Origin of the sequence: Pantoea sp. BAV 3049 (assembly GCF_009765445.1) — a bacterium.
Taxonomy (GTDB): Bacteria; Pseudomonadota; Gammaproteobacteria; order Enterobacterales; family Enterobacteriaceae; genus Erwinia.
This window is the reverse complement of the sequence record NZ_WHOY01000031.1, coordinates 2078522-2132564: the sequence shown is the minus strand read 5'-3', so window position 1 is coordinate 2132564 and position 54043 is coordinate 2078522. Positions and strand designations below refer to the sequence as shown.

Genomic DNA, 54043 nt, shown 5'->3' with positions numbered 1-54043 from the left:
GCGGGTTTGGCCGGGTCATTGGTCTGGTACTGGCGCTGATCGTATTACAAATGCTGGAGAGCGGGCTTAATCTGCTGGGGGTGAGCAGTTACCTCACCATGGCACTCTGGGGCGGCGTGCTTATCCTGTTTATTGCGTTGCAGAATCGCAGAACCTGACGGTCGAGGCTAACAATGACAAGTTACTATCTGGGAGTGGATGTGGGGACCGGCAGCGCCAGGGCGGGTATTTTTGATCCGCAGGGCCGGATGATGGGCCAGGCCAGCCGGGAGATTGAACTGTTCCGGCCACAGGCTGATTTTGTCGAGCAGTCCTCGGACAATATCTGGCAGGCAGTCTGCCAGGCGGTGCGGGATGCGGTGAACCAGAGCAATATCAATCCGGTGCAGATTAAAGGCATCGGCTTTGATGCCACCTGTTCACTGGTGGTTCTGGATAAAGAGGGCAAGCCGCTGACGGTCAGCCCATCCGGGCGTAGCGAGCAGAATATTATCGTGTGGATGGATCACCGGGCGATTGTGCAGGCGGAACGAATCAATGCCACTAAACACCGCGTGCTGGATTATGTCGGCGGCGTGATCTCGCCTGAAATGCAGACACCAAAACTGCTGTGGCTGAAGCAGCATATGCCCAACAGCTGGCAGAATATCGGCCATCTGTTCGATCTGCCGGACTTTCTCACCTGGCGGGCGACACAGGATGAAACCCGCTCGCTTTGTTCGCTGGTGTGCAAATGGACCTATATGGGCCATGAGAACAGCTGGGATGCCAGCTACTTCCGCCAGATCGGGTTGGAAGATTTGCTTGAGCATGATGCAGCGAAAATCGGCAGCGACGTAAAAACTATGGGCGAGCCGCTGGGCCACGGCCTGACGCAACGTGCCGCCAGTGAAATGGGCCTATTGCCCGGTACAGCTGTCAGCGTGTCGATCATCGATGCCCATGCCGGAAGCCTCGGAACGCTTGGCGCGGCCGGAGCCTCGGGAGAACACGCCGACTTCGACCGCCGTATCGCGCTGATTGGCGGCACCTCTACCGGTCATATGGCGATATCCCGCGAGGCACGCTTTATCAAAGGCGTCTGGGGACCCTATTATTCTGCGGTACTGCCGGATTTCTGGCTGAACGAAGGCGGCCAGTCGGCCACCGGTGCGCTGATTGACCATATGATCCAGTCCCATCCCTGCTACGCCAGCCTGCGCGAACAGGGCAAGGCGCAGGGCAAAACCATCTATGAGATGCTGAATGATGTGCTACGCAAACTGGCCGGCGAACCGGAAAAGATCGCTTTCCTGACCCGCGATATTCATATGCTGCCCTATTTCCACGGCAACCGTTCCCCACGCGCCAATCCGAACCTGACCGGCATTCTGACCGGGCTGAAGCTGTCGCGCACGCCGGAGGATATGGCGCTGCACTATCTGGCGACCATTCAGGCGATAGCACTGGGCGCACGGCACATCATCGAAACGATGAATCAGAGCGGTTACAGCATTGACACCATTATGGCCAGCGGCGGCGGGACTAAAAATCCGGTGTTCGTGCAGGAGCATGCCAACGCTACCGGCTGCGCCATGCTGCTGCCGGAAGAGAGTGAGGCGATGCTGCTGGGAGGCGCGATGATGGGCACGGTAGCCGCCGGGCTTTACGACTCACTGCCGGAGGCGATGAACGCCATGAGCCGCATCGGCAAAACCGTGACGCCGCAGACCAATGAGATCAAGCATTATTACGACCAGAAATACCGCGTATTCCGTGAGATGTATCACGACCATATGAAGTACCGCCAGATGATGCAGGAGGGGTAATGTGCTAGCCTGCAAGGCAGATCCTGGCACAGAGAGCAGCAACAATGGACGGAAAACAGATTCAGGAGACGGCGATAAGAGTCGCTCAGGCCCAGCCGCTGGCAGAGCTTTGCTATCCTTTCGGCCCGGAATATGAGGTGTTCAAGGTGCGCGGGAAGATGTTTGCGCTGATGGCTCAGGTTCGCGGCGAAAGGATTGTGAATCTCAAGTGCGACCCGGAGAATTCCCTGCTCCAGCGGGCAATTTACGACAGCATCCATGCGGCCTACCATATGAATAAGCGCCACTGGATTTCGATCTATGCGGGTGAGCAAATTTCAGAAGGGTTAGTACAGCAGTTGGTCGAGGAGTCTTACGATCTGGTGGTCGCCGGTCTGCCGAAAAAACAGCGGCCGATGGTGAAAAGAGAAACCTGAAGTCCGGATAACCGGGCGGAATAGATCCCGCCCGGAAACACAGATGCATCTCACTTCCAGGGGCCGGATGTCTCCGGCCCGCCAGAATTTATGCGTCCAGTTTACGCATAACCAGAGTGGCGTTGGTGCCACCAAAACCGAAGCTGTTAGACATGACAGTCTTCAGTTTCTGCTCGGTTGGTTTAGTCACGATATTCAGACCTTCAGCAGCGGGATCCAGCTCGTCGATGTTGATGCTTGGCGCGATAAAACCGTGCTCCAGCATCAGCAGCGAGTAAATCGCTTCCTGCACGCCAGCCGCCCCCAGAGAGTGCCCGGTCATTGCTTTAGTGGCAGACATGGCCGGCGTGTTGTCCGGGAAGACTTCACGGATGGCACCCAGCTCCTTCACGTCTCCGACCGGAGTAGAGGTACCGTGGGTGTTCAGGTAGTCGATTGGCGTATCCACACCCTGCATCGCCAGACGCATACAGCGCATTGCGCCTTCGCCTGATGGAGCAACCATATCTGCGCCATCGGAAGTTGCGCCGTAGCCCACCACTTCAGCGTAGATATGCGCGCCACGAGCCAGCGCATGCTCCAGCTCTTCAACCACGACCATGCCGCCGCCGCCAGCGATAACGAAGCCGTCACGGCTGGTATCGTAAGTACGGGACGCTTTTTCTGGCGTGTCGTTATATTTGGTGGACAGTGCACCCATCGCATCAAATTCGCAGGACATTTCCCAGACCAGCTCTTCACCACCACCGGCAAAGACCACGTCCTGTTTGCCCAGTTGGATCTGCTCTACCGCGTTACCGATACAGTGTGCAGAAGTGGCGCAGGCTGAGCTGATGGAGTAGTTCACACCGTGAATTTTGAACGGGGTTGCCAGGCAGGCAGAGACGCCGGAAGCCATTGCTTTGGTCACCATATACGGACCAACGCCGCGCAGACCTTTAGCACGCATGCCGTCCACGCTTGCTGCCTGATAGAACGGCGAACCGCCGCCTGAACCGGCAACCAGACCCACACGTGGGTTGTTCTGGTATTGCTCAGCGGTCAGGCCGGAGTCTTTCACCGCTTCCAGCATAGAGATATAAGCATAAATGGACGCATCGCTCATAAAACGCAGAACTTTACGGTCAATGAGGCTGGAGATTTCGTCTTTGGACAGCTTGACGTTACCCCAGACGTGACTACGCATGCCGGAATCTTTCAGCTCCTGAGAGAAGGTAATGCCGGAGCGTCCTTCACGCAGAGACGCGAGGACTTCCTCTTGGTTATTACCAATGCTGGAAACGATACCCAGGCCAGTAATCACTGCACGTTTCATTCAATACCTCTTTCACTGCTTATATTAGGATTCGACAGGCACTTTAGCTTACAGTTGTAAGCCGAACAAGTCCGATCAGCGGTTAACTTTTGTAAATTTGCGTGGGCTGGCTCACACCGTTACAATCGCGGCACCGCCTGATAACTGAGCTTCTGCCGTGAAAATAACCCCGATCGAGCATGCTGAACTGAGCTGGAATGAACAGGGTACACCTGTATCCCGAGCGTTTGGCGACGTCTATTTCTCCAATGAGAATGGCCTGGAGGAGACGCGACACGTGTTTCTGGGCGGCAACAATTTGCCCGATCGGTTTGCCACACATCCGCGAGAGTTATTGGTCACTGCCGAGACCGGTTTTGGTACCGGGCTGAACTTTTTGACCCTCTGGCAGGCGTTTAATGATTTTCGGGCCGCGCAACCAGACTCCAGGCTACAGCGTTTACACTTCATCAGCTGTGAGAAATATCCGTTAAACGTCAGTGACCTTGCCAGCGCGCATGCCAGCTGGCCAGAGCTGTCAGACTATGCAGCGGCCCTGCGCAAACAGTGGCCGGTTGCCCTGCCCGGCTGCCATCGCCTGCTGCTGGACGGGGGCCGCGTGACGCTTGACTTGTGGTTTGGCGATATTAACCAGCTCATTCACACTTTTGATGACAGTCTGCACCAGCAGGTCGATGCCTGGTTTCTTGATGGCTTTTCTCCGGCAAAAAACCCGGATATGTGGACACCGGAACTGTTTGCCTGCATGGCGAAAATGGCCCGCAAAGGCTGTACGCTGGCCACTTTCACTTCGGCGGGCTTTGTGCGCAGAGGTCTGCAGGAAGCTGGTTTTACCACCGGGAAACGTAAAGGTTTCGGCCCAAAACGCGACATGATTGCCGGTGTGATGGAACAGGCTGTCAGCACGCCTGCTCAGGCCCCCTGGTATGCACGGCCATCCGCAGAAGGAGATGATATCGCCATCATCGGCGGCGGCATTGCCAGCGCCCTGCTGTCGCTTGCCCTGCTGCGTCGTGGTAAAAATGTCACGCTTTACTGTGCCGATAATGAACCTGCTCAGGGTGCCTCCGGCAACCGCCAGGGCGCGCTTTATCCCCTGCTCAATCATCACGATCCGGCTCTGGGCCGCTTCTTCCCCAGCGCGTTTACCTTTGCCCGCCGGGTTTATGACCAGTTGACGGTCGACTTCGATCATGACTGGTGTGGCGTTACCCAACTGGGCTGGAATGAGAAAAGCAGCGACAAAATTGCCCGGATGCTGACCATGCAGCTGCCGGAAGAGATTGCCTGTGCGATAAATACTGAGGAAGCAGAAGCGCTGTGTGGCGTGGAAACCGGCTATGGCGGGATCACCTATCCACAGGGCGGCTGGCTCTCGCCAGGTCAGCTGACCCCGGCGCTGTTCCGGCTGGCAGAGCAGCAGGGACTGAAAATTAACTGGTTGCATACGCTGACTGAGATGAAAGCACTTATCGACGGCGATGAGAATGCCCTGAGGCCATTGATCGCGGGCGGGGGTCATTCCGCCCCTGCCGCCACAATGCCGGATAACGCAAAGGCAACAATGCCGGATGCAACACACTCAGCAACGCAGAATGCATCAGGCTGGCGGCTGCATTTTGCCGATCTTCCCGCTCAAACTCACCGCAACGTGGTGCTGGCGACCGGCCATGCGCTGACCTCATTTGTGCAAAGCGAGAAGCTGCCAGCCTATGCGGTAAGCGGTCAGGTCAGCCACATCCCTACCACACCAGCCCTCGGCGCGCTGAAGCAGGTGCTCTGTTATGACGGCTATCTCACCCCGGTTAACCCAGCTAACCAGCATCACTGCATCGGGGCCAGCTACCATCGCGCCGACAGCGCCACTGCTTATCGCGCAGACGATCAGCAGGAAAACCGCGAGCGACTGATCCGCTGCCTGCCTGAAGCCGGATGGCCGCACGAGGTGGACGTCAGTGAAGGTAGCGCCCGTGTCGGCGTGCGCTGTGCCTCCCGCGATCACCTGCCGCTGTTTGGCCCGCTGCCGGACTATCAGCAAACGCTGGAACAGTACGCCGACCTGGTAAAACATAAAGAGGAAGCGAAACCGGCACCGGTGCATAAAGGTTTGTTCGTGTTGGGCGCGCTCGGTTCACGAGGGTTGTGCAGCGGCCCGCTGGCGGCGGAAGTGCTGGCTGCGGAATTGTGCGGAGAGCCGATCCCACTGGATAAGGATACGTTGGCAGCCACCCATCCAAATCGCTACTGGGTGCGGAAACTGCTGAAGGGAAAGGAAGTGAAAACGGCTTAGAGTCCGGCACTGGGAAACTTACGTTCAGAAAAAAAAGGATTCACTATCCATCTGATTACTGATCGTTGAGTGGTCCGGTGTTCGACAGTCTGAGCCCTGGAGTTTTGAAGTTTTGAAGTTTTGAAGTTTTGAAGTTTTGAAGTTTTGAAGTTTTCAGACTACACCGAAGATCAGAGCACAGGGAACCCTGGCCAGGAATAAAGCGTCTCGCGCCATGGACGGCGCGAGTCGAGCTGCCACGGATGGCGTAATTTGCGTCTTTATGAGCGGTCAGAGTTGCCTGTGCCAGCCCCGGATTTACAGACGACCAGGTCCCCCACGCCAGCACCAGATTTACAAACCACCTGGTTCCCCACGCCAGCACCAGATTTACAAACCACCAGGTTCCCCACGCCAGCATCGGATATAGTGACAATCAGGTTCCCATGCCAGCACCAGATTTACTGGCAGCCTGGTTCTCCCCTCTTCCCTCAGGCTGACTTACGCGCCTGCAGGAACAGATTATCCCACATACCAATCACCAACGCCTGGTCACGGGGTGAAAGCTCGCCCGCCTGAATAGCATTCTGCAAGCTGTTCTGTACCTGAATCTGCAGCGCTTCCGGAGTGTGCTCGCCGGACTGTTCAATCTCGGCCACTGCAAGCGTCAGATGTCCACGCAGATAGCCGCTGGCGAACAGCTCGTCGTCACTGGCGCTTTCCACCATGTCGTCGATCAGGGCCAGGATACGCGCTTCAAATTCATCGATCATAAAATTCCTTATCCGTTCCATTCCCCCTGGTCACAGATCTTCCGGCCAGGGAAACTGTGCCGCAGTCAGCGGGGGTGTTGAGTAATACTTGCAAAGTTCAGCGATAAAACGGGCTGGCCGGGCGGGAATGCCCTGCTCCAGCTGCGCCATTACCTGAGCATGGACTTTACGCTGGAACGCGATGCGATCCGGCTCACAATCTCCATTGAGATTGTCACAACTTACGTTGAAGGGAAACCCCGCCGCAACACAAAACATCCACTCCAGCGCCTGTGGCTTCACTTCCACCACTTCAAACTGGCTCTGAGTCATAGCATCACGCCCGTCCGGGCAATACCAATAGCCAAAATCGACCTGTTTACGCCTCTCGCTACCGGCAATACACCAGTGGGAAATCTCATGCATCGCGCTGGCATAATAGCCGTGAGCAAACACCACGCGATGGTAATCCACTTCCTCATCGGCAGGAAGATAGATCGGTTCGTCGTCGCCTTTAATCAGGCGCGTCTGAAAATCTGCAAAAAAGCAGCGGTCAAAAATCTCAATCAGCTGCTCATAATGGTGTGAAGGACTCATTCATTTTCTTCTGTAAAAAAATACCGCGCCAAATCCGTGGCGCACCAGGGTTATCTCAGCCCAAAAGGTGGTGGCACCATTCGGCTATCGCTGCGCCGTGGCTGTCATACAGCAGTTTGGCGCTCATCACCGCAGAGACTATCACCACCATCGGGCGGATCAGCGTCTGTCCACGGCTGAGCACCAGACGCGCCCCCAGCCTTGCACCACAGATCGCGCCAACCAGCATCACCAGCCCGGTCCCCCAGATGACTTTGCCGCCAAACATAAAGAATAACAGGCCGCCAAGATTGGAGGTAAAGTTCAGAACTTTGGCATGAGCGGTAGATTTAGCCAGGTTATAGCCGCACAGCGTGACAAAAGCCAGGGCATAAAATGAGCCAGCGCCGGGACCGAAGAAACCATCATAAAACCCCACGCAGCCCCCCGCGACCAGCGCAAAAGGCAGACCGTGCAGGCGACGGTGCCGATCTTCTTCGCCAATTTTTGGCATCAGCAGAAAATAGAGACCGATAGAGATCAGCAGCAGCGGCAGCACCTGACGCAGCACGCCCGGCTGAACGTGCTGGATCAGCACCGCGCCGCTCACCGAGCCGATAAAGGCCATGGCGATATTCAGTCTTTGCTCGCGAAGATTGACCGCTTTACGCCGGACAAAATAGAGGCTGGCCGAGAAGGATCCGCCAATGGATTGTAATTTATTGGTCGCCAGCGCCTGGGCCGGAGAGAGGCCCATCGTCAACAGCGCCGGTACCGTCAGTAATCCCCCGCCACCGGCGATGGAGTCAATGAATGCAGCCAGCATTGCCACAAAAAACAGCAGCCCGACGAGCAGCGGGCTGACAACAAACCAGTCCATTCTTCAGTCCCTAAAGCAGATGTTTATCCAGCAAAGCCTGGCAGGCAGGCGGCAACGGCGGCGGTGTCCGCTTCACTGGCGCACCGGTGCCAGGTTTTGGCGGCGCAAACCAGCTTTGCAGCTCAGCACCACAGCCATCTCCCGGCGGCGGAGCGGGCTGATCCTCACACTCCAGGCTGCCAGCCGGACAGCGCAGGCGAACGTGCATATGCGCACGGTGTCCAAACCACGGACGCACTTTGCGCAACCAGTCACGGTCGGCTCCGGCATCGGCACAAAGCTGCTTTTTAATCGCCGGATTGACGAAGATACGTGTTACATCGTCATCTTTCGCCGCCAGTTTAATCAGGCTGTCAATCTCTGGCTGCCAGTGCCGCGCGACCACATTTTTTCCGTCTGCAGCGACCAGATCCAGCGGCTGCGGTTTGAGCAGCATTGCTGAAGTCCAGCGCGTTTTCGGCAGTTGCAGCCAGATATCCACGTCCAGACCGGACTGATGGCTGGCATGGCCGCTGCTGAACCGTCCGCCTGCTGCCATCCCCATATCGCCGATCAGCACTTCACCCAGCTGCAGGTTATGCACCTGAGTGCTAAGGCGCTGAATAAACATGATCAAATCAGGGTGGCCAAAGTAGCGCCGCTGATCCTGACGCATTACCTGATAATCCGTGGCGTCCAGAGGCAAAGGCTGCGCCCCAATGATACAGCCGTTGGCAAAAGCGCCAATCGCCTGCGGTTTGCCGTTTATCGGCTGACTAATGGACTGCCACGGCGTGGCGGCCAGCGTGGAAGCGCTTATTAACAGCGCACCCAGCGCCATCAGGGTCTTTTTCATCATGTTACCAGCGGGGAATATCCGTGTGGACGTCAGCGTTCTGAGCACGCTGGCGCAGTAAATGGTCCATCAGCACGATCGCCATCATCGCTTCGGCGATCGGCACGGCGCGGATCCCGACGCAGGGATCGTGGCGGCCTTTGGTGATCATTTCCACTTCTTCACCGAAGCGGTTAATGGTTTTGCCCGGTACGGTAATGCTGGAAGTCGGCTTCATGGCGATGGTTGCCAGAATAGCCTGGCCGGTGCTGATACCGCCGAGGATGCCGCCCGCGTGATTGCTCTGGAAGCCATCCGCCCGGATTTCATCACGGTGCTCGCTGCCGCGCTTGTTGACCACTTCGAAGCCGTCACCAATCTCCACGCCTTTCACCGCGTTAATGCTCATCAGCGCATGTGCCAGGTCAGCATCCAGACGGTCAAAAACCGGTTCACCCAACCCCACCGGCACGTGCTCAGCCATCACCGAAACTTTCGCACCGATCGAGTCGCCCTCTTTCTTCAGCGCACGCATCAGTTCATCCAGCGCCTCGATTTTGTCCGGATCCGGGCAGAAGAACGGGTTCTGTTCCACCTGGTCCCAGTCTTTCAGCTCACAGGCAACATCACCAATCTGTGCCAGATAGCCGCGCACTTTGATGCCGTGCTTCATCTCAAGATATTTCTTGGCGATAGCGCCTGCCGCCACGCGCATTGCTGTTTCACGTGCGGAAGAACGACCACCGCCACGGTAGTCGCGCAGGCCATATTTCTGCTCATAGGTGTAGTCAGCGTGGCCAGGACGGAAGACATCTTTAATGGCACCGTAATCCTGCGAACGCTGGTCGGTGTTTTCAATCAGCAGCCCGATACTGGTGCCGGTAGTGACGCCTTCAAACACGCCGGAGAGAATTTTCACCTGATCCGGTTCGCGGCGCTGGGTGGTATAGCGCGAGGTGCCCGGACGCCGGCGGTCGAGATCGTGCTGCAGATCCGCCTCCGTCAGAGGAATGCCCGGAGGAACGCCGTCAACGATACAGCCCAGCGCCACGCCGTGGGATTCACCAAAGGTGGTGACGCGAAAGACCTGACCAATAGTATTACCAGCCATTATGACTCCTGAATTCTTTAATCTTTATAAATGCTGAAGTGGTGCTGTGCGTCGACGATCTGCTGGCGGGTCAGCATAAACACGCCGTCGCCCCCGTTGGCAAATTCCAGCCAGGTAAACGGCACGTCAGGGTACTGGTCGATCATATGCACCATGCTGTTGCCCACTTCACAAATCAGTACGCCCTCTACACTGAGATAGTCCGGCGCACAGGCCAGAATACGGCGCGCCAGCTTGAGGCCATCTCTGCCTGCCGCCAGACCCAGTTCCGGCTCGTGGCGGTATTCGCCGGGCAGATCGCCCATATCGTCCTCATCCACATAAGGTGGATTAGTGACGATCATGTCATAAGGGGTTTTCGGCAGCTCGCGGAACAGGTCGGCACGGATTGGCGTGACGTTGTGCTGCATGCCGTGCGCTTCGATGTTTTGCTCGGTGACCGCCAGCGCGTCGGTGGAGATATCCACCACGTCAACTTCCGCATCCGGGAAGGCGTAGGCACAGGCAATGCCGATACAGCCGCTGCCAGTGCACATATCCAGAATAAGGTTTGGCTCGTGTGGCAGGATCCCCGCGAAGCGCTCGTTGATCAGCTCGCCAATCGGTGAACGTGGCACCAGCACGCGCTCGTCAACGTAAAATTCATGGCCGCAGAACCAGGCTTTATTGGTCATATAGGCGACGGGAATGCGCTCGTTAATACGACGAATAACACGTTCAACAATGCGGTGGCGCTCGCTGGAAGTCAGGCGCGCGGTGCGCATATCTTCCGGAATATCCAGCGGCAGGTACAGGGTGGGCAACACCAACTGAACAGCTTCATCCCATGGGTTATCGGTGCCGTGACCATACCAGAGATCGGCGGCGGCAAAACGGCTGACCGACCAGCGCAGCATATCCTGGATGGTGTGCAGCTCACTGACTGCCTCATCGACGAAAATTTTGTCCAAAGTGCCCTCCACAGGCCAAACTTAACTCGGCTGCTAGTTTGCCATGAAGCTGACGATAATTCAGCGCAGCTGCGTTAAAAAGGTGACATTTGTTTAACTGGTGGCAGAAGTCGGGGTAAACTGGAGGAATTATTGCTTAAATCGGTGCCGCAAGGAAAATCTGATGAGTAAAAAACAGTCTTTAAGCGCCGAGGATGAAGCCCTGTTTCGTGGACTGATGACCGGCACCCGCAAGCTGACTCAGGACACTATCGTCCATAAGCCGGTGCGCAAAAAAATCACGGAAGTGCCACAAAAGCGTCTGCTTTCCGAGCAAATGGATGCCAGCCACTACTTTTCCGATGAATTCCAGCCGCTGCTGGCCGAAGAAGGGCCGGTGCGTTACGTACGCAGTGATGTCAGTCACTATGAGCTGAAGAAGTTACGTCGCGGCGACTATACGCCAGAAATTTTCCTGGATTTGCATGGCTTAACGCAGAAGCAGGCGAAGGATGAGCTGGGCGCGCTGATTGCTGCCTGCCGTCGTGAGCACATTTTTTGTGCCAGCGTGATGCACGGCCATGGCAAACATGTGCTGAAACAGCAAACGCCGCTGTGGCTGGCACAGCACCCTATGGTGATGGCTTTTCATCAGGCACCCAAGCTGTTCGGCGGCGATGCCGCGCTGCTGGTACTGATTGAAGTGGAAGAGTGGCTACCGCCGGAACTGCCTTAGGAGGATGGGCCGATATCTCCGGCCCGCTGAAGAACTACATTGCTTTTGCCAGCCTGGAAGGGCTGAACTGCCATTCAAGTTTACCGCTGGCGTTATCAGCATCATAGTCGACACTGGCAATGGCAGAGGTGGCGAACATCGGCGGCGCTTCCTGCGGGCAGAGTTCAGAGACCAGATAGCCCACCAGAGGCAGATGGGAAATCACCAGCACCGATTTAACCCCCTCTTTCGCCAGCACCTGCAGATAGCAGGCCACCAGCGAGGGATCGCCGCCCGGCGTCAGTTCAGGCAGAACGTCCTGCCCTTCCGGCAGCGTCAGTGCTTCACGCACCGTTGCCAGGGTTTGCTCAGCCCGCAGATAAGGACTGACCAGCACCCGCTCAATATCCACTGCCTGACCGTTAAGCCAGCTCGCCATCTGGCGTGATTCATCACAGCCGCAATGAGTCAGAGGTCTTACAGAATCACTGGCTGCATCTAAAGCCGCATCGCCGTGACGCATAATGAAAACTTGCATAATGCACCGCTGTTGTTAAACAAAAACGCCGGAAAAAACCGCTTTCCGACTCTTCATTCAGTGAATGAACGCTGTGTTGTACCCTAATGCCTTGAGTATAGTCAACCGATTGTTTACTAAATAACCGCTTTCCGGAACTGTGCAATTGCTCCCTTTTTTGAGGAAGAAATCTAACCCCCTGAATCGTCGTGGCTATTATGCAAACCCACCGATTTGTAAAAGGTTTCCTGGCCGGAGGCCATTTGTCTCAACCGCTCGCAGGGGGCAAAACGATCGCCCTGTGACTGCATCAGCCGCTCTAATGTATTCACTACCTGCTCCGCTCCCAGCTTGTCCATATAGCGGAACGGCCCGCCAAGGAACGGCGGAAAACCGATGCCAAACACCGCGCCAATATCGCCATCCCGAGCGGAACGGATAACCCCCTCGTCCAGCGTTCTTGCCGCCTCATTCAGCATCATCATCACGCAGCGCTGAGCAATATTATCTCCACTCAAATGACTTTTTGGTGTGAGGTTAAGCAGCTTGTAGAGACTTGCATCCACCTGTTTTTTTCTGCCGGGTTTTTTACGGTCGTATAAGTAGAAGCCCCGACCGTTTTTTCGGCCTTTGCGGTTGTCATTCAGCACCGCATCAAAGGCCTCCGGTGCGCGGAAACGGTCGCCCCAGGCTTGCTCCAGCACCGGCATAATGTGCGTGCCAACGTCGATACCCACCTCATCCAGCAGTTGAATCGGCCCGACCGGGAAACCAAAGTCCACCAGAGCCCGATCGATGGTCTCAATCGGTTCACCTTCCAGCAGGCAGCGCATCGCTTCATTTATGTAAGGCGCGAGAATGCGGTTGACATAAAACCCGGCCTTATCTGCCACCACGATCGGGGTTTTCCCCTGTTTCTTCGCCAGCGCCACCGTAGTGGCAATGGTCTCTGCGCTGGTGCGGTGGTGAGGAATCACCTCGACCAGCGGCATTTTGTCCGCCGGACTGAAGAAGTGCAGGCCGATAATGTTTTCAGGACGCTGCGCGTTGGCGGCAATATCACCTATCGGCAGCGAGGAAGTGTTAGAGGCGAAAATAGTCTGTTCCGGAGTATTGGCCTCCACTTCTGCGACCATTTTTTGCTTGAGAAACAGATCTTCAAATACCGCTTCAATCATCACATCGCGATGATGAAAACCCTGATAATCCGTTCCGCCGCCAATCAGCGCCATCTGCTGCTGTCTCTGGGCTGGCGTCATCCTGCGGCGCCGGACGTTCTTGCTCAGCAGATCCCAGCTGTATTTCAGCGCATGGTTGATCCCTTCCGCCTTGATATCTTTGATACGTACCGGCAGCTTGCCGCGCGTGGCGGTGACAAAGGCGATCCCGCCGCCCATCAGCCCTCCTCCCAGCACTCCAACGGATTTTATCTCTCGTGGATCGGCATCAGCCCCACGATCTTTCTTCATTTCAGTGGTAGCAAAGAAAATGCTGCGCAGCGCGGCAGACTGCGGCGTCATCGCCAGCTGCCCAAAGGCTTTGGCTTCTGCGGCATAGCCTGCGCTGCGGCCCTGCTGCAGACCGGTTTTCACCACAGACAGAATCTTTTGCGTGGCCGGATAGTTGCCACGGGTTTTGGCCTGCGTCTGTTTTGCCGCAATGGTGAAGAGCAACGCACGACCGGCAGGCGCGTTTAGCAGACGTTCTTTCAGCGGTAATGTCTTACGGGGTTTACGCCCCTTCAGCACCATTTTCACCGCGGTTTCAAGCAGGATAGCGTGCGGAACGGCGTCTTCCACCAGCCCGATTTTCAATGCCTGCTTAGCCCGCAGCGTTTTACCGGTGAGGATCATATCGAGCGCTGCAGAAGCACCAATCAGCCGCGGCAGGCGCTGGGTGCCGCCCGATCCTGGCAGCAGGCCCAGCTGGACTTCCGGCAGACCCAGACGGGTTTTGTCATCCAGCGTGCAGACCCGCTGATTACAGGCCAGCGCCAGCTCAAGGCCGCCACCCAGACAGGCACCGTGGATAGCGGCAACCACCGGCACGGAAAGCGAGGCGATCTCTGACATCACTTCCTGTCCCTGCCGCGCCAGCTCTTCCGCTTCCAGAGCCGAGGTGCAGGAGTCGATCATGGCAATATCCGCCCCGGCAATAAAGGAGTCTGGCTTGCCCGAAATAATCACCAGTCCGGCGAGGTTCGGGTTACGCCGCGCTTCAGCAATCACAGCCCTAATCTGCCCGGCAAACTCAGCCTTCAGCGTATTCATTTTTTCATCAGGGACATCAAGGGTGATTACCCCAACGTTATCCAGCCGCTGGCTGAGCGTAAATGCAGATAGCTTCTCCATTATTCGGCCTCCAGAACCATTGCCGCACCCAGTCCTCCCGCCGCGCAGGCGGTGACCAATCCCAGCCCGCCGCCACGGCGGCGCAGCTCGTTCAGCGTCTGAGTGATCATCCTTGCGCCAGTGGCAGCAAAAGGATGACCATAAGCGATTGAGCCGCCCAGCACGTTAAATTTCTCTTCATTGATTTCCCCCAGCGCGTGGGAACGGTTCAGCACTTCGCGGGCAAAACGCTCATCGGCAAACATCTTCATGTTCGCCAGCGTCTGGGCGGCAAAGGCTTCGTGCATGTCGATCAGCGTCAGGTCGTACAGGGTGATCCCGGCGCGATCCAGCGCCAGCGGGGAAGCATACGACGGCCCCAGCAACATATCCTGCCAGACATTAATCGCGGTAAAGGCGTAGCTACGCAGATAGCCCAGCGGCGCAATCCCCAGCTCTTTCGCCCGGGATTCAGTCATCAGTACTACGGCAGCCGCACCATCCGTTAATGGCGTACTGTTAGCGGCAGTGACCGTACCGTGCTTGCGGTCAAAGGCTGGACGCAGTTTAGCGTAATCCTGCAGGCTGGACTGCTCGCGAACATTGTTGTCTTTTTCCAGTGCGTTACGCCACGGCGGCACAAATGCGGTCATCACTTCCCCGGCCAGCTTGCCCTCTTCCCAGGCTCTGGCCGCCCGCTGATGAGAGCGATGTGCCAGCGCATCCTGTTGCTCTCGGGTGATGCCGTGGCTTTTCGCCATTTGCTCAGCCGTGTCGCCCATGCGCAGGCCGGTGGAGTATTCAGCCACGGCTGGCGGCACCGGCAGTAAGTCGCGCGGGCGCAGCTGGCTGAACAGTTTCATTTTCTGTGAGAAGGTTCTGGCCTTGCTGAGATCGACCAGCACGCGGCCCAGCGTTTTGCTAACGCCAATGGGTAAAACCGAAGAGGAGTCTGCACCACCAGCCATTCCGGCCTGAATGGTGCCCGCCAGCAGGCTTTCTGCCACATTCGCCACGGCCTGAAAGCTGGTCGCGCAGGCCCGGGATACGCTGTAAGCGTCAGTGTGCACGCTTAGACCGCTGCTGAGCACGATTTCCCGCGCAATGTTCGGCGCTTCCGGCATCTGCACCACCTGGCCGAATACCAGCTGTTCAATAACTTCCGGCGGGATTTCACTGCGTGCCAGCAGCTCACTGACCACCATCCTGCCCAGCTCCAGGGCGGGAATGCCGTGCAGCGCGGTCGCCTGGCGGGCAAAAGGGGTCCGTAAGCCATGGGTAATGGCGATGCGATCGCCCTGTCCGGTCTGCAAAGGTAACGCTTTGCGCATTCTTGTCACCAGTCATAAATCGGTAAACGGCATCATTGCCTGAAAGAGGTCTGACCTGTTCAGTGTTAACCAGATTTTTACATTTTGCACGGGAAGGAACAGAAAAATGCGAGAGCAAACACGCTTTGCGGAACAGTGAGTGGGAGGAACCCACTCACTGAGACTGATTGGGGATTAACGCAGGCCGAGCTGGAAAATCATAGTTTCAGCCTGGCAGCTGAAGGTGAAATCTGCTGTCAGCAACACGCCATCCGGCTGTTCGCTGAAGCGCGCGTTAATTTCGCAGGGTTCGGATTCAACCTGGCGGGCTTTCTCCGTCAGTCTGGTCAGCGATGCTTCCGCCTGCTGGCGGTCTGCGTAAAGTTGGCTCCAGGAAGCGGTACAGTCGGTGTTATCCATGATAGTACCGACATCCACACAGCAGCAGGCAGCGGTTTCATTTGCGCTGCATTTTTTAATGGCATGAGTCATGGGATCCTCCAGTTTGCCTGCGCAGGACGCGCCGACACTCAATTAATGACTCTCCACAGTTTACGCCGGAGCGATTTGCTTGTCCGGTAATCAGCTGAATAAGCCGCATTAAGTGACGAATATCACAGTTAAAATTGATCTGAAACAAGTTAGACTCAGCGCGGTGTCTTAGTATGCGCAGGTTTTTGTTAAGCAGATCTCTTTTTACGGATGATTTTAGAAATATTTATAAAACAATATTGCAACATCCTCACAGGTCAGACCTATACTGGGGCCACTGGTCTGATTTGTTCGCCGTATTTCAGCCCCTGAGCTCTTCGATCGCTTGTTACTTGATGTAACAGAGTTAATAAAAATCAGATTATGAGGTTGTGGTCATGAACCATAAAAACCTGTTTGCAAAGTCTGCACTCGCAGTGGCAGTGGCACTTGTTTCTTCGAACGTTTTCGCGGCTGGTTTTCAACTTAATGAATTTTCTGCCATTGGCTTAGGCCGTGCTTATTCCGGTGAAGGTGCAATGGGTGATACGGCAGCGTCTGCCAGCCGTAACCCGGCGACCATGGCCCTGATGGATCGCCCGATGTTCTCGGTTGGTGCCGTCTTTATCGATCCGGACGTCAGTATTGATGGCACCAGCTCTTCTGGTCAGAGTCTGAATGCCGATAATATTGCGCCAACACAGTGGGTGCCGAATATCCATTATGTTCAGCCCCTGAACGATCAGTGGTGGCTCGGCGCGTCCGCAACCTCGAATTATGGCCTGGCGACTGAATTTAATAATGATTACGCCGCCGGTCCTTATGCAGGCAAAACTGACCTGCAAACCGTGAACTTTAATTTGAGTACCGCTTACCGCCTTAATCAGCATTTCAGCTTCGGCGTGGGTTTTGATGCCGTTTATGCCCGTGCCAAGATTGAACGCTATGCCGGTGAATCTGGCCAGCAGCTGGGCATGCCTGCGGATACACAGATTGCTCACCTGAAAGGCGATGAGTGGGGCTACGGCTGGAACGCCGGGATCCTGTATGAAGTGGATAAAGATAACCGCTTCGGTTTCACCTACCGTTCCGAAGTGAAAGTCGACTTTGACGGTGACTACAAGAGCAGCATCCCGGGTTACATCAACCCGATTAACCAGGCGATGAACCTTGGCCTGCCTTACGGCACTGGCGGCTCAACCATCCCGGGTTCACTGACGCTGAACCTGCCTGAGATGTGGGAAGTGTCCGGCTATCATAAAGTGGCACCGCAATGGGCGGTTCACTACAGCCTGGCCTACACCAGCTGGAGCCAGTTCCAGGAGCTGAAAGCCACCGGCAGCAGCGGACAGACGCTGTTCTACAAGGATGAGAGCTACAAGGATGCCTACCGCATCGCGCTGGGTACCTCGTACTTCTACGACGATAACTGGACCTTCCGTGCCGGTATCGCCTTCGATGACAGCCCGGTTCCGGCTGACCAGCGTTCCATCTCCATCCCGGATCAGGATCGCCTGTGGCTGAGCACCGGTGCCTCATACGCATTTAACCAGGATGCTTCGGTCGACGTGGGGATCTCTTATATGCATGGCCAGCACGTGACTATTCAGGAAGGTCCTTACACCTTTAACTCTACCGGTAAAGCCTGGCTGTACGGCGCGAACTTTAACTACAAGTTCTGATACCGGTACAAAAAATGCAAAAGGCCTGTCAGATGACAGGCCTTTTTTTATCGATGCGGCGGTTAATTCGAATCGATATCGTTGAGATCGCCCTGGATTGCCGCGGCGTTCGGGTTCTCCTGCGGGATCAACTTGCCGTCGCTGGCAAGGAAGTCGTGACGCTGGAAATAAGCCGCGCGGACAAAGGCATAAGGATCGCCGGAGTTACGCAGCAGGGCATCGCTGTCCAGCAGCTGCGCACGGGTTTCCACCCCTTCCAGCGCCCATTTACCGGCCGTCATCCACCAGCTCAGCCAGCTCAGCGGCGCATACAGGTCATCCACCAGCCCGCCAACATCTTCACGCGGAGTGAAACTGCCGTAGCCCGGCAGTTCAACATAAGTACCGTAACCCACGCCGTAGTTGCCCAGCGTGCTGCCAAACCGGCGCGGCTCTTCTTTCGCCAGCTTCGGGTTTGCCATCCCTGCTACGTCAATAAAGCCGCCCATCCCCAGAATGGTGTTCAGGAAGAAGCGGTTAAAGTGGATCATCGCTTTGTAGGGTTTCCCCTCCACAAAGTAGTTGACCATGGTGGACGGTTCGCTGAGGTTGCCAAGGAAATTACTCAGCCCGGTACGGGCAGGGATTGGCACATAATCGCGCCAGGCAACCGCCACAGGGCGTACCACATAGGGATCCAACACGTTATAGTTAAAGTTGAACATTGAACGGTTGAAACCTTCAAGCGGATCGGACCTTCCCTGCGGCTGATCCGCCGTCTGCGAACTGGCACAGCCGATCAGCAGGACGCTGGCAAGCGTAACGCCCATCACGCGGTAGCTCATATCTGTCTCCCTGTAGTGAAGTATAAAACGCTTACGGCTGCTGTTGGTTAATCTCAACTGTCAGCGTCTGATGACCATCAAACGGCGTCACGGCACTCAGACCAAACCAGTCACCAGACTGCGGATTGGCGCTGCCGTCGCGCGAGATACGCACACGCACCTGAACCTGATGCTGCGCGGAGAGCAGGCGCTCAGGCATCATGGCATTACTGTCATCAAGCGTCAGCGATAAAGGAAAATGACTTAACGGCAGTTTTTTCACCGCCACCGGAACCGGTGAGGTGCCGTCAGCAACGGAAATATACAACACTCCGTCAGCCGGTAACATTTTTTCTGCCCCCGGAGCCAGCTGTACCGTCAATCCGAGATGGCTGTTCTGCTTGCCTGACTCCGTCTTTGCCTGTTCGATACTGCGCTGGATCATCACCGCGCGCCGATCGCCAGCAGGTAACAATTGTAACATCTTTTGCCAGGCGTCAATCGCCTGAGCGTAATGCTGTTGGCCAAAAGCATTAAATGCCAACAGGCTGAGCACCCGAAGATTATTGCCATCGGTTTGAAGCATCTGGTTGAGCATGATGCCTGCCTGGCGGTTATCTTCCGGATCCTGCGAGCGGGTCAGCACGTCGGCATAGCTGAGCTTCACTTCAGGATTGTTGGGTGCCAGCTGCATGGCATGCTGGAAAGCCTGGGTCGCGGTTGCCGCATTGTTCAGTACCATGCCAATACGGCCCAGCATCAGCCAGTCATTAACGTTCTGCGGGTCGTTCTGCAGTGAGGTGCGAATGCCCAGCCCCAGCCGCGCCAGCTCTTCCATAGTCAGCGGTTTGGCATTGGGATCCATCACCTGCGCGCGCAGGGCCGGAAGATCATTCTGCACCTGCTGCCAGGCCATCACCTGAGAAAAACCGCCGGTTTTGAAATAGAAGCCGAGGCTGACAAGAACAATCACTAAAACGCCAGGCAAAAGCACCCAGCGGCTGATGCTGTGCTCAACGCTTTGCTCTTCCTGCGGAATATCCAGCAACAGCGTTTGCTGCAGCTCGCGGATCATCTCCGGACGTTCGCCAACAACACCCTGCTCTTCATCCTGCTCCAGCTCCTGCAGACGCTGATGGTAGAAGGATTTATTTAGCGCATCGCGATCGGCTGCCACCGAACGCTGCCTGCGGCCACCGGCAATCAACAGCAGCGCGCATGAGGCCACCAGCAGTGCCAGGATGGTGAGCCAGAATCCACTCATGATCGCTTCCCGTTATTCTTTAACAGCGCGTCCAGCCGCGCCTGCTGCTCCGTGTCCAGATCGGACCCGGTGAGCTTACGTTTTCTGCTGCGCAGGATGATGACCAGCGCGCCGACAATGACAAACAGCGCCGGACCGGCCCAGAGGATCAGGGTGGAAGGCAGCACAGGCGGCTCGTAAGTCACAAAATTACCGTAACGCGCCACCATATAGGCTTTTACCTGATCCGGCGTCTGGCCACTCTGCAACAGCTCATAGACTTTAAGACGCATATCCCCGGCGATCATCGCATTGGAATCGGCAATGCTGTTGTTCTGGCACTTCGGACAGCGCAGCGATCCGGTCAGGTGACGGTACTGCTGCTCCTGATCCACCGAAGAAAATTTATAGGTATCAATATTGTCAGCCAGCGCACTGAAAGCGAGCAGCAGCGTGGCCAGCAAAATAAGGCAGCGTTTCAAGCTCCGGCCCCCTTGCTGTATTTATCCCACAACGGCTTCACTTCGCTGTTCCACACCTGATCATTCATATCACCGGCGTGGCGATAGCGAATAATCCCTTTGCCATCGATCAGGAAGGTTTCCGGTGCGCCGTAAACGCCCAGATCCAGCCCCAGCATACCGTCACCATCATACAGGCTCAGCGCATAAGGATTTCCCAGCGTATTCAGCCAGTTGATGGCTTTACCCCGATCGTCCTTATAGTTCAGGCCGACTACCCGTACGCCTTTCGTCGCCAGAGTATTAAGGTACTGATGCTCCGCGCGGCAGGTCGGGCACCAGGTCGCCCAGACGTTCAGCAAAATGGGCTTGCCATCGGTCAGCACCGACTGGTCGTAGATTTTGCCGGGCTGATCGAGCGATTCCAGCTTAAAGACCGGAACTGGTTTGCCCACCAGGACGGATTCCAGCAGCGTGGGATCGTCGCCGTTTGCGTTGCGCGTCAGCTGCCACATCAGCGCAGCCGCCAGCAGCAGAAACAGTACCAGCGGGATATAAAGGATTTTTTTATTCATGATGCCCATTCCTTTTGCGCTTTCTTGCGTGAGCGGTAACGCGGGTCAAACAGACAGAAGATGCCGCCCACTGCCATAAAGACGCCACCGAACCAGATCCAGCGCACAAAAGGTTTGTAGTAAATACGCACGGCCCAGGAGTCCCCTTCCAGCTGTTCTCCCAGCGCCGCATAGAGATCGCGGGTGAAGCCGCCATTGATGGCCGCTTCGGTCATCATGGTGTGCGCCACGCTGTAATAGCGTTTTTCCGCATGCAGCGTGGCTTCATGTTTGCCATTGCGCGTGACGTCAATAATTCCCACGCCGCCGGTGTAGTTCGGCCCCTGCAGGTTATGCACATCACGGAAGATGAAGTGATAGTTCTGAATATCCACCGTATCGCCCGGTCGCATGCGCACATCGCGTTCCACGCTGTAATTCTGGCTGAAGGCAATGCCGATCACCGTCACAGCAACACCCAGATGGCCCAGCACCATACCCCAGTGGCTGCGCGACAGATGGCGCAGCCCGGTGAAGAAATTGTGCCGATGCGTGGCGCGCTCGTGCAGCTCCATCAGCGTCAGGAAAATCACCCAGATCGACATCAGCAAACCGACCACGGTCATCGCTTCGATACGGTCCTGCATCAGCCATGGCAGCGCGATGGACAGCACCAGCGTGCCCACCAGCGCCACGCCCAGACGTTTCCACAGCTTCTGCGGTTCATCACGACGCCAGCGCACCAGAGGCCCGATTCCCAGCATCAGCGCCAGCGGTGCCATCAGCCAGGTGAACAGCGTATTAAAGAACGGCTCGCCGATGGAGATACTGCCCAGGCCAAGCTGTTTATGCACCAGCGGCAGCAGCGTCCCCAGCAGCACCACCAGCATGGCGGCAATCAGCAGAACGTTGTTACCCAACAGGAAGGACTCACGCGACCAGATTTCATTTTGCACCCGGCTGCGGACCTTGCTGCCTTTTACGGCGTACAGCAGCAGCGAGCTGCCAATAACAATCACCAGGAAGGCGAGGATAAACATGCCGCGCGAGGGATCGGAAGCAAATGAATGCACTGAAACCAACACGCCGGAACGCACCAGGAAGGTGCCCAGCAGGCTGAGCGAAAATGCGGTAATCGCCAGCAATACCGTCCAGGCTTTGAAGGTGCCACGCTTTTCGGTTACCGCCAGGGAGTGGATCAGCGCAGTGCCCGCCAGCCATGGCATAAAGGAGGCGTTCTCTACCGGATCCCAGAACCACCAGCCGCCCCAGCCCAGCTCATAATAAGCCCAGGCAGAACCCAGCACGATACCGATAGTCAGGAAGATCCACGCCGCGGTAGTCCACGGGCGGGACCAGCGTGCCCAGGCGGTATCCAGTCGTCCCGCCATCAGCGAAGCGATAGCAAAGGCAAAGGCCACTGAGAAGCCGACATAGCCCATATACAGCAGGGGCGGATGGAAGATCAGGCCGATATCCTGCAGCATCGGATTCAGATCGCTGCCGTCAATCGGCAAGTCCGGTAGCGAGCGGGTAAACGGATTGGAGGTGAGGGTGATAAACAGCAGGAAGCCAAGGTTAATCATCCCCATCACCGCCAGTACGCGGGCAATGGCGTCCCGCGGCATCCCGCGGCTGAACAACGCCACGGCCAGCGTCCAGGTACTGAGCAGCAACAGCCACAATAGCAGAGAACCCTCATGCGCTCCCCAGGTGGCTGCGATGCGATAGTAAACGGGCAGCAACGTGTTGGAGTTGGTTGCCACATAGGCCACGCTGAAATCGTTAACCACAAACGCATGCACCAGCACGATAAAAGCCCCAAGAATACAGGCAAACAGCGCATAGCTCAGCGGACGTGCCAGTCCCATCAGCCGCGGGTCCTGACGCGCGGCACCCCACAGTGGGTAAATACTGAGCAGGAGTGACAGCGCAAGAGCCAGGCACAGCAGGAAACTGCCTATCTCCGGCATCATGACTGGCCTCCCTGGGGAGAAGTCTGGTAAGCCGACTGCGGCCCCTTATGATTTTGCTTCATCGCATCCTCAATTTCCGGCGGCGTATATTTTTCGTCATGTTTCGCCAGCACTTCTTTGGCGTTGACCAGGTTACCGTCCTCAAGCACCCCCTGCGCCACCACGCCCTGCCCTTCACGGAACAGATCGGGCAGGATGCCGAGATAGCTGACGCTGATTACGCCGTTGGCGTCATACAATTTAAAAGAGACCTGCAGCGTGTTTGGGTCACGTTTAACGCTGCCGGGCATCACCATGCCGCCGACGCGCAGGCGCTGGCCCGGCTCCGGTTTTTCATGGTTTTCGCCCTTGCCGTTCAGAATTTCACTGGGTGTGTAGAAAAGGTCGATGTTGGAACGCAGCGCATACATCACCAAAGAAGTGGCCAGCCCGAGGCCAACTAACACCGCTATCACCAGCATCAGGCGATTTTTACGACGGGTATTCACTGTAACTCTCCTGTCTTACTCGCCACTTTTTTTGTTTTTGCCGCACGGATGCGACGCTCCCGCGACTGACGCTGGCGAATTTCGCCGAGCAGCCGCTGGCGCTGGATAACGGTGTGCAGCACCAGGCCGCCGAGGGCTATCAGCGTGCAGGCCACGGCCAGCCAGACGTAAAAGGCGTAACCGCCCATGGCGAAGAAGGCCTGCCAGGATGAGAAGGCTGGTGTCATGCTTTACGCTCCCCTTTTGCTGCCATGTCGGCCACCCACGGGCGATGGCGTTCAGTGAACAGGATCAGGTTGCGCAGGCGCATCAGCGTCAGCGAGATAAAAACCAGCAGGTAGCCGAGAATCGACCAGCGCAGCGGTGAGCGCATGCTCGGGTCAATGGCCTGCTGCAGCATGCCGGAGGAGCCCTGATGAAGCGTGTTCCACCACTGCACCGAATAGTGGATGATCGGCAGGTTGACCACCCCCACCAGGATCAGGATCCCTGCCGCGCGACCGGCCATGCGGCGGTCATCGAACGCGCTGTAGAGCGCGATCACGCCCATATACAGGAACAGCAGCACCAGCTCGGAAGTGAGGCGCGCATCCCAGATCCACCAGGTTCCCCACATTGGTTTACCCCAGGCGGACCCGGTGACCAGCGCAATAAAGGTGAACACTGCGCCAACCGGAGCCATTGCAGCAGCGGCCAGATCGGCGGTTTTCCACTGCCAGACCAGGCCGGTGAATGCGGCTATCGCCATTGAAGCGTATATCCCCATTGACCACATTGCCGCCGGAACATGGATATACATGATGCGATAACTGTTGCCCTGCTGATAATCGGCCGGGGCGAAACCAAATCCCCAAACCCAGCCCAGCAGCAGCGTCGCGATGCCTGACACCGCAAACCAGGGCACCAGCTGACCGCATATCCGGTACAGCCGATCGGGCTTGCCCAGTTGGTGTAACCATTTCCACATTATTATTTTGCTCACATAAATAAAGAAAAAGCGTTCTGGTGTTTTTTATCAGTATTTTGTTAATGCACGCTGACGCGCAGCGCCGCTGCGGTCGCGAAAGGCGCAAGGGTGGCACTGCCCACCAGCATCGCGCCCAGAATGGCCAGATAGCCGTCAATCGGTAATCCCATGCCCGCCGCATCTATCGCCGCACTGGCAAAAATCAGCACCGGCACCGCCAGCGGCAGAACCAGCAAACTCAGTAACACGCCGCCCCGTCGCAGCCCTACCGTCAGCCCTACCCCGATAGAGCCGAGAAAACTCAGCGTGGGCGTACCTAATAACAGCGTTAACGCAATGGCGCGCCAGCTGGCGAAATCCAGTGAAAGCAGCAGCGCAGCCAGCGGAGAAAGCAGCAGCAGCGGCAAACCGGTCACCACCCAGTGGGCAGCGACTTTACCCAACACTGTTATCGGCAGCGGCGTGGGTAACAGCAGCAGTTGTTCCAGCGAACCGTCAAGAAAATCGTCGCGAAAAAGCCGTTCCAGCGCCAGCAGTGAAGAGAGCAGCGCAGCCACCCAGACAATCCCCGGAGCAATTCGGGCCAGTAATTTTGGCTCAGGCCCAATGCCTAACGGAAACAGAGTGATGACGATCAGGAAAAACCACAAAGGGTTAATAATTTCCGAACCACTTCGAAAAGCAATACGTAATTCGCGCATCAGGACACGCCAGAGCATCAGACTACCTCCGAAGAGGTCAGGCGAAGTTTGCGAACTGTGCGCTCAGCGGAAGGTAATTCCTGATGAGTGGTCAGGATTACCGCGCCACCGTTATCGGCATGGCGGTTAAAAAGCGCCATCAGCTTTTCCACGCCGGATTTATCAATCGCCGTCAGCGGTTCATCGAGGATCCACAGCGGCGAATCACTTAACCATAACCTCGCCAGCGCCACTCTTCGCTGTTGCCCGGCGGAAAGCTGAGCCACAGCAACGTCTTCAAAACCGGTTAAATCCACTTCTTCCAGCGCCTGCCACAGAGCCTCCTCATCATGCCTGGCATGGAAAAAATGCAGATTTTCTCTGGCGGTTAATACCGCTTTCACACCCGGCTGATGCCCCAGATACAACAGCGCCGCATGGTACGTTTCGCGCTGCTGCCGGATTGGCTGCTGTTGCCACAGTATCTCACCCTGTTCGGCGTGACTCAGGCCTGCGAGGATGCGCAGCAGTGAGGTTTTCCCTGCCCCGTTCGCCCCTTCAATCTGGACAATATCGCCCGCTGAAACGGTAAAACTGAGTTCGCTGAACAGCGTTCGTTCATCACGGACACAGGTCAGATTGTTGGCTTCCAGCATCGGATCAGGGTCACACTTGTTAATGATGGGTGAAATAGTACCACAGGAAATCAGTTCATCGCAGCCCGCAGGCATACCGTAACTGCTTCAGTTGTCTGCATTATGCCGATCGATTGCAGAGATGGCTGCAAAAAAGCCACCTCAGTTAAAGGTTTGTTACCTTAATTCTGAAACTTACTTACATTTCCGAAATCCTGAAACCCGCTACGCTTAAGGTGCTAATGACCGCTGGGGTTAAAGGAGCAGCATATGAATAACAAAAATGATCAAGTCGAAGTTGATAGCAAAGAAAGTGAACAAGGTGAAGAAATTGAGATAAATGAGGAGTCTCTGCCCTCCCGCGCAGCGGCCGTTCATGAGCATATTCGTCAGGAGGGTGAGAAAGAGCTGGAAAGGGACGGACTGGCCCTGTTGTTCTCCGCCATTGCGGCTGGCTTGTCGATGGGGGCTTCGCTGATGGCGAAAGGCATCTTTCAGGTCAACCTGGAGGGCGTCCCCGGCGCCTTCCTGCTGGAAAACCTCGGCTATACCTTTGGTTTTATTATCGTAATCATGGCCCGCCAGCAGCTGTTCACTGAGAATACCGTCACCGCGGTTTTACCGATCATGCATAAACCGACCGGCAGCAATATGCTGTTGCTGCTTCGCCTGTGGGGCATTGTGCTGGGCGGTAACCTGATCGGCACAGCGCTGGCTTCTCTCGCGTTTACCCATATGCCGATTTTCGACGATGCCACGCGGGAAGCCTTTGTCGGCATCAGTCAGAAAGTGATGGAACATACACCAGCCGAGATGTTTGCCAATGCGGTAGTGTCCGGCTGGATCATCGCGACCATGGTGTGGATGTTCCCTTCCGCCGGTGCGGCGAAAATCTGGATAATCATCCTGATGACGTGGCTGGTTGCGTTGGGTGATCTGGCGCATATCGTGGTGGGGTCGGTTGAAATTCTCTACCTGGTGTTTAACGGTGTCATCAGCTGGCATGAGTTTCTCTGGCCTTTCGCCCTGCCTACGCTGGCGGGCAATATCATCGGCGGAACGTTCATCTTTGCGCTGATTAGTCACGCGCAGATCCGCAATGATATGAGTAATAAGGCAAAAGCTGAGGCAAAAGCTGAGGCAAAAGCTAAAGCGAAAAAGGAGTAGGAACAGGCGAATAAGGGAGATAAGCAGCAGAACGCCGTTCAGGTTGCAGGTTGCAGGTTGCAGGTTGCAGGTTGCAGGTTGCAGGTTGCAGGTTGCAGGTTGCAGGTTGCAGCAGAATAGTGATCTGGCGGTTAGTGTGGCAACTGGCGTAAGTGATAATCGCGTCAGTTGCCAATACGCTTAGCTGAACAGGTTAAATGTACTGACGTAATAAGTACCGGCAAACGCCACATAACCCAGCCAGACTATGGTGATCACTGTAAGTGACAGTTTCAGGGACATACTCTTACTCCTTCAGGAATTATGCCAATCAAAAAACTTGATTTACGTTGCCTTACACTAGCCCTCAGTTTTTATACGGATATTGATCCAGCGCAAGTATCACGAAAAAGGACGTTTTTGCCGGCGGGGTTTAGCAGCAAAAGACAAGCTGCGCCGGGGGAGAGGAAAGAGGAAACTGAGTGGAAATTGATGACAAAACCAGCAGTCAAGCAGGTAAGTGCTTAATCTGTGGCTGGAAACGCGCTATACTGCCCGCGCTGTCTCCTTAGTTAAATGGATATAACGAGCCCCTCCTAAGGGCTAGTTGCAGGTTCGATTCCTGCAGGGGACACCATCTGACGGTTCGCAACCCTCCGCTATAGTTCGCAAAACACCAGCAAATCTAATACTCCTGAAAATATATCGTTCGCCATAGTTCGCATTAGTTCATTGACAGCCGCCCTCTTCGGCGGGTAAAAAACGAGTAAATAATTTTACCCACCGGAATTTTACCCATGCTGACCATAAAGCAGATCGACGCGGCCAAACCAAAGGAAAAACCATATCGCCTGCTGGACAGTAACGGACTGTACCTCTTCGTTCCGGTGTCAGGTAAGAAAGTCTGGCAGTTACGCTACAAGATTGAAGGGAAGGAAAAAGTTCTTACCGTAGGGAAATACCCTCTGATGTCTCTCCAGGAAGCAAGGGATAAGGCATGGTTGGCAAGAAAGGATGTTTCTACTGGCGTTGATCCGGTGAAAGCGAAAAAAAATTCGGTTAAAGATAACTCCTTCGGGGCTATCTATCAGGAGTGGTACGAGCATAAAAAGCAGGTTTGGTCTGCTGCCTATGCAGACGAGCTATCACGCATGTTCAGGGATGACATATTGCCAATGATTGGCGGTCTGGAAATCAATGAAATCGAACCGATGAAGATACTTGAGGTGATCAGAAGGTTTGAAGAACGCGGCGCAATGGAAAGGGCCAATAAGGCTAGGCGGCGCTGCGGGGAGGTTTTCAGATATGCCATTGTCACCGGGAGGGCCAAATATAATCCGGCTCCAGATCTGGCTGATGCAATGAAAGGATACAGAAAGAAGAACTACCCTTTCCTGCCTGCAGATCAGATACCAGCTTTCAACAGTGCTTTGGCTGGTTACTCTGGCAGTATCGTTTCTCGTATAGCGACACAGGTTCTGCAATATACAGCGTTGCGCACGAAAGAATTACGGTCCATGCAATGGGCGAACATCGACTTTGCAACCAGGACGATCACCATTGCCGCGGAAGTGATGAAAGGACGTCGCATTCATATTGTGCCAATGTCGGATCAGGTAATTGCGCTTCTCGAAACACTTCGCCCTATCACATCGTCAATTTCAGATTTTGTATTCGCTGGCCGAAACGACAAGAAGAAGCCTATAAGCGAAAATGCTGTTCTGCTTGTTATACGGCAGATCGGCTATGAAGGACTTGCCAGCGGTCATGGATTCCGGCACCAGTTCAGCACGATCATGAACGAGCACGAATGGCCTCATGATGCTATTGAGCGCCAGCTGGCGCACACTGACAGTGGCTCCATCCGTGGAATTTATAATCATGCGCAGTATCTAGAAAAGCGACGCGAAATGATGCAGTGGTGGGCTGACTGGATTGATGAGAAGGTCGGCTAAATAATCGGCCTGCTGTCTTCATGCAGCGGCCGTATCTTGAACATCACCGCACCCAGGGTGATCACCTCTTCCAGCACACTCCCCTCCAGGGAATCGCCGTCACTGGTGATTAACGACCTGCCCATCATCTTGCCCAGCCCACACTCACCCCACAGCTCATACAGGAACTCCTCTCCGCGCACGGGTGCCACCGCCCGGTCAATAACGTAGATGTCGCCATCATGCTCATAAAGCAGCGATGTGGGACTGATGCGGCATATCGCGTTCAGGTTCGGACGTTCTTCAGTGTAGTCCGTCGCAGGACTTGGAAACCCCATATCAACCTCCCCTTTGTACTCTGCCCATGTTCATCAGGAAAAACTCTTTGTCACCGCCCGGGTGCTCTGCATAGAGCCGGAAACTAAGTTGGTAGCGACCTATCCACTCTGCCGCTTCCTGCAGCGTCCAATGATGGTTGAACGATGCCAGTTCACGCACGAAGTCAGAGGCACGCACAGTCTGGCCGCGCGGAGTTCCGTAACATATGGCGCTGCTGAACGCTGAGTAAATTTCGTATCGTCTTGCCATAACTCACCTCAAATCACTGTATGCACATACAGTATTATTGATCGGCGTGGGCTATCAAGGGGAGATTTGAGAGGTTGGTGTCAAGGGGTTGATCGAGGGGGATATTTAGTTAGGTGATCTTCTGTTCTGGTCGTAGATGCGTGCGTGACAAGGCACTTTCGCAGGGGAGTTGTTAATTTTGTTTATGCTTACAGAAAACGCATGTATCATTAACACTTCTTTACACGAATTTCTGTTAGTGATCGCTTTAATTTCGCAAGGATTGAAATGTCTGATCATAAAATAAGCAGCCTTGATGGATTGCGAGGAATCGCAGCAATTACTGTTATATTTTCCCATATCACAGTGATGTTTTATCCCTATCTTCACGCCGGATTAACAGCTAACCCAAACCCTAGCAATGCTGCCAAAATATTATTCAATAGCCCTTTTACCTTTTTCTATAAAGGTACATCTGCAGTTATGCTATTTTTTGTCATGAGTGGCTTTGTACTCTCTTACTCAATCATAAGGAAAGGGTTCTCGCCGGACTTTTTAAAAACAGCCGTTATCAGACGATACCTTAGACTTAACATACCAGTTATCGCATCTATATTTATCTGCTTAATATTAGTAAAGTTAGGCTCTTTTCGCGCAACAGAATTTGGAATAAAACTTACGCTCTCATGGGCTTATACGTCAGACAAGGGTATTCTTGAGGCATTAAAGCAGGCAATATATGGCTCAATAATATTAGGCAAGGGAACTTTTAACTATGTTTTATGGACGATAAATATAGAATTCTTTGGTTCTCTATTGGTTTATTTTCTTATTGTCTTTTTGGGGCATAATATATTCTTGTTAAGAATGGCTTGTCTTGCCATATCTGCATGTACACTTACAAATTCGGTGCCATTTGTATGGGGGATGGGTCTTTTCCCTGCCGGGGTTTTGCTTGCCACATTCAACGTCAAGTCCAATGGTTCTCTTGTTAGCATTATTATATCAGCATTTACACTACTTATCGGACTGTACTTATACGGTTTCAATAGTGAGAGTTCGTCATATCATTACATAAATATGTATTTGGATTATCTGAATAACAATGGATTTGATATACCCAAAGGATTTATTGTCAGCATCATTGGTGTTATCATGGTTATATCCTGCTTTTGCATTAATGCCAGCGTATTCCGCCTGCTTGAAAGTAGCTTATGTCGTTGGCTGGGTAAAATTTCCTATTCAGTATACCTCACTCACACACTTGTGCTCGCTATTTTTGCGCCCTATGTTATACATTACTTTGGGTTGGGTTTTTCTGCGATTTTACTATGCGCTACTATTGTCATCCCTGTTACTGTTCTGGCGTCTTGGGCTTTTTGTGAGGCATTTGATGTTACGGCAATCAATAACAGCAAAAAGATCGCCATACTGATTAATGATTTCTGTGAATCCAAAAAAGAACGCAATAATATTTCTTAATACCTTTTCAATAAGCGCCCTACTGCATGGGCGCTTAATTTAATCACATGGATTTTTCTTTTATTCTTTCCAGTCTACTCCGCAAGAACAGGTGCTACAAACTCTCCACCAGTATAGGTAAAGCCTGGGCCGACAATAACTCCTTCATTAATAATTATTGCCTGAAAGCCATTATCTTTTCCATAATCATAATCTGGATCTTTCTTCGCATCCCACAGGATAACGTTATCTACCAGCCCATCCTTATTAACAATCGCATACGCACTCATCAAGCATACTCCCATACCATGACGACGCCGCCCGCACCGGCACCACCAGAATAATATGCTGAAGGGGAATTACTACTGGAGGCACCACTGCCACCCGATCCATACCCTGTGCCAATTTTCCCTGAGCTATTCCAGTTTGCATAGCCATTCCCGCCAGCACCAAACACAGAATTTCCTCCTGGTGGCACTGCAATCAGACCTCCAACGCAGATAACGGAACCACTGCTATCTCCCTGCCTGTTAATGATATTACCTCCCGTCGCGGTGCCTCCATAGGTGCCGGTTATCGTGAAAGCTGCCGATTGAGGTGATTGAGCGATAGAACCGTTGCCGCCATTTGCAGTGATAAAACTACCAAATCTTGAAGATCCTCCAGTCGAGCCACCAGAAGGCGCGCCATTACCGGCAGCGCCTCCAGCTCCTACTGTAACCGCTACAGTCGTTATATTGTTGTCAGCTATATTCAGAAGCGACATCGCATAACCTCCAGCGGTGCCGCTTCCGCCTGCAGAATATGTTGATGAAGACGTAGATCCTGCACCGCCACCTCCACCTCCCGCCCCCTGCACTTCAACGACTATCATTTTTGTGCCGTCCGTTGGCGTGTAGTTTCCGCTGGCTGTAAAAGTCTTTGGTTGGCCAAGCAGTCGACCGTTTAATTTCGATAAAAGCGATCCATATGTTAAAGATTTCTCATTTCCGCTCTGGTGTAACAGAAATAAATCGCCATCGCTAAGTTCTCCCGCTGCGGGCAAGTCCTGAATATATGTAACCTGAATTTCATCTGCCATTATTTAGCCTCCAAAGCCGCTATACGAGCATATAAATCATGAAGAATATAATTAAGGTGATTAGCAGCAAGTACATCACCCTTTTGTACTGTGCCGTCTGAATTCTTTACTGGAGGTTTAAATCCTGCAGAAAATATTTCATCAGGTGGCCTTACCCTGTTTGATTGACCGTCTGGATATGTTACGTCTGTATCAGAAAAAGAAGAATCAGCCATATGTCCCCGCTAAATATACGCCCCTGTCCAGCACGTCGCCGGAAGGGATTGAGCCATTTATTCCAATAGCCTGGTTTTCTGCGCCATTATATCCCAGCGCCGCGCCAGTTCCGTTTATACCCACAGCGAAGTAAATCGTTCTTGCCTGCAACCCGGTAAGATTTTCTTCACCAACCGGGGAGGTGTCGTTAACGCCAAGATATTTCATTCCGTTTACGCCAATCGCACCATCGCCATTAACGCCAACGATAGTCGCTTTGTCTGTAATCCCTCCAAAAAGGAAGGATTCACCAGCACCCCTCGAAAACGTATGAGAGGTTGATACTCCAGAAGCTGCGTATATATCGAGTTGCGTTGAGAAATCGACGGGTATTGTCACGTCATCACGGATGTGCAGGCTGTAAGCTGCGCAGAATCTGTCTATGATCCGCATGTTTGATGATGATGTTATATAGTTTGCTGCCAGATAGATATCACCCGGCGTTCCGCTTGCGGAGTTAAGAGCTCTCTGCATGAGGATTTCTCGCAGATAGTCGTCATCGTTCATTCCGTCACGGCTTACACTTGCATATTCTCCAAATCTTTCTAATTCAACTCCCTTTGCGTTGTATATATTTTCTGTTTCGTAAATATACTTAGCGAGATTGTCTATCCGTTGGTGTAGAACCCCCATTGCTATAAAAACATCAACTGGCTGCTGAGTTTTCCTGAGATAGCTGGTCGGCCTTCTGGCTATTGCGCCTGAAAAATCATAATCAACAAAATCAGACACCAGTCACCTCCACCCTATCAGGTGTGACAGAAGCAAAGCCACCGTAAGGAATTTCGATATTATCTTCTGAGAAGTTCGTTCCATCCTGACTGGCCGTAACTTCAATTCTTCCAAGTCCGGTAGTTTTGCTGTAGATGTAACCGTACATTCGTTGAGTTATGACATCATCGCCAAGGGACAGGGTTGAGAAATAATTAACCACACCTTCTTTGATAAGCGTTATAACGGCGTCAGGAAGCACCTCCTCATCGTCGAGTAGCGTCACATTAACTCTGACATAAATATCTTCTTCTTCAGGTCTCGAAAAACTCACCGACTGAATATTGTTAAATATGTCCTTTACGGAAAGTGTGATCGCTCCATATGTGCCTATTGCGGTCGCTTTATAAGTCCAGATGGCGTTAGCAACATCCTGCTCCAGCCCGCCGCTAACAATGCAATGAATGGATTTGGCCGGGATGTTGTTTACCGTAGACATTGTGTCATTTTCAATCACTCGGGCAATCGTAACCCCGCTCACTGCCAGCAGTCTGTTTGAGATTGCTGATTGCGTGGCCGCGCCCTGCACGCTACCCCTTGAGTTCTTTAATCTCAGGCGGTAGTTGTAATCACTTTCTCGTTCTGAACCAGTTGAACCATCGACAAGGTTGTTGACGCCAGTCCATCCGGTAATTGCGCTGACAGGAGTGTTTAACCCTCCGGCTGGGACAGTGATGCTTCCGGCTTCTGAGGCCGTAAATGATGCTGGTGATCCGATAGTCACCCACTGCAGTCCGGCATTAATGGAAACCGGATAGCCCTGGATGAGGTTTTCAGACGTCAGATAAACACGAGAACCATTGGCTGTTGATGTGAACTGATCGCTTCCTTCAATCAGCTGTGAAAGAGCTGCAGCTATATCAGCTTGCGCGTCGCCATCTTGCTTTGTGTATGTATAGTCAACACCAGCAGCGCGGACTGTATATGCGGACTGAGTGTTATTAAGTACCTGAAACACACCATCAACTAACGATGCACGGCTTATCGTGGCTGCAGATGCCAGCGTAAACTGGTAATTGCCAAATGAAGCCAGCGATCCGGCAGGAACTTGTGTTGATTCCGAACCATAAACAACAGCGTTAACCTGCGTGCTTGTTTTCCCTTCCCTCTCAATTCCGAACCATGATCCGATTGCATCAAGAGCCATCCCTGTAGCGGATGACAGGAAGCGGGAGTTCCAGAGGTGCTCCAGTGCTTCAAAGTGAACAGAGTTCGCCTCGGCCTCGACGCCTATCCACTGCCCTGTAGTGCTGTCTGCCTCACGGTTAACCGGGCCAACAACACCCTCCAGAGAATCGCCAATCTCCTGTACACAATCAGCCAGCGTTGGTTTATCAAGGCCCGTATCGGTAATGTATGCGTCTGCCATGTTTTCTCCAGGCAATAAAAAAGGCCGCCTGTTGGCGACCTCGCGTTTTATTCAGTGATTGTTATGGATACTGGATAATGCCGTAATCTGTCTGAGCTTCGAATTCTACCGAGAGCTTCCTGTTTTCTCTGTCCAGAGACCAGGTGAAATCGTTCAGGGTGGTGACGCCATCAACGTCAAGAATCTGCGTTTTAATCGCGCTGATAGCACCGTTGATAGTGACCTGCTTGCCAAGAATGGACTGGAAATAAGGTGTGCCAAAATCACCATCCAGGAACCATTCACCACGGAACAGTGACAGCCTGAATTCAATCTGCTGCCTGACGCGCTCGGCACCGTCTACATACTGGACAAGGCCATCTGCAAACGAGATTTTTCCGTCAGTTAATCTGAAGTCGATCATGGAGTCCTCATAAAGAAAAACCCGCAGTTAAGCGGGTTGTGTATGGTAAATCATCTAGTCAATTAACGAATTGTGCGCTCGATAATGCCAATCTTCTGACGCAAGTTCTCAAGGTGGTGCTGCAGGGAAAGTAGTTGAAATAGCGCCGCTTCAACTTCATACCCCATCTGACGCATATCACCGAGCATCTTTCCGAGAGGGTTCGGATTATCTCCGTTCGGAATCAGCATATCAGCTGGATATCGCCATGGCGCACTCAACGCTCTGTCATCAAGACCGCGCATCCAGCTATATTTCTCGAAGTAGCTCATAGGGAAAGAAATTGGCAGCGACATTTGCTTATTTGCCTTGCCGAGATACTCACCCTCAAGTGCATTCAGGTACTCAACTGCTTCCCCAACTTGCGCCGGGGTGAGTTGATGAATGTGCTTAACATCAAACTTACTATGAACGTGCTTCCAAATGTCAGGATAGATTTTGCCCAGCCCGGTAGCAATCAGTCGTTCTGCAGTCTGGCGCAAAGGCGTGAGCTGTGTAGCAGTGGACTGGCGATTCTTTTTCTCTGCAATCGGCTTTTCGTACACACCATGTTTGCGAATGGCAGGAAGAACCTCAGCAGTCACCCACTTGCGAAAAGCATGAGGGACAGATCCTTTGTTCACAGCATCACGGCAGCGGAGAACCAGTGTGTACATTCCGGATTCGCTGACAATACTCGAATCCCGTGCCTGCACCACGCCATTTGAGCTGGTGTAAGTTAAACTTACGTCAGCTTTTTCGTCGTCATCCAACGCCTTAAGGGACATGCGGGAATTAGACAGGCTAAGCGCATCACACACATCCTGCGCCACAAACCATGGCTCTCCATTTTTATCTATGACGCGAATTTCGCTCTTGCCAAAGCGGAAAATAGTGAAATCTGATTTTTCTTTTGCTATGATCTTCATTGTTAGTTCCTTGCAAGTTGCTGACAAATTAGAAACCTCATCCGTTGGCGCGGTTGGGGTTTCGTCGTTTTTACGCTTTAATAAAGCCATCTTCTTTCAAGCTCCTTTCGATGCGTTTGATCACCTCACTGTTAACCGAGCGACCCTCTTCTTTTGCTACCTGCTTAAGAAGAATTTTCAACGCCTCCGGGAAACGAATCCCTGTTGGCGGTATGTTGCTTGCGTTTTCCAAAATAACCCCCTCTTTGTCTACATGATGTAACCAAATAAATACTACAGCATGTAGCTATCATGTCAATAGAAAAGTCTCTACATTATGTAGCACTGTTTTTAGATGGATATCTGAGATGAAAGGTGCCAGCCATATCGCCCCGCTTGGGGTCAGACTGCCTGAGGAGCTAAAGTCCTCATTACAAGAAAGAGCCAGAGATAACGGAAGGTCTATGAACTCTGAAATCGTGCAGATACTGCAAGATGTCATTGATGGAAAACTGACGGCGGTTGAATCGGAGCAACTGCAACTTATCAATCAGCTTGCACGCGAGCAACGCGATATTATCACCAAGCTGGAACGTCTTACAGCTGAAGCAGACAACAAAAAGCCCACCTGAGTGGGCTTTATTTTCAATACTTATCCAGTTTTTCCACTTTGTAAGTGCACTTTGGGCTGACTTTGATGGTTGCTATGTATCTCATATCAACACCGAAAGAGTTTTTGTTCTGGAAATTTACCGATAGTTCTCTTGTGCCGTCAGGATATACTCCCAAGTCCTGCTCGCTGGTAAGCCAGTCAACATCTACTGTGGCGGGATTGGTTGAGTTTTTCTTCAGCAAATTTTTAACGTTGGTAACGTCATAGTCTGAAGGGCAAGCCTTGGACATCCATTTTTCATACTGAGTTTTGACTTCCGGTAGAACTGCGGCGTCTTCAGCATCATAGTAGCGCCCCTGCTTGTCTTTCAGGTCGGAGATATCAAGGTCATACTTCCCGCCCCCCTGCGTGTTGACAGTGAAAACCTTGCCATCTCTTGTTGACGACATTTCAACTTTACTGCCAGTCTTTGCAGCTATGCGATATGCTGCTGCGCTCACCAGATCCTTATAGTGCTTCGCCTGTTTGCCCATTTTCTTTTTAAGGCTGGGGTCTACTGTGCCGGGGCGATCATAGTACCACTGCTCAACATCAGCTAGCCGGACTATTCTATCGCTGTCAGTCTCGCTTTTCTTTTCGGCACTTGCAGCAGACGCCTCACTTGGCGATGTAATATTTTTTTTGCCGTCAGGAGAAAAGAAAACGAAAATAACAAAAGCTGCGATAAGAAATATAAAAAACCGACCAAGCTTGAACCCGGGTTTCTTTTCCATTAGTTTTTCGGCCCTCCAGTTGTGCCGCCACTGTCGCCAGTGTGTACATGAGAGCCTATTTTAATGCCATTGATAATCACGTCGCCAGTTACATTCATCGTTCCTGTGACGTTTGCCACGCCGCCCGTGCCGCCAGATGCCGACATGCCGCCCTGATAGGTGAATAACTGCTCCACTGTCATCTTACCTTTAACGGTGTGCAATGGCGTGGTCTCAACGATGCCGCCTGGCGCATTGATGGTAATCTTCCCGTTTGCATCAATAGCAATGAAGGCGTTGCCAAAATACATGCGCATATCGCCGTTACCCGGCACTGAGTCGTTATAGTCGCCTCCGGGGATAACGTAGCTGTCTATCAGGTCGAATTTGCGCAGGTCGTCTGGGTCATCAATGGATTGCTGGCAGACGATAAGCAGGCCCTTATCACCAGCCATTACCGGCCCTTTCACTCCAGCCTGACCGTTGGCGAATTTCGGCCACACCAGGCGTTGACTATGCAGGATGGGAAAAGCGTTGCTGTCGCCATCTGGGTAAACCTTGTTGCCATCGGGGCGAACGGTGACGCGCCCGTTGCTGTAGCCCGTAATGGTACACGGGATAGCGGTGTTCACCTGGTCCAGCTCACTGCCAATCATCTGCGTCAGCGCTTCAATGAAGTCGTTACGATCCGCCATCTTTTGGATACCTTAAAAGTGCTTCGACGTTCCACGCCTGTCCGTGTGTGTCACCGGTGTATCTGGCTTCCTCTACACGGAAGAACTCGCCATCAATGCCACGCGAAATGAGTTTTATGTATGAGCCAGGGTAAATAGCCGGGTTCAAGAGAGACTGAACTCGGTAACCCTGAACTTCCAGTGTCACACGGTCCTTCATTTTTGCTGTTGGCTCTTCCACATCGACTACGGTGCGAATGACGCCCTTCTGTCCGTATTTGATGCCCTCTTTCGCCGCTGATTTCTCAGTCATGGTCTTCGCCTCGCGGCGAGGGTAGCCAATCATGCCAGTGTCGTTCGACAGCACTACAGCGGTATCGCCAAACACCCCGCCTTTGCGAATAACCTGTAATTCACCATCCTGTGCCGACCATTCCAGACCGAGGAAATTACACACTCTGTCCATAGCGTCACGCGCCCTACCGTTATACGCAAAGCCTGCCTGGTACTGGCGGTCAGTCACGCTAACGGACATTTTGAGCGGCAATCCAAAATTTGCTGCTACAGAGTTAAGTACGGTAATGGCTGAAGTGTTTGGTGGCTTGCTGATAGAAATTTTCGCGTCTCGCAATGGTATAACGCTGTCCCGCAAATCCATCTCTGTGAGCACATCAGCGCCATCCTGGTATGTCAGCGATCTGCAGACCGTCCCTGTAAATAAAGTAATTGCACCTACGTCCTGCTCATAACCAGCTTTCAATATGACGATATTGTTAATCGTTTCCATCATCGAGATTGTATTTTGCGAGGCATTGTAAACTTTCAGGCTGCATTTGTTTGCCGTTTTGCTGGAGGTTTTTTGAATATCAAACTCAAATCGCAGGTCTTTAATACTTACCGCTTCTCCACCAGGCTGGCCTATAATAATTTCAGCCGTTCTCAGAAATAGCGGCATCTAATTCATCTCCAGTGACATACACCAGCGTGAAATCTGTCCCCATCGAATCAAAATCAGGTTCCTCTTTGGTTCCGTAAGCCCGCAGGTAAACAAAATCTCCGTCAAACTGCGACAAGGAGAGGTAGCCGATAAGCGGATAATCACGCACCATGCGTATACCGGTGACGATGGCGGTGGATTCTCGGTCGAAGATGCTCAGTGACCAGAAAGAGAATCGCTCATTCCACTTAGTCCGCAGGGTGTAGGTCTGGTTGCCAATTGCTATATCTACTGACTGACTCGGGAACCCAGACTGAAAGTTAATTGTGATCATTGACTCCACCTTCCTATAGCTTCCGATAACGTGTTTTTTAATTTATCAGTCGCGTTTCCTATCCCCTTCGTTAGACCTTCAAGCGTGCCAACGTCTGACGAGGCTTTCCCCAGGCTCTGATTGCCACCTGCCCGATGTTTAGTTGCCTCGTCAAGGCTATTGGAAGTTCCAGCCTTACCGCTGCTGTCGGTTTGTTTCTTCACTCCAACCCCCTCGGGAAGGCTGGTCGTCTGAGTGGATACCATGCGCACTTGAGTAGCCTGGATTGTGAACACTATGGCATCGCCAACATCCGGCGTGCGGGGTATGTTAATGCTGGTGATAACCATGTTTTCATATACCGCATATCGGGTATAAATGGTTACCAGTGACTTTGACTTATAGAGCGCGTCCAGCGTGGAAAAGGCTTTGGCTACTGCGTCCTCTTCGTTAAAGCCATTGACTAAAGAATTAAAGATGTTGGAACCATTAACCGGGGTATTACTAATCATGCCCGTTACCGTCAGATTACGGGGTCGCTCAATGATGTGATCGGCAACTGGCGATCCGTTCTCAACCGGGTTTTGTGTTACATCTCGCTGCCAGTCGTGCGTTTCGCTGTCGATTGAGTCGAACTCCAGATTTCCCACAGATTCATCACTGAGTGAGAAAGTGCTGGTGCTGTTTGAATTCCATAGGAAGCCAAGAAGGTCAGTAAAGGCCATTATTTGGTTACTCCACGGTTAAATGACATGTCATCGTTTAACGAACTCAACTTGTAGCCAACGTCATTGAAAACAGATGAACCCACGTTTCGTAAATAATCAGCCTGTTCCTGAGTTGTTCCTGATGGAACCTCAATTGACCCGATTGAAATAGTTACGGATCCGGATTGCATATTTTGAGGTGTGCCAGATGCATTGTATGGAGGAACAACAGGGGGATTCATTATATTAACCCCTGTATTTTTTAGCACGCCATCGCTACCCACTCCCTGCTGGTTAATATTAAATTCACGAATTCCCCTAATCGAATCACTCCACATTTTTGGCACATCAAATGCCCCAAATGTTTTATCGTTAGCCCATGACGCCCACTGCCCAAGATCATCAGTGAGCCACCCCGCCTTTTCTTTTAACCAAGGGGCAAACGATGTTGTGCCTAATTTGTCGCCAAGAGACTGCGCTGAATCCTGGAAGGTGTTCATGAAATCTTTCAACTTCTGAAGAATGTTTAATGCATACCTAGCCATTGCAGCTAAATCTCTTAAGCCACCTGTTATGCCATCTATTTCAGAATGATAGTTTTTTGCAGGGCCTATTGCTTTTTCAAGCAATGATGATTGATTGTTGAGCCACCTGTAGACATCTTCACCAGCAGCATAAAGCAAAACAAGACCGGCAATGATCAAGGTGATTGGCGAGGTGAGAGCCGCCCACGCTGCAGGTAATGCCCACAACAGGCCCAAAAGGCCAGCAGCACCAAGGGCAACACCCAGAAGCTTAACGGCATTCTCAGCGCCACCTAATGCGTCAACGATAACATCAAGCGAATATTCGATTTTATCCGCCATCCACAGAAACTTATCGGCGATCCATGATATTGCTGATGTGCTTCTGTTAAGTCGGTGAATGAACATATCCCAACGGGCCCCGATGATTGTCATCGCCTGGGTGACCGTCATCGGCATTGAAGCAAATTCTTTTTTCACTTCGCCGGACATATTCCTTAGTGCATTGACGATCTTATCCGCTCCGATACCGCCACCCTGTCCCTGTGTGGCCTGCACCATCTGATTAAGCGTCATACCAAGCGATGTCGCCAGGCGAGAAGCGAAGGCATCAGAGTTTTGCATGATGATGCGCATATCAGCCCATTGCAGCTTTCCGACCGCAATAGCCTGAGTCAGCTGCATCATTACACTGGTTGTCTGCTGCGTGTTTGCTCCAGCAAGTTGCAGACCCATAGCCACGGAATCTGTAACGCTGAGAAGGTCCTGCTCAGATTTGATAAGTTCGTGAGTGGCCGCGCCGATGCCGGTATATGCTTCGGCGTAAGACTCGATACTCACCCTTGCATCACTGGCGTGCTTAGACAGATTATCCATCGCCTCAGCGCCGCCGTTGGTAGATGTCACCATCTGCCCCAGACGAAACTCCAGCGACTGCATTTCATCAGCAATATGGATGATGGATTTTATGCTGATGCCCGCCAGGACACCTGTCAGAACGCCGCCCAGACCACGGAAGCTCTCTGTGACGCTCTTAACCTTATTATCAACTTTATCCAGGTCGCGCCCGGTGGCTTCTCCGCCAGTTAATCCAAGGCGGATCAGTAATTCGCGTATAACCACGTTATTCCTCCGGGGCGCTGTAATAATCAGTCATGTCTATCAGGCCGTTAAGTTTGATGATGTCCTCTACGGACACCTGTCCGGATTTGACTCCCTCAACGGTACACATTTGCCGCAATATCGGACGCCACACCCACAACTCATCATGAACGTCAGGTCTTAGCTTGCCTTCACGTTTTGGTCGGCGATGGCTTTCTCCGCTTTTTCTTTCGCGAGCGCCTTCGCTTTGGCTACTAATCCCTCGGGGGTCAGTCCAAACAGGCTCAATATTCTGGTGAAAAAAGGGGAGAAGTTCAGCTTCAGCACCTCCCAGATCACCTCGAAGAAATCAAAGAGAGTGTCAACATTGAAAGCCTTATCAACGTTTTGCTCACTGTCCAGCTTGACGCCTACAGTAATACTGGAGGCCATCGCATCACGCATAATCGGCATAATGACCGTCTCCAGGGTCCTTTCATCAATGCCAGAGAGCAGCGCAATGGCGTTGGCTTCTGTGCCCTGGGTCAACCCTTTGTCCAGCAGGGTTTTCAGTTTCACCAGATGTTTCGCAGCAGAAAACGCATTCATTTTTGCCGCTGAGTATTCGTTTCCATTTACTGTGAAGGTGTGCATTTCCATCAGTTATTACCTCCTACGTACATAGTTAATGCGGCTGAAGCAAAGGTCCACACGCGCTCGCCAACAGCGTTCGTGGAAAACGCAACAGGAGGAGCGGTTTGCAACCAGCAATCAGACCCGGAAATCACCGTGCGTCCCGACATATCAACCACGCTTACAGGGAAAACGGCATTACCCTCAAGACCAAGGCTGTCCATGTTTAGCAATGCTGACAGCGCATCGTTCGCGAGGCTGGTTTGCAGCAAACGAACTTCTATAGTCCCGGACTTATCGGTGTTCTTGGCTCGCCCGGTTGAGCCATCAAGCCCGGTTCGCTTTGTGAAAAGGTCCGTTGATCGAGTCGCGGTCACTGAGTCTCCATCAGAGAAACCATATAGCGGAACAACGCCAATAATCACGTGAACTTCAGAGCCGTCAAATGTGCCGGACAGGCCGTAATTAGCAGACATTTAAAGCTCCTTATTCGTAGCTGTAAGAAAGAGTGCCGGTAATCTGGACAAGCTGAATAGCACCAGCCAGCAGGGCATCAAATGTGATATAGAGAATCCGTGATGCTTTGGTGTCAGCATCAACATCTGCAGCGTTGGGGTATGTCATTTTGAATCCAGGCACAGTATCGCCCAGGGTGTCTTTCTCATCCGGAGAAATGACGCCCTGCAACTGTGCATTCTGCAGGCGGGCGCGAAGTGTGTTAACAATCAGCGCAATACCTGCGTTTGTGTAAGGGATTTTGCCGGAGCGGATCATCACACTGGCGATTGACGTCTGAATATCATCAACAAGCCAGTCACGGTCACGAACAATGTCAATCCATTCGCCTGAGGCAACCTTGCCTGATGCTTTGGTTTCGGTGCCCACACCAAACAGATAGATGTTGTCTGCATATTGCTCGTAGGTATTCGCGTTTTTGCTGATAACCCACGACTTTTCAGTGTCGGTGAATTTACTGTTGGTCACAGTTACCAGAGACTTCAGCGCAAACACGGTTTGGCCTGGGTCTTTTGTGAAAAATCTACCCATTACTGCAGCGTCTGGGTATTCCGTTGAGGATTGTCTGTGAGCAATAAGAACGGTCCTCAGATATTGTGCTGCCTGTAGCTGGCTGGCGATGTCATCTGTTGCGTTTGACCATACTGCAGGTGTTGAAGTGCGTGAAAAGAACAGCTTCGTTTGCGTCTCTGTCCACGCCGCACCCTGGTTAATCAGATCATCACTCAGTTCGACCAGTGACCAGCCGTACCAGGTGTTATCCTCAGCCTTAATCTTGTCCATATCTGCAGCCAGTCCGGTATCACTACCCCTGGTCAAAAGGGATATATTGCTCACAGGAGTAATGACCGTATTGCCGGGGTTGGATACGTTCGCGCTGAGAACGTTATCAGTCACTGTTGCCACTGCGAACAATGATGAGACGCTACTCGCCGCCAGAGCATCTCCAATCCCCTCCAGCACTGCGGCAACATCATCGCCGTCTTTAGCTGTGTAAGTGACGCTGGTTCCGTCCACCGTAAATGAGTAGATGCGGCCAGTAACCGGATCAGATGACAGACTGATTGCAATTGCGTTTGCATCCCTGCGCCCAACATAAGCCTGTTTTGGTCGCGGGGTCTGGCTGAACACTGCCTGCAAAGCTGCCAGTGTACCAGCGTCCAGATTGTCACCGGTCGCCGCCGAATAGCTGCTGTATTTACGCACGCGATCACTAAATGCTGTGGTCGGTGAGACGATTAGCGGGATGCCGAATGAGGCTTTTCCAACCGAAGCCGTGTTGAGTGAGATATCAACATTGGCGATTTGATTTAATGATGACATTGACAGCTCCGTAGTTAGTCAACGGTGATAGTTTTATGCACGGTCTCGCCGCCGACATTCCCGGTGGCGTCAACGGTTTCGATTAATCCGACATCGTCGGTGTAATTTGCTGTGTAGCGGAAAGAAAGGTCGACATTTGCCATAGGTTCGAAATTGGCGCTGTCGCGAAGTGCGGTCAGGTCAGTAACGTTGCCTGTGTCGCTGATAATCATATTCAGGCGGCGCATGGCGTATCGGGACGTTGTCTTGCGGATGGAATTAACCAGATTGTCGGCGTTCTCTCTTGCATCACTCCCGAAGAAATTCACCATTATCGTGCCTTCTCTGGTGCCTTTAATCGGCATCAGGCCGCCACCGTCCACTGCGCCATAGTCATCGCTACCGATAGTTATTCGTGAGGTAACCTGGTATGTGGCATAGGGGAGATTCGGGCGCGGCCCGTTCTGATTGGCTCGAATAATGGGAATGTCGATGAGGGAGGTTAAGAGGGATTCGGCGACAGACTCAACCAAATCAGCCATCGTATTTCCTCACGCAATAATATTTGTAGTGCGGGATGATTCCGTTCTGCCACGGCTCGCGGTGGGTCAGTTCATAGTTGTGACCGCCGATAACAATCAGCACCGGCTGAGACAGAGCGCTGTCGCTGGTAATTTGCAATAGCGTGTCGCTGTACAGGCGGCGATAATCGTCAATTCTGCGCCCTTCTGGAAGGTGCTCAATCTCCTGAGTGTTCTTTATCGACTGAACGGAGAAATAAGTTGTAGATTCGACGTAGGCACCATCCTGCCATTCACCATTCACATACTGTCCTGATGATGGGGTCCTTACGGTGTACGGCCTGCGAAAAGGATTCATTCTTTAGTCGTCCCGTAATCGTGAATGGCAAAAGTTACAGAATTAAGCATCACACCTGAGTCAATAAGTGGTTTCGCTGATTTCTTTCGGCGGATTGTTGCTTGTGAGTTAGCCTCCCAATTACCATTGCGAATACTTTTCTTTATTCCATCCACCATTCTGACGCCAGCTGCGTTAAGGGCTTGAGTAATTGTAGATCTACCAGTGACCACAGCGCGGACACCGTTTTGCATCACCTTTTCAAGCGTATTTATGTTTTCTTCGAAATACGTACGCATAAATGGCCGGGAAGGAATGGTGCGCTGCCCGAAATTTACTGTATGAGTTGTCGCATAATTTGACTTCTCTTTCCTGGTAAACCTAGCCCCGCTGACTCTCTTAAATTCTGTGCCAGCAACATTCAGATTTTTGGTGGCGCGAGAAGAAAAGCCCCCTTTGCTATTTATTTTCCGATAAATAGTCACGTCTCTGGTGTGCGCCTTGATAACTGCGCCAAATTCGTTCCATGTTGCATATTGAGCGACCTGTAACCCATCGTTTACTGCTCCCTGCTGAATCCCTGCAACAACCTCTTTGCCGCCTGACTTTTCAAGTTCGCGCTTAAGTCTGTCAAAATTTATGCGCTTATCTTGTATCTTTACGGACATACACAGCCTCCCACGACTCCCCGCGTCATCAGTGCAAATCCACGTCCAAGCCGCTTACGCAGCATCTGAAGAAGATTTCCGTATGTCGTGCCAGATAGGTAATCCGCGTCACTGGAAACGCTACCGTAAGTGATGGACAGGTCTCCCTCCTTGCGTGACAGAATCTTGCCAACTGATGTTGATCCATCCTGAGAATAGCCACCAGGTGACGCCATGATATGAGCGGCCATCAACGCAAGGGCGACATTCAAGGCCTTACCATAATCACCCTCACATACAAACAGAGAGGCGAGGTCGATGTAGCCCAGCACAACGGGATCAGGAACAGCCGCAAACTCAGGCGCTAACTTGCGGAATATCTCCAGTGCCGTCAGTCCTTCAAATGCGGCGATATTCATTACTTGTCGGCCTTGGTCGATTTGGTTGATTTCTCTACAGGAGCGGCATCCACCTCAGCATCGGTTTTAGCCAGTACCAGCTCACCACCATCCAGCGCGGTTTTTACTGAAGCAATTTCTTTCCAGCTATCGTCAATTTCCGCAGTCTGGCCGGGGATCAGCTTTTGTCCGGCAACGTAATAAAGGCGCTTCGATTTGTTGGTGATTTTCATATTTTATCCTCAAAAAAAAGGAGCCGTCTGGCTCCTTAAATACCTTTAATCAGGTGGATGGTGAGAGGTCGGTAGACCTGTACGCCGGTAGCGCGGCTGTGGCATGGGATTTTGAATGCCAGGTTATTCGCCTGTGGCGGTAGCTGTTCGAACGGCTGCGGGATTTCCATTGAGGCGTTGTCCGGGTCACGGTCCATAACGGTTGCCGCTTTAGTACCGTTGCCGTCGATGTCCTCCAGTTCATTAACGCGCACCCACTGAAGTCCAGGATACTGCGTGTTGAAGTAGGTCATGTATGAGGTGTTGGTGTTCGGCATAGGCTTGGACAGCACCTTGAACTTACTTGGCGGCAGTGCAATCAGGTTTGCGCCATAAAGACCCTTAGTGATTGTCTCAATGGCCGTGACAGCATCTTCCAACTCACCTGAAGCAATCTCGCCGGTGGTCCACCCTGCAGAAGTGGTAACCGGAATGTTCGGGTGATCGAGGAAGCCGACAATCTGGTAATCGTCGTCGCCATGAAACGCCAGGTCATTAACTTTCACGTCATGGGCGCGACGAGCGGCGTTTGCCAGGCGGGTAGACAGGTTCTTACCTGTTGCCTGAGAGGCGCGGATTTCTTCCAGGCTGTACTCGTAGAAGTTACCTAGTGAGTAAACTTTTCCTGTTTCCTCGCGATAATTAACGCTGACATTTGGCAGGTCATCACTGTAGTCAGCGATAATACGCGCCATACCGACAGCATCCCAGATGCCATATGTGAAAGTTTTAATGTAAGAAGGAAGCTCGCTGGTTACCGGGAAAAGAGTGGTCGCAGTGAGCGCAGGATACTTTTTCTCGTAGACTCGCTGCTTAACGTAATCCAGCTCACGGGCTAAGAAGATGGACTCGCCTTCATCCATATTCATGCCCTGCACCGCCATGCCAGCCTGAATAGCATTCAGATCGGCTTCGTCATAATTCATGTGTTCCATTATTTTTCCTTACGCTGAGGCCGGTTCTGCGGTCTGGTTGCGGAGCTGCACTTCTGCCAGATGAACAGTTGCGCCTGTGTTATCGATGTAATCAGTGAATCGGCCAGTAAGCACCCAGCCAAGAGCTGCAGTTCCGCCAGTTGCTGCCACTTTCCCGGCATCGTCGCCAGAGGTGATCACACTAACCATCGTTCCCATAGCGGGCGCAGATGTCAGCGTAGTTACTGCCCAGATTCGGCCAAATGTCATTACGTTAACGGCGTCGCCATTTTCATACTGGCCTGTTGAGCATCCGTACTGACTGAATCGGCAAATGCCCATCAGGTTTGCAGCATCGCCTGCAGCGGCAACCTGTTTAACGACACGTTTGTCATTCGCCACTGAAACGCGAGCAACGACATAGCCGGGTTTAATTGCACCCTGAGCGGCATTACAGCCGTCAGTATTTTGCAGTGAGGAATCAGAGCGCATGCCAGGCATGGCGATCTGCATATCGTTATCATATGAGAGCTGGACGGCCATTATTTGGACTCCTTATTGCCGTGGAGGCGATCAATGTATTTCTGCCGGGCGGCAGCTGCGCCAGTTGGCTGAGCTGCATCGTTGCGGGCCTCTGCCCTGTCCTGATTAACGATCTGGCGCTGTTTTTCCATTGGCGCGCTGTCAACCGCAAAGTCGAATGCTGCTGAAATGTATGCATCGTCCTTGCCGTCGAGGTTCAGACCTGGCTTGAGTTTGATAATGACTGCCTTTTTAACTGCTGCGTCATCAAGGCCATCGCATTTGATGCCGTGCTTGCTGGCTTTAATTTCCAGTTCAGTACGCGATTTAATCGACTTTTCTGCGTCTTCACGCGCAACCTTCAGCTTATTATCAAATTCAGCAGCGTCGGCTTTCAGCGTGTCTCGCTCTGCGGTCAGCGTGGTGATGGTGTTGGTTGCGTCGGACAGCTTAGATTTAGCGTCCTCGGCATCCTGTTTCAGCGCCTGATATGCAACAACCACTTCAGGGGCTGCTTCATATTCGAGGCCGCTGTCTAAGCGGAGTTTTTGCATTGTTGTACCTTTTGGTGGGTTGTCGTCAGCGTCGATGTTGAGAACTTCCTCATCACCGTCGAGATTCAGTGTTGCCACATCTCCGGCTCGAGCCTTTGAGACAAGAGCCAGATGGTTGATGCGTATATTGCGCTGCACAGCGTCATACGGTTGCCCGTTCCACTCGCCTGGGGTTTCGTCCAGGTCAAGCCGGTAACCGAGTGACAACTGTTTTGACTTGCCAGTAGTTGCTCTGCTGATAGCTTCGTCGGCGTGGATGATGATAGGAACCTTCAGGTTGTCGCCATCCTGCTGCGCAATATCCAGCATGGTGCCCACCTGATGTCGTTTTGCGTTCTTCGCATTGACCGCGCCGGGATGGCCCAGGGTAATCGGTTTACCTTTGAACGTTGCCAGGGAGTCAGCTTTAAATACTTCCTCAGGAGGGCGAAGCTCGCGCCTGACGCTGCCATCTGGATTGCGGTATGTCTGGATGCCAACGCGGCCAACAACAGGCGTATCCTGGAGGTAGCCATCCTCATTTACGGACGCGCGAATCTCTCCCACGTCATAGCGGGTGACTTGTTTCATAGTCTTTCCTAAATATCAGGCAATAAAAAAGGCCGCCGTGGCGACCTGTTAGATGCATTGACTATTTATTCTTTAATTTTTCTTTCTCAAGCGCGGACAACAGCCTCTCTTTCCATTCTTCGAAGTTGAAGTTGTGGTCACTGCTCTCTATTGCTGAAATGAAAAAATCACCATTTTCCAGCAACTCCTCCACAAGCGGGATTAGCTGATTGCCGTCTTTATTTTCCATATTACACCTAGCTCAGGCCGGGAATAACCGGCGACCATGTACACCGACAGTTTATCTCTTCTCCTGGAAGAGTCCAGTTGCCATCCATTCTTTATGCGGCTCAGCCGCAAAAACGAATTGCGTCATGACTACCTCCCGATTCAGTTAATATCAAACACACTACCAGTCCAGTCAGGCTCTGCATAACAGCGACAACGCACTGGCTGTCCGGGGTGCCCATCAGAAGGAGGTGATGACCATTTAAAGGACTTACCTTCGCGGTCGATGTGTACCTGACGCTCACGATTATCCAGGACGCCACGCCAGATATAGCCGTCAATCCCGGCATCTTTCTGACGCTGCTGCGTGAGAGCTGAGTTGGCCTTACCAATCTGGTCTACAGCTATGAGCTTTGCGCGATTCTCTGATATACCGTAGCGCTCAACTATCTGGTCTTTTATTGTTCCCGCGCTGGTGCCATTCATCACTCCGCGCTGAATGATTCCCTGCATATCATCCAGCTGACCGGTTGGTATCGACTTAATGAGCCGGGTGTTTTCCGATACCCATACCTTTTGCATGTCAGCAAGCCACGGCTCGGCGCGGTAGGAATCGACGCCCAGCACGCCGGATGATGTTGGCACAATCGTCTGCCCGGCAATCACCGCCTGTGATGGTGGCAATTCAAAGCCTGTTCCGCCCTTCACAACCAGCCTCCATTGCCGGTCATTAATCTGACTGGTCAGCGAAAACAGATTGGGCAGGCGCTCTATTACAGGGCTGAATATGCGATTTGAAAGATTTCTCAGAGCAGCTAGCACAGACGACATATCGTCATCCCAGGCATCAAAGCGAATATCACCGTAATAATCGGTAATATTGCGATTAAACTGCCTCGTTGCTTTCAGTAGTGCGGCCCGATACGTTATTTCCACGCTGACCGGATGTAGCCAGATCAGTTTCCTCTTCATCTGGCTAATCCTCATCGTCAGTCATTACATAGCGGCCACGCTTACGCAACGTATCGCGCATTTCGATCTGCCCAAGGACACCATTTTGCATATAGCGCTCGTCGGCCTGGCTTTGAGCGTTGTCTGTTTCAGACTGCTCTTTCTCGCTCGGCACAGACAGCGGATTGAATTTAATCGTCCAGGTCTGATCTCTGGTAAGCAACGAGACAGCTTTCTCAATCGCTGGGCGGGCTTCATCTTTTTGCTTGCGCCCTATGAGCTGCTTCCATGATTCAGGCACTGTTGTTTTGTCAGCACCCTGACCTGATGGCGTCTTGGTGAACAGAATTTGCTCATCAATACCGGTCAATGCAGAAATCCGTAGCTGCTTCCTGTCCTGCACGTCCACAACGCCTGCCAAATCGCCCTGCATCAGAACGTAATCTTCATCATCAGCATCTATGCCGATCATGTTGTTTATTGAACGGGTCATATCGACCATGTTGATGCGCTTGCGGGCGATATCGCTTCCTTCATCGTCCTGACACATTGTTGACAGACCCTTGAACTTCCAAACAGCCTGTTGTTTGCGTTCAAGTAAGCTGGTTGCGTGCTTGTGGCTCATGCCGAAGTCGGTCAGGGCGTCATAAATACCCTGTAGGCAAGACGCACCCCAGCCCTGATTCTGATGCCTTACCTGATTGGGTAACCTCTCTCCGTCAAAAATATGGCATCGGCTGGCATGAACGAAATATGGCGTGCCAGTGAAGGGGGTTATCTGGTAAACCTCGACCTCACCAAAATTAGCACTTGATGGGTCGGCATTACGCAGATGAGGCTGAACCTGATATCTGTCATAGACGCGAACAAACTCTAACTCACCGTCTGTCATCGGCGATTCCAGATCGCCTCCATCATTAACGCCGAACAGCATCATTGAACCGCCGTATAAACGCGCCCATGCCACTGCATCAGTGAAATGTTGCGTCAGGTTCAGCTCATCCCAGCGAGAGTGGATAGCTGGCTCGTCGCTTGCCCCGTCGATAGTGAAGCCGGATCTAAACATTTCATCAGCCACAATATCGATAATGCGGCGACCAAGACCATCGCCCAGATAGATGCTGTCCAGCGTGGGCTTATCAATGAGGCGTGCAAATTTAATCCTGGAATAAGCAGATCGGTCGCCAGCATTGCCAACGTTCATGAACACATTCTGATAGCTGTCCATGTTCATTCGCTTGTCGATTTTCTTTTGCTGTCTGTTGTTGCGTTTAGCCATTGCCTCACCTTAACTGGCGAGGGCTTTTAACCTCTCCAGCGCGTTAGAAGTTGGCGCAAAGGCCATAATCAGGGAATCGGCCATGTTGGGCGACGGAATGCCGCGCTTTTTCATGTCCTTTTTACTCTCTACCTTTACCCTGCCATTGTTGTCGTAATTGACTCGGGGCCTGGATAATTCAGCTTTGAGGTATTCGAGGTTTTTGATACTGGATGAAATGCTGATTAGTTGGTCATCGGGAAACTTCTCGCCATGCTCTACTGCACGCCAGGTGTTATAAAACCGGTCACGCACTCTCCACCATGCCTGTGCCTTGAGGTTTGAGAACATATCTTTATTGGTTTTCCCCGGCATATAGATGGCATCAGGCTCGAACACAGCGGCTCCAGCGTTAAAGCCGTCAACCTGCCGCTTAGCTACGCGCTTCATGTGAGCCTTTACGCCAGCGCCAACACCTATTGAGTCGTAGGTTATCTGGTCAGCCATGACACTATCTGCAAACAGGTTTACCCGGTTAGAGGAGTCAATTACGTCGCCCTTCGACCACTCCTCAACATCAAGCACTACAGAGCCGTGGGCATGCGTCAGAGCGTTGCTGTCTTCGCCTTCATCAGCGACGTCAAATCCAATGCGCTTTTTACCGCCGGCACCAAACCCAAGTTTCAAATGTGCATCGACAGCCGCAGCAATCCACGACGGTTTGATAATCGCCAGTTCACTATCTGCTACCGGCTGCCCTTCCCAGATGTGCTGGTAAAGATCGAAGTCTTTACGTTTGCATTCTTCCATCTCCAGGCGGAGAACGTCAGGAAAATGCGGGTTGTCGGTGTAATTTACCGTCAGCAGACAGATGTCGCCAGGCGGAGAAATAACGAAGCGCTGATGCGTGTCGTCAAGAATATTCTTCGGGTTATAGCTCACCCAAATCTCGCTGCCGGGTTTACGAATAGTTGGGATCAGAACGTCCCAGCTTTCTTTCGTTACCGCCTCAGCCTCTTCCACCCAGCAAATATCGATGCCTTCGAGAGATTTAACTTTAGTGACGTTGTTCTTAATGCCGTAGAACATGAACAGACTGCTTGTCGCCAGATGTCTGATGTAGTTACGCTGAATCTCAAATTCTTTCAGATACCCTTCACGCTCTATCGTGTCGCTGATGAGCTGTATTACTGAGTCCTGAATACTGGCCTGAAATTCACGCGCACAAAGGAATCGATATGTGCCGCGCCTTGCTATCTCAACCAGCAATCGAGCCATCGACCATGATTTCCCTGAACCACGTCCACCCTTAGCCACCTTATAGCGATGTGGCTTGATGAATGGGCGAAATGCCGGATTAAGTGTTGTCATCTTCGAAGAGCGCCGTTAGTGGCCTGGTTTCAACCTTAATTGGTCCGCCATCAGGACCGGTGTGTTCGTGGGACGCCTGTTCTTTAAATGCCATTACCGAAACGTGTTTGCCTAGCAGTTCAAGGTTCTTCACCTTGTCCGGCCATTTTATTTTTTTGAGGATGCCAGCCAGCTCTTTCCCGCCGTCTTCGCCGGTGCACTCGAACATTTCTGCCAGGTCAAAGCCGGAGATGTATCGCCGCCATGATGCGGGCCAGTCAGTGACCGGCTTGAGCGAAAGGTCATCCCTTACAATGTCGAGCACGTCCATCTGGTCTATTTCAACCAGGCGTCGGAGCACATAACTTGCATCAATGTTTACTTGCTCGTTGCGTTGCGCTTTGAGTTGGGCGATCCTGTTCTGAATGTCAAGTTTTGACAATAACTGAGCGGCAATGCGGTTAGCGGTCTTTTCGCTGTACCCCGCCCGAATGGCCGCTTGCGTGGCGTTCAAATCGATGAGGTACTCGCGACAGAACATTTCTTGTTTGTCGGTGAGTGCCATTTGAGTTTCCATATAAAAAGGGATGTTTTATGCCTAAAAATCAACTTCCAAAAACCGCTCCTAAATACAACATTGGAGATATTGTCTATTTAGTCACTGGAGGACCGGCTATGTCTGTTTCGAGTCAGGAACATGATTATGAAGGTGGCACATATCCGTTCAACGGAAAATACAAGTGCCAGTGGTTCGCTGGAAAAAAACTTGAAAGCGGCACATTTCCTGAAGAGTCTCTGACTTCTACCAACCCAAAGCCATAAGCCCAAACGCTCCAAAGCTGTCTGCATTAGAGATTTCTAACTGGATGATGAAAGCACTGTTTCGAGATGGATGCCTTTATCAGCAAGATGTTGTTGACCACCTAGTTAAGATGGATAACGAACAACTGCTAAAAGAAAATGCTGATGGAAATCTCGCATTATCTACCCCTGTTATAAACCAATTCCGCAAAGACAGCGGTAAAGATGTAGTTTGGGTGAAGCCTGAAAAGTATTGGCGCTACCGCGTCCCCGAAGATGAAGAGGGTCGAGAAGCGCGCGGCTGATATTCATGGCGGCCAGTTTTCTTTTTGGTCGCCATAATTTTCACTTTTCATAAATGGGAATAATGCTGAATCCGATGATGGTTTCCAGTCGAATTCCTATGCATTCGCCATCTCTACAGGCCATAAGAAAGCCATTTTTTATGTCAGGATCAGGACTTGCTGTTATACCAAGATCAAATTCTTCATCGACCGAGTGCCAGCATTTCACCTTCCAATGCTTAATTAATCTGATCATAAATAGAATTTCCTGCTGGTTAACTGGATATAACCCTCGGCAATGCTGATACCAGCAACCGATGATTCATTGTGTTTGTTCTGTCAAAGACACTCAGTGAATGTCTTTTACAGAATTTTATAAACTAGCGTTTAAGCACAGTAACAGTCGTGCCAAATCCTGAACCTGCCCATATCCATATAACAAATGGCTCACTGAATGTTGCTTCTGCCTTCGCTCCTGACAGCGTTAAATCTGTTGGTTTGCTGTCTGAGTCCGCGAATCTGAACACGCCATCATCTGCCAGCACATAGGCTGTCTGGGTGCCGTCAGTTATCTGCACCGGATCAGCAGTCAGTGTTATTCGCTCTGTTGTCATGCAAATTCAATCCTCTTCATATAACGCACTCCCCAATTCCTTTGAGCGGGTGGTATCGTGAAACTGTCGTCTGGCGTTGCGTACGTGTCGCTCTCGCCGTTGTTGTAATGAACAATCATTGATGATGCGCCGGTAGTGTCGACAACGACTGAAGCCGCTGTGCGTGATGCTTGCGCG

Annotated in this window: 68 protein-coding genes and 1 tRNA gene (1 of these 69 only partly in view); 13 read left to right on the top strand and 56 right to left on the bottom strand. The window is 52.4% G+C overall.

Features of this window, described 5'->3' with window-relative positions:
* The 3 genes in view from GSQ70_RS10850 to GSQ70_RS10840 are tightly spaced (at most 44 nt apart) and all read left to right on the top strand, a layout consistent with a single transcriptional unit that may run on beyond the window.
* Positions 1-158, top strand: the end of a protein-coding gene (locus tag GSQ70_RS10850) for an ABC transporter permease (RefSeq protein ID WP_158782545.1). 793 nt of this gene lie to the left of the window's left edge; the window shows 158 of its 951 coding nt (coding positions 794-951); the start codon falls outside the window, past its left edge; the stop codon is at positions 156-158.
* Positions 159-173: 15 nt separating this feature from the next.
* Positions 174-1808, top strand: a complete 1635-nt coding sequence (locus tag GSQ70_RS10845; RefSeq protein ID WP_158782544.1) for an FGGY-family carbohydrate kinase — start codon at positions 174-176, stop codon at positions 1806-1808.
* A 44-nt stretch (positions 1809-1852) separates the two neighbouring features.
* Positions 1853-2224 carry an MmcQ/YjbR family DNA-binding protein gene (locus tag GSQ70_RS10840; RefSeq protein WP_158782543.1) on the top strand — a complete coding sequence of 124 codons (372 nt, stop codon included), beginning with the start codon at positions 1853-1855 and terminating at the stop codon, positions 2222-2224.
* Between the two features lie 88 nt (positions 2225-2312).
* Here the strand turns inward: GSQ70_RS10840 and fabB are convergent, their stop codons facing one another.
* Positions 2313-3539: a beta-ketoacyl-ACP synthase I gene (gene fabB / locus GSQ70_RS10835; protein ID WP_158782542.1), complete on the bottom strand. Its 1227-nt coding sequence runs from the start codon at positions 3537-3539 to the stop codon at positions 2313-2315.
* 157 nt (positions 3540-3696) lie between these two features.
* Between fabB and mnmC the strand changes: the two genes are divergently transcribed.
* On the top strand, positions 3697-5829 hold the full coding sequence (gene mnmC, locus GSQ70_RS10830; RefSeq protein WP_158782541.1) for an FAD-dependent 5-carboxymethylaminomethyl-2-thiouridine(34) oxidoreductase MnmC: 2133 nt from the start codon (positions 3697-3699) through the stop codon (positions 5827-5829).
* 470 nt (positions 5830-6299) lie between these two features.
* Here the strand turns inward: mnmC and GSQ70_RS10825 are convergent, their stop codons facing one another.
* Genes GSQ70_RS10825 through prmB form a run of 6 tightly spaced genes read right to left on the bottom strand, consistent with a single transcriptional unit; the run spans position 6300 to position 10891 of the window.
* Entirely contained in the window at positions 6300-6581 is a 282-nt protein-coding gene (locus GSQ70_RS10825) for a YfcL family protein (RefSeq protein ID WP_158782540.1), read from the bottom strand.
* 30 nt (positions 6582-6611) lie between these two features.
* Positions 6612-7157, bottom strand: coding sequence for an elongation factor P hydroxylase (locus GSQ70_RS10820; RefSeq protein ID WP_158782539.1), 546 nt, complete (start codon positions 7155-7157; stop codon positions 6612-6614).
* Between the two features lie 55 nt (positions 7158-7212).
* Positions 7213-8016: a sulfite exporter TauE/SafE family protein gene (locus GSQ70_RS10815; RefSeq protein WP_158782538.1), complete on the bottom strand. Its 804-nt coding sequence runs from the start codon at positions 8014-8016 to the stop codon at positions 7213-7215.
* Between the two features lie 10 nt (positions 8017-8026).
* Complete coding sequence (mepA, locus tag GSQ70_RS10810; RefSeq protein WP_158785283.1) at positions 8027-8851, bottom strand: penicillin-insensitive murein endopeptidase; 825 nt, start codon at positions 8849-8851, stop codon at positions 8027-8029.
* A 4-nt stretch (positions 8852-8855) separates the two neighbouring features.
* Positions 8856-9941, bottom strand: coding sequence for a chorismate synthase (gene aroC, locus GSQ70_RS10805; protein WP_158782537.1), 1086 nt, complete (start codon positions 9939-9941; stop codon positions 8856-8858).
* 17 nt (positions 9942-9958) lie between these two features.
* Entirely contained in the window at positions 9959-10891 is a 933-nt protein-coding gene (prmB, locus tag GSQ70_RS10800; RefSeq protein WP_158782536.1) for a 50S ribosomal protein L3 N(5)-glutamine methyltransferase, read from the bottom strand.
* Positions 10892-11054: 163 nt separating this feature from the next.
* Here prmB and smrB point away from each other — a divergent pair, with 163 nt between their 5' ends.
* Positions 11055-11606, top strand: a complete 552-nt coding sequence (gene smrB / locus GSQ70_RS10795) for an endonuclease SmrB (RefSeq protein WP_158782535.1) — start codon at positions 11055-11057, stop codon at positions 11604-11606.
* 34 nt (positions 11607-11640) lie between these two features.
* Here smrB and sixA read toward each other — a convergent pair whose 3' ends face one another.
* The 4 genes from sixA to GSQ70_RS10775 all read right to left on the bottom strand — a co-directional run bounded on the left by sixA (position 11641) and on the right by GSQ70_RS10775 (position 16234).
* The gene (sixA, locus tag GSQ70_RS10790) at positions 11641-12123 is read right to left on the bottom strand and encodes a phosphohistidine phosphatase SixA (RefSeq protein ID WP_158782534.1); all 483 of its coding nucleotides are present in this window, start codon (positions 12121-12123) and stop codon (positions 11641-11643) included.
* A gap of 170 nt (positions 12124-12293) precedes the next feature.
* Entirely contained in the window at positions 12294-14453 is a 2160-nt protein-coding gene (fadJ, locus tag GSQ70_RS10785) for a fatty acid oxidation complex subunit alpha FadJ (protein ID WP_158782533.1), read from the bottom strand.
* The gene (fadI, locus tag GSQ70_RS10780; protein ID WP_158782532.1) at positions 14453-15763 is read right to left on the bottom strand and encodes an acetyl-CoA C-acyltransferase FadI; all 1311 of its coding nucleotides are present in this window, start codon (positions 15761-15763) and stop codon (positions 14453-14455) included. Before fadI ends, fadJ begins: the two co-directional genes overlap by 1 nt.
* Positions 15764-15937: 174 nt before the next feature.
* On the bottom strand, positions 15938-16234 hold the full coding sequence (locus tag GSQ70_RS10775; RefSeq protein ID WP_158782531.1) for a YfcZ/YiiS family protein: 297 nt from the start codon (positions 16232-16234) through the stop codon (positions 15938-15940).
* A gap of 377 nt (positions 16235-16611) precedes the next feature.
* Here GSQ70_RS10775 and fadL point away from each other — a divergent pair, with 377 nt between their 5' ends.
* Positions 16612-17895 (top strand): long-chain fatty acid transporter FadL, encoded by a 1284-nt coding sequence (gene fadL / locus GSQ70_RS10770; protein WP_158782530.1) that lies wholly within the window; start codon positions 16612-16614, stop codon positions 17893-17895.
* Between the two features lie 62 nt (positions 17896-17957).
* Here the strand turns inward: fadL and mlaA are convergent, their stop codons facing one another.
* Genes mlaA through ccmA form a run of 10 tightly spaced genes read right to left on the bottom strand, consistent with a single transcriptional unit; the run spans position 17958 to position 25723 of the window.
* The gene (gene mlaA, locus GSQ70_RS10765; RefSeq protein ID WP_158782529.1) at positions 17958-18719 is read right to left on the bottom strand and encodes a phospholipid-binding lipoprotein MlaA; all 762 of its coding nucleotides are present in this window, start codon (positions 18717-18719) and stop codon (positions 17958-17960) included.
* Positions 18720-18750: 31 nt separating this feature from the next.
* Positions 18751-19962 carry a c-type cytochrome biogenesis protein CcmI gene (ccmI, locus tag GSQ70_RS10760; RefSeq protein ID WP_158782528.1) on the bottom strand — a complete coding sequence of 404 codons (1212 nt, stop codon included), beginning with the start codon at positions 19960-19962 and terminating at the stop codon, positions 18751-18753.
* A complete protein-coding gene (locus tag GSQ70_RS10755) occupies positions 19959-20423 on the bottom strand; it encodes a cytochrome c-type biogenesis protein (RefSeq protein WP_158782527.1) in 465 nt (154 codons plus the stop codon). The genes ccmI and GSQ70_RS10755 overlap by 4 nt, the downstream gene beginning before the upstream one ends.
* On the bottom strand, positions 20420-20977 hold the full coding sequence (locus GSQ70_RS10750; RefSeq protein ID WP_158782526.1) for a DsbE family thiol:disulfide interchange protein: 558 nt from the start codon (positions 20975-20977) through the stop codon (positions 20420-20422). Before GSQ70_RS10750 ends, GSQ70_RS10755 begins: the two co-directional genes overlap by 4 nt.
* Positions 20974-22932, bottom strand: a complete 1959-nt coding sequence (locus GSQ70_RS10745; protein WP_158782525.1) for a heme lyase CcmF/NrfE family subunit — start codon at positions 22930-22932, stop codon at positions 20974-20976. The genes GSQ70_RS10750 and GSQ70_RS10745 overlap by 4 nt, the downstream gene beginning before the upstream one ends.
* Entirely contained in the window at positions 22929-23420 is a 492-nt protein-coding gene (gene ccmE, locus GSQ70_RS10740) for a cytochrome c maturation protein CcmE (protein ID WP_158782524.1), read from the bottom strand. The genes GSQ70_RS10745 and ccmE overlap by 4 nt, the downstream gene beginning before the upstream one ends.
* A complete protein-coding gene (ccmD, locus tag GSQ70_RS10735) occupies positions 23417-23647 on the bottom strand; it encodes a heme exporter protein CcmD (RefSeq protein ID WP_158782523.1) in 231 nt (76 codons plus the stop codon). Before ccmD ends, ccmE begins: the two co-directional genes overlap by 4 nt.
* Entirely contained in the window at positions 23644-24387 is a 744-nt protein-coding gene (locus GSQ70_RS10730; protein WP_158782522.1) for a heme ABC transporter permease, read from the bottom strand. Before GSQ70_RS10730 ends, ccmD begins: the two co-directional genes overlap by 4 nt.
* Positions 24388-24446: 59 nt before the next feature.
* The gene (ccmB, locus tag GSQ70_RS10725; protein WP_158782521.1) at positions 24447-25106 is read right to left on the bottom strand and encodes a heme exporter protein CcmB; all 660 of its coding nucleotides are present in this window, start codon (positions 25104-25106) and stop codon (positions 24447-24449) included.
* Positions 25106-25723 (bottom strand): cytochrome c biogenesis heme-transporting ATPase CcmA, encoded by a 618-nt coding sequence (ccmA, locus tag GSQ70_RS10720; protein WP_158785282.1) that lies wholly within the window; start codon positions 25721-25723, stop codon positions 25106-25108. Before ccmA ends, ccmB begins: the two co-directional genes overlap by 1 nt.
* A 249-nt stretch (positions 25724-25972) precedes the next feature.
* Between ccmA and GSQ70_RS10715 the strand changes: the two genes are divergently transcribed.
* The 3 genes from GSQ70_RS10715 to GSQ70_RS10705 all read left to right on the top strand — a co-directional run bounded on the left by GSQ70_RS10715 (position 25973) and on the right by GSQ70_RS10705 (position 28803).
* The gene (locus GSQ70_RS10715) at positions 25973-26869 is read left to right on the top strand and encodes a formate/nitrite transporter family protein (protein ID WP_158782520.1); all 897 of its coding nucleotides are present in this window, start codon (positions 25973-25975) and stop codon (positions 26867-26869) included.
* Positions 26870-27410: 541 nt separating this feature from the next.
* A tRNA-Arg gene (locus GSQ70_RS10710) sits at positions 27411-27485 on the top strand.
* A 160-nt stretch (positions 27486-27645) separates the two neighbouring features.
* Positions 27646-28803 carry a tyrosine-type recombinase/integrase gene (locus GSQ70_RS10705; RefSeq protein WP_158782519.1) on the top strand — a complete coding sequence of 386 codons (1158 nt, stop codon included), beginning with the start codon at positions 27646-27648 and terminating at the stop codon, positions 28801-28803.
* Here GSQ70_RS10705 and GSQ70_RS10700 read toward each other — a convergent pair.
* Together GSQ70_RS10700 and GSQ70_RS10695 are read right to left on the bottom strand one after the other, a co-directional pair.
* The gene (locus GSQ70_RS10700; protein ID WP_158782518.1) at positions 28800-29120 is read right to left on the bottom strand and encodes a hypothetical protein; all 321 of its coding nucleotides are present in this window, start codon (positions 29118-29120) and stop codon (positions 28800-28802) included. The genes GSQ70_RS10705 and GSQ70_RS10700 overlap by 4 nt on opposite strands.
* 1 nt (position 29121) lies before the next feature.
* Positions 29122-29370: a DNA polymerase V gene (locus tag GSQ70_RS10695; RefSeq protein ID WP_158782517.1), complete on the bottom strand. Its 249-nt coding sequence runs from the start codon at positions 29368-29370 to the stop codon at positions 29122-29124.
* Positions 29371-29637: 267 nt separating this feature from the next.
* Here GSQ70_RS10695 and GSQ70_RS10690 point away from each other — a divergent pair, with 267 nt between their 5' ends.
* A complete protein-coding gene (locus GSQ70_RS10690) occupies positions 29638-30831 on the top strand; it encodes an acyltransferase (protein WP_158782516.1) in 1194 nt (397 codons plus the stop codon).
* A gap of 74 nt (positions 30832-30905) precedes the next feature.
* Here the strand turns inward: GSQ70_RS10690 and GSQ70_RS10685 are convergent, their stop codons facing one another.
* From GSQ70_RS10685 to GSQ70_RS10650, 8 genes are all read right to left on the bottom strand, one after another.
* The gene (locus GSQ70_RS10685) at positions 30906-31100 is read right to left on the bottom strand and encodes a hypothetical protein (RefSeq protein ID WP_158782515.1); all 195 of its coding nucleotides are present in this window, start codon (positions 31098-31100) and stop codon (positions 30906-30908) included.
* Entirely contained in the window at positions 31100-31891 is a 792-nt protein-coding gene (locus GSQ70_RS10680; protein WP_158782514.1) for a phage tail protein, read from the bottom strand. Before GSQ70_RS10680 ends, GSQ70_RS10685 begins: the two co-directional genes overlap by 1 nt.
* Complete coding sequence (locus GSQ70_RS10675; RefSeq protein ID WP_158782513.1) at positions 31891-32106, bottom strand: phosphoglycolate phosphatase; 216 nt, start codon at positions 32104-32106, stop codon at positions 31891-31893. Before GSQ70_RS10675 ends, GSQ70_RS10680 begins: the two co-directional genes overlap by 1 nt.
* Complete coding sequence (locus GSQ70_RS10670; RefSeq protein WP_158782512.1) at positions 32099-32878, bottom strand: hypothetical protein; 780 nt, start codon at positions 32876-32878, stop codon at positions 32099-32101. Before GSQ70_RS10670 ends, GSQ70_RS10675 begins: the two co-directional genes overlap by 8 nt.
* Positions 32871-34286, bottom strand: a complete 1416-nt coding sequence (locus tag GSQ70_RS10665) for a baseplate J/gp47 family protein (RefSeq protein ID WP_158782511.1) — start codon at positions 34284-34286, stop codon at positions 32871-32873. The genes GSQ70_RS10670 and GSQ70_RS10665 overlap by 8 nt, the downstream gene beginning before the upstream one ends.
* 61 nt (positions 34287-34347) lie before the next feature.
* Complete coding sequence (locus GSQ70_RS10660) at positions 34348-34689, bottom strand: hypothetical protein (RefSeq protein WP_158782510.1); 342 nt, start codon at positions 34687-34689, stop codon at positions 34348-34350.
* A 62-nt stretch (positions 34690-34751) separates the two neighbouring features.
* A complete protein-coding gene (locus tag GSQ70_RS10655) occupies positions 34752-35636 on the bottom strand; it encodes a BRO family protein (RefSeq protein WP_158785281.1) in 885 nt (294 codons plus the stop codon).
* 70 nt (positions 35637-35706) lie between these two features.
* Complete coding sequence (locus GSQ70_RS10650; RefSeq protein ID WP_158782509.1) at positions 35707-35868, bottom strand: Arc family DNA-binding protein; 162 nt, start codon at positions 35866-35868, stop codon at positions 35707-35709.
* Positions 35869-35983: 115 nt separating this feature from the next.
* Between GSQ70_RS10650 and GSQ70_RS10645 the strand changes: the two genes are divergently transcribed.
* Entirely contained in the window at positions 35984-36247 is a 264-nt protein-coding gene (locus tag GSQ70_RS10645) for an Arc family DNA-binding protein (RefSeq protein ID WP_158782508.1), read from the top strand.
* Between the two features lie 13 nt (positions 36248-36260).
* On the opposite strand, the gene GSQ70_RS10640 is transcribed toward GSQ70_RS10645, so the two are convergent.
* The 22 genes from GSQ70_RS10640 to GSQ70_RS10535 all read right to left on the bottom strand — a co-directional run bounded on the left by GSQ70_RS10640 (position 36261) and on the right by GSQ70_RS10535 (position 52732).
* Positions 36261-37001, bottom strand: coding sequence for a hypothetical protein (locus tag GSQ70_RS10640; protein WP_158782507.1), 741 nt, complete (start codon positions 36999-37001; stop codon positions 36261-36263).
* Positions 37001-37675 (bottom strand): Gp138 family membrane-puncturing spike protein, encoded by a 675-nt coding sequence (locus GSQ70_RS10635; protein WP_158782506.1) that lies wholly within the window; start codon positions 37673-37675, stop codon positions 37001-37003. Before GSQ70_RS10635 ends, GSQ70_RS10640 begins: the two co-directional genes overlap by 1 nt.
* Positions 37662-38609, bottom strand: coding sequence for a hypothetical protein (locus GSQ70_RS10630; protein WP_158782505.1), 948 nt, complete (start codon positions 38607-38609; stop codon positions 37662-37664). Before GSQ70_RS10630 ends, GSQ70_RS10635 begins: the two co-directional genes overlap by 14 nt.
* Positions 38584-38925 (bottom strand): hypothetical protein, encoded by a 342-nt coding sequence (locus GSQ70_RS10625; protein ID WP_158782504.1) that lies wholly within the window; start codon positions 38923-38925, stop codon positions 38584-38586. Before GSQ70_RS10625 ends, GSQ70_RS10630 begins: the two co-directional genes overlap by 26 nt.
* Positions 38922-39629: a phage baseplate protein gene (locus tag GSQ70_RS10620; protein WP_158782503.1), complete on the bottom strand. Its 708-nt coding sequence runs from the start codon at positions 39627-39629 to the stop codon at positions 38922-38924. Before GSQ70_RS10620 ends, GSQ70_RS10625 begins: the two co-directional genes overlap by 4 nt.
* Positions 39629-41257, bottom strand: a complete 1629-nt coding sequence (locus GSQ70_RS10615) for a tape measure protein (protein ID WP_233268272.1) — start codon at positions 41255-41257, stop codon at positions 39629-39631. The genes GSQ70_RS10620 and GSQ70_RS10615 overlap by 1 nt, the downstream gene beginning before the upstream one ends.
* Positions 41258-41416: 159 nt before the next feature.
* A complete protein-coding gene (locus tag GSQ70_RS10610) occupies positions 41417-41875 on the bottom strand; it encodes a phage tail assembly chaperone (protein ID WP_158782502.1) in 459 nt (152 codons plus the stop codon).
* Positions 41875-42324 (bottom strand): phage protein, encoded by a 450-nt coding sequence (locus tag GSQ70_RS10605; RefSeq protein WP_158782501.1) that lies wholly within the window; start codon positions 42322-42324, stop codon positions 41875-41877. The genes GSQ70_RS10610 and GSQ70_RS10605 overlap by 1 nt, the downstream gene beginning before the upstream one ends.
* Before the next feature lie 10 nt (positions 42325-42334).
* Positions 42335-43687, bottom strand: a complete 1353-nt coding sequence (locus tag GSQ70_RS10600; protein WP_158782500.1) for a DUF3383 family protein — start codon at positions 43685-43687, stop codon at positions 42335-42337.
* Between the two features lie 14 nt (positions 43688-43701).
* Positions 43702-44208 carry a hypothetical protein gene (locus GSQ70_RS10595; RefSeq protein WP_158782499.1) on the bottom strand — a complete coding sequence of 169 codons (507 nt, stop codon included), beginning with the start codon at positions 44206-44208 and terminating at the stop codon, positions 43702-43704.
* Positions 44201-44491, bottom strand: a complete 291-nt coding sequence (locus GSQ70_RS10590; RefSeq protein WP_233268271.1) for a hypothetical protein — start codon at positions 44489-44491, stop codon at positions 44201-44203. The genes GSQ70_RS10595 and GSQ70_RS10590 overlap by 8 nt, the downstream gene beginning before the upstream one ends.
* Positions 44492-44541: 50 nt before the next feature.
* A complete protein-coding gene (locus tag GSQ70_RS10585) occupies positions 44542-45192 on the bottom strand; it encodes a hypothetical protein (RefSeq protein WP_158782497.1) in 651 nt (216 codons plus the stop codon).
* On the bottom strand, positions 45183-45590 hold the full coding sequence (locus GSQ70_RS10580) for a DUF4054 domain-containing protein (RefSeq protein ID WP_158782496.1): 408 nt from the start codon (positions 45588-45590) through the stop codon (positions 45183-45185). The genes GSQ70_RS10585 and GSQ70_RS10580 overlap by 10 nt, the downstream gene beginning before the upstream one ends.
* Positions 45590-45802, bottom strand: coding sequence for a hypothetical protein (locus GSQ70_RS10575; protein WP_158782495.1), 213 nt, complete (start codon positions 45800-45802; stop codon positions 45590-45592). Before GSQ70_RS10575 ends, GSQ70_RS10580 begins: the two co-directional genes overlap by 1 nt.
* Before the next feature lie 35 nt (positions 45803-45837).
* Positions 45838-46776, bottom strand: coding sequence for a DUF2184 domain-containing protein (locus GSQ70_RS10570; protein WP_158782494.1), 939 nt, complete (start codon positions 46774-46776; stop codon positions 45838-45840).
* 9 nt (positions 46777-46785) lie between these two features.
* Positions 46786-47298 (bottom strand): hypothetical protein, encoded by a 513-nt coding sequence (locus tag GSQ70_RS10565; protein ID WP_158782493.1) that lies wholly within the window; start codon positions 47296-47298, stop codon positions 46786-46788.
* Positions 47298-48401, bottom strand: coding sequence for a DUF2213 domain-containing protein (locus GSQ70_RS10560; RefSeq protein WP_158782492.1), 1104 nt, complete (start codon positions 48399-48401; stop codon positions 47298-47300). Before GSQ70_RS10560 ends, GSQ70_RS10565 begins: the two co-directional genes overlap by 1 nt.
* A 61-nt stretch (positions 48402-48462) precedes the next feature.
* On the bottom strand, positions 48463-48630 hold the full coding sequence (locus GSQ70_RS10555) for a hypothetical protein (RefSeq protein WP_158782491.1): 168 nt from the start codon (positions 48628-48630) through the stop codon (positions 48463-48465).
* Positions 48631-48770: 140 nt separating this feature from the next.
* Positions 48771-49580: a phage minor head protein gene (locus GSQ70_RS10550; protein ID WP_158782490.1), complete on the bottom strand. Its 810-nt coding sequence runs from the start codon at positions 49578-49580 to the stop codon at positions 48771-48773.
* Between the two features lie 4 nt (positions 49581-49584).
* Complete coding sequence (locus GSQ70_RS10545; protein ID WP_158782489.1) at positions 49585-50838, bottom strand: DUF1073 domain-containing protein; 1254 nt, start codon at positions 50836-50838, stop codon at positions 49585-49587.
* Positions 50839-50847: 9 nt separating this feature from the next.
* Positions 50848-52188, bottom strand: a complete 1341-nt coding sequence (locus GSQ70_RS10540; RefSeq protein ID WP_158782488.1) for a PBSX family phage terminase large subunit — start codon at positions 52186-52188, stop codon at positions 50848-50850.
* Positions 52175-52732 carry a terminase small subunit gene (locus GSQ70_RS10535; RefSeq protein ID WP_158782487.1) on the bottom strand — a complete coding sequence of 186 codons (558 nt, stop codon included), beginning with the start codon at positions 52730-52732 and terminating at the stop codon, positions 52175-52177. Before GSQ70_RS10535 ends, GSQ70_RS10540 begins: the two co-directional genes overlap by 14 nt.
* 29 nt (positions 52733-52761) lie before the next feature.
* Between GSQ70_RS10535 and GSQ70_RS10530 the strand changes: the two genes are divergently transcribed.
* Positions 52762-52989 (top strand): YodC family protein, encoded by a 228-nt coding sequence (locus tag GSQ70_RS10530; protein ID WP_158782486.1) that lies wholly within the window; start codon positions 52762-52764, stop codon positions 52987-52989.
* Between the two features lie 47 nt (positions 52990-53036).
* Positions 53037-53273 (top strand): ATP-dependent RNA helicase HrpA, encoded by a 237-nt coding sequence (locus GSQ70_RS10525; RefSeq protein ID WP_158785279.1) that lies wholly within the window; start codon positions 53037-53039, stop codon positions 53271-53273.
* A 40-nt stretch (positions 53274-53313) separates the two neighbouring features.
* Here GSQ70_RS10525 and GSQ70_RS10520 read toward each other — a convergent pair whose 3' ends face one another.
* The 3 genes from GSQ70_RS10520 to GSQ70_RS25985 form a co-directional block, all read right to left on the bottom strand.
* Entirely contained in the window at positions 53314-53508 is a 195-nt protein-coding gene (locus tag GSQ70_RS10520; RefSeq protein WP_158782485.1) for a hypothetical protein, read from the bottom strand.
* Between the two features lie 124 nt (positions 53509-53632).
* Positions 53633-53866 carry a hypothetical protein gene (locus GSQ70_RS10515; protein ID WP_158782484.1) on the bottom strand — a complete coding sequence of 78 codons (234 nt, stop codon included), beginning with the start codon at positions 53864-53866 and terminating at the stop codon, positions 53633-53635.
* A partial coding sequence (locus tag GSQ70_RS25985; RefSeq protein ID WP_233268270.1) for a hypothetical protein occupies positions 53863-54043 on the bottom strand: 181 nt, incomplete at its 5' end. The genes GSQ70_RS25985 and GSQ70_RS10515, both read right to left, overlap by 4 nt.

Coding starts and splice junctions, on each gene's coding strand:
- GSQ70_RS10560 (WP_158782492.1), bottom strand. CDS start 48,401: ATGAAACAAGTCACCCGCTATGACGTGGGAGAGATTCGCGCGTCCGTA.
- GSQ70_RS10660 (WP_158782510.1), bottom strand. CDS start 34,689: ATGATCGACTTCAGATTAACTGACGGAAAAATCTCGTTTGCAGATGGC.
- GSQ70_RS10745 (WP_158782525.1), bottom strand. CDS start 22,932: ATGATGCCGGAGATAGGCAGTTTCCTGCTGTGCCTGGCTCTTGCGCTG.
- GSQ70_RS10530 (WP_158782486.1), top strand. CDS start 52,762: ATGCCTAAAAATCAACTTCCAAAAACCGCTCCTAAATACAACATTGGA.
- GSQ70_RS10640 (WP_158782507.1), bottom strand. CDS start 37,001: ATGGAAAAGAAACCCGGGTTCAAGCTTGGTCGGTTTTTTATATTTCTT.
- GSQ70_RS10825 (WP_158782540.1), bottom strand. CDS start 6,581: ATGATCGATGAATTTGAAGCGCGTATCCTGGCCCTGATCGACGACATG.
- GSQ70_RS10845 (WP_158782544.1), top strand. CDS start 174: ATGACAAGTTACTATCTGGGAGTGGATGTGGGGACCGGCAGCGCCAGG.
- GSQ70_RS10625 (WP_158782504.1), bottom strand. CDS start 38,925: ATGATCACAATTAACTTTCAGTCTGGGTTCCCGAGTCAGTCAGTAGAT.
- GSQ70_RS10840 (WP_158782543.1), top strand. CDS start 1,853: ATGGACGGAAAACAGATTCAGGAGACGGCGATAAGAGTCGCTCAGGCC.
- GSQ70_RS10610 (WP_158782502.1), bottom strand. CDS start 41,875: ATGGAAATGCACACCTTCACAGTAAATGGAAACGAATACTCAGCGGCA.
- GSQ70_RS10585 (WP_158782497.1), bottom strand. CDS start 45,192: ATGTCCGTAAAGATACAAGATAAGCGCATAAATTTTGACAGACTTAAG.
- GSQ70_RS10555 (WP_158782491.1), bottom strand. CDS start 48,630: ATGGAAAATAAAGACGGCAATCAGCTAATCCCGCTTGTGGAGGAGTTG.
- GSQ70_RS10750 (WP_158782526.1), bottom strand. CDS start 20,977: ATGAATAAAAAAATCCTTTATATCCCGCTGGTACTGTTTCTGCTGCTG.
- GSQ70_RS10550 (WP_158782490.1), bottom strand. CDS start 49,580: ATGAAGAGGAAACTGATCTGGCTACATCCGGTCAGCGTGGAAATAACG.
- GSQ70_RS10645 (WP_158782508.1), top strand. CDS start 35,984: ATGAAAGGTGCCAGCCATATCGCCCCGCTTGGGGTCAGACTGCCTGAG.
- GSQ70_RS10820 (WP_158782539.1), bottom strand. CDS start 7,157: ATGAGTCCTTCACACCATTATGAGCAGCTGATTGAGATTTTTGACCGC.
- ccmD (WP_158782523.1), bottom strand. CDS start 23,647: ATGACACCAGCCTTCTCATCCTGGCAGGCCTTCTTCGCCATGGGCGGT.
- GSQ70_RS10685 (WP_158782515.1), bottom strand. CDS start 31,100: ATGAGTGCGTATGCGATTGTTAATAAGGATGGGCTGGTAGATAACGTT.
- GSQ70_RS10675 (WP_158782513.1), bottom strand. CDS start 32,106: ATGGCTGATTCTTCTTTTTCTGATACAGACGTAACATATCCAGACGGT.
- GSQ70_RS10815 (WP_158782538.1), bottom strand. CDS start 8,016: ATGGACTGGTTTGTTGTCAGCCCGCTGCTCGTCGGGCTGCTGTTTTTT.
- GSQ70_RS10705 (WP_158782519.1), top strand. CDS start 27,646: ATGCTGACCATAAAGCAGATCGACGCGGCCAAACCAAAGGAAAAACCA.
- GSQ70_RS10730 (WP_158782522.1), bottom strand. CDS start 24,387: ATGTGGAAATGGTTACACCAACTGGGCAAGCCCGATCGGCTGTACCGG.
- GSQ70_RS10535 (WP_158782487.1), bottom strand. CDS start 52,732: ATGGCACTCACCGACAAACAAGAAATGTTCTGTCGCGAGTACCTCATC.
- GSQ70_RS10775 (WP_158782531.1), bottom strand. CDS start 16,234: ATGACTCATGCCATTAAAAAATGCAGCGCAAATGAAACCGCTGCCTGC.
- GSQ70_RS10595 (WP_158782499.1), bottom strand. CDS start 44,208: ATGGCTGATTTGGTTGAGTCTGTCGCCGAATCCCTCTTAACCTCCCTC.
- smrB (WP_158782535.1), top strand. CDS start 11,055: ATGAGTAAAAAACAGTCTTTAAGCGCCGAGGATGAAGCCCTGTTTCGT.
- GSQ70_RS10570 (WP_158782494.1), bottom strand. CDS start 46,776: ATGGAACACATGAATTATGACGAAGCCGATCTGAATGCTATTCAGGCT.
- ccmA (WP_158785282.1), bottom strand. CDS start 25,723: ATGCTGGAAGCCAACAATCTGACCTGTGTCCGTGATGAACGAACGCTG.
- ccmI (WP_158782528.1), bottom strand. CDS start 19,962: ATGAGTGGATTCTGGCTCACCATCCTGGCACTGCTGGTGGCCTCATGC.
- GSQ70_RS10565 (WP_158782493.1), bottom strand. CDS start 47,298: ATGGCCGTCCAGCTCTCATATGATAACGATATGCAGATCGCCATGCCT.
- GSQ70_RS10620 (WP_158782503.1), bottom strand. CDS start 39,629: ATGGCCTTTACTGACCTTCTTGGCTTCCTATGGAATTCAAACAGCACC.
- fabB (WP_158782542.1), bottom strand. CDS start 3,539: ATGAAACGTGCAGTGATTACTGGCCTGGGTATCGTTTCCAGCATTGGT.
- mepA (WP_158785283.1), bottom strand. CDS start 8,851: ATGAAAAAGACCCTGATGGCGCTGGGTGCGCTGTTAATAAGCGCTTCC.
- GSQ70_RS10630 (WP_158782505.1), bottom strand. CDS start 38,609: ATGCCGCTATTTCTGAGAACGGCTGAAATTATTATAGGCCAGCCTGGT.
- fadI (WP_158782532.1), bottom strand. CDS start 15,763: ATGCGCAAAGCGTTACCTTTGCAGACCGGACAGGGCGATCGCATCGCC.
- GSQ70_RS10580 (WP_158782496.1), bottom strand. CDS start 45,590: ATGAATATCGCCGCATTTGAAGGACTGACGGCACTGGAGATATTCCGC.
- GSQ70_RS10700 (WP_158782518.1), bottom strand. CDS start 29,120: ATGGGGTTTCCAAGTCCTGCGACGGACTACACTGAAGAACGTCCGAAC.
- GSQ70_RS10715 (WP_158782520.1), top strand. CDS start 25,973: ATGAATAACAAAAATGATCAAGTCGAAGTTGATAGCAAAGAAAGTGAA.
- GSQ70_RS10690 (WP_158782516.1), top strand. CDS start 29,638: ATGTCTGATCATAAAATAAGCAGCCTTGATGGATTGCGAGGAATCGCA.
- GSQ70_RS10520 (WP_158782485.1), bottom strand. CDS start 53,508: ATGATCAGATTAATTAAGCATTGGAAGGTGAAATGCTGGCACTCGGTC.
- GSQ70_RS10515 (WP_158782484.1), bottom strand. CDS start 53,866: ATGACAACAGAGCGAATAACACTGACTGCTGATCCGGTGCAGATAACT.
- ccmB (WP_158782521.1), bottom strand. CDS start 25,106: ATGCTCTGGCGTGTCCTGATGCGCGAATTACGTATTGCTTTTCGAAGT.
- GSQ70_RS10680 (WP_158782514.1), bottom strand. CDS start 31,891: ATGGCAGATGAAATTCAGGTTACATATATTCAGGACTTGCCCGCAGCG.
- GSQ70_RS10540 (WP_158782488.1), bottom strand. CDS start 52,188: ATGACAACACTTAATCCGGCATTTCGCCCATTCATCAAGCCACATCGC.
- GSQ70_RS10655 (WP_158785281.1), bottom strand. CDS start 35,636: ATGAAGATCATAGCAAAAGAAAAATCAGATTTCACTATTTTCCGCTTT.
- fadL (WP_158782530.1), top strand. CDS start 16,612: ATGAACCATAAAAACCTGTTTGCAAAGTCTGCACTCGCAGTGGCAGTG.
- GSQ70_RS10695 (WP_158782517.1), bottom strand. CDS start 29,370: ATGGCAAGACGATACGAAATTTACTCAGCGTTCAGCAGCGCCATATGT.
- GSQ70_RS10545 (WP_158782489.1), bottom strand. CDS start 50,838: ATGGCTAAACGCAACAACAGACAGCAAAAGAAAATCGACAAGCGAATG.
- GSQ70_RS10575 (WP_158782495.1), bottom strand. CDS start 45,802: ATGAAAATCACCAACAAATCGAAGCGCCTTTATTACGTTGCCGGACAA.
- GSQ70_RS10665 (WP_158782511.1), bottom strand. CDS start 34,286: ATGGCAGACGCATACATTACCGATACGGGCCTTGATAAACCAACGCTG.
- GSQ70_RS10635 (WP_158782506.1), bottom strand. CDS start 37,675: ATGGCGGATCGTAACGACTTCATTGAAGCGCTGACGCAGATGATTGGC.
- fadJ (WP_158782533.1), bottom strand. CDS start 14,453: ATGGAGAAGCTATCTGCATTTACGCTCAGCCAGCGGCTGGATAACGTT.
- GSQ70_RS10525 (WP_158785279.1), top strand. CDS start 53,037: ATGAAAGCACTGTTTCGAGATGGATGCCTTTATCAGCAAGATGTTGTT.
- GSQ70_RS10600 (WP_158782500.1), bottom strand. CDS start 43,687: ATGTCATCATTAAATCAAATCGCCAATGTTGATATCTCACTCAACACG.
- aroC (WP_158782537.1), bottom strand. CDS start 9,941: ATGGCTGGTAATACTATTGGTCAGGTCTTTCGCGTCACCACCTTTGGT.
- mlaA (WP_158782529.1), bottom strand. CDS start 18,719: ATGAGCTACCGCGTGATGGGCGTTACGCTTGCCAGCGTCCTGCTGATC.
- sixA (WP_158782534.1), bottom strand. CDS start 12,123: ATGCAAGTTTTCATTATGCGTCACGGCGATGCGGCTTTAGATGCAGCC.
- GSQ70_RS10605 (WP_158782501.1), bottom strand. CDS start 42,324: ATGTCTGCTAATTACGGCCTGTCCGGCACATTTGACGGCTCTGAAGTT.